This is a genomic window from Aeromicrobium sp. REDSEA-S38_B2 (genome assembly GCF_001628525.1).
In the GTDB taxonomy this organism is placed as follows: Bacteria; Actinomycetota; Actinomycetes; order Propionibacteriales; family Nocardioidaceae; genus Aeromicrobium; species Aeromicrobium erythreum.
In genome coordinates, this window is the sequence record NZ_LUNH01000022.1 from 1 (window position 1) to 57,093 (window position 57,093).

The following is a 57,093-nucleotide window of genomic DNA, read 5'->3' on the forward strand; positions in this document are numbered from 1 at the left end:
AGCCGTGGGGATGAGGGCCTGCAGCAGGCTCATCCCGTCATCCAGGGCGGTGATGGTCACGGTGCGGTCCTGCTGGGCGGCCTTGCGGCGCTCGATCGCACGGTCGGGCTCGACCCGGACCAGGAACCGGCGCAGCCACCCCTTCAACTGACCCAGGGTGTGGGTGGTGGCGTAGGCGAGGACGGTCTCGTCCAGCCGGGTGATGTTCTCGGGTTGGTGGAGCTTCCAGGCGGTGGAGGCGATCTCGCGGGCCTTGGCACGGTCGACCTCACCCCGCACGTGAGCGGCCCACACGGTCGGCAGGTCCATGACGAGGGTGCGGGTGGCCGAGACCAGGTTCGAGATCAGAGCGGTGGCGACGTGGAGCTCGACGGCGACTTCCAGGATCGCGACCTGACGGGCGTCCTCGACCTGACGAGCGCTCAACCCTTGGGCGAGGGCGTCGGTGCGGCGGGTCTCCACGAACCGCAGCACCGCCCGAGCCTGCTCCGCCTCACCAGCCCACACCCGCGCCGACGCGACTGCCGCGTCTGCGAGGAGGGTGTCGGTGGGGTTCATGTCTCCAACCTAGAGACCCCCTCCGACACCCCCCTCCAGCCCGGAAGACCACTGTGGATACGGGGATTTCGGCTGATTTGCGCTGGGCCGTTGCCGGGTGGTCTCGCTCCGTCGCGGCTACGCCCTCATTGCGACGGCTCCATCGCACCGACGAGCTCGCTGGCGCTCGCCGTCGCCGCTACTCGACCAGCGGAACCCTCCGCTGGTCGAGTAGTCGACGCCGCTGGGGGCACCTCCCGCTTGCGGGGGCCGAAGGAGCAGGCGGAGGTCGAGACCACTCGAAGCGGTCGCTGGGGGCCGGCTCGCGCTGACCTGTTGCCGGATGGTCTCGATACGCAGGGACCTCGCAAGCTCGTCCCTGCTACTCGACCAGCGGAACGTTTCGCTGGTCGAAAGGGACGACGCCGCGACGGGGCGGGTGGAGACGTGATTCGGCCCCGAGAGCGGACGACGAGACTCGAACTCGCAACATTCTGCTTGGAAGGCAGAGACTCTAACCAATTGAGCTACGTCCGCTCTCGGGGCCGAAGCGGGTCCATGATGCCACACCGCGTCGACCCGGGGCCGGGGCGGGGCTCGGTCAGTCCTGGCGTGCGACGAGCAGGACGGCGCGGTCGTCGTCCTTCGCGCGGACCCGGCCGAGGATCCGACCCGCAGCACCCTCGACGCCTGCGCGGAGGGCACGCGTCGCCGCCGTGCGCAGCCACGCGACGCCCTCCTCGACGCCCTGGTCGCGCGACTCGACGACGCCGTCGGTGTAGAAGAGCAGCGTCTCGCCCGGCTCCAGGCGTCCGTGCGTCTGGGTGAAGAGCGGGTGACGCATGATGCCGAGGGCCGTGCCGCGCGCCTCGTCGATCGCCCACTCCCCCGTCGACGGGCGCCAGTGCAGGACGGGCGGGTGACCGGCGCTGATGATCCCGTAGGAGCCGGTGCGCAGGTCGATCGAGACGTGCACCGCCGTCGCGAAGCCCTCCTCCCACTGCTGCCGCAGCAGGAAGTCGTTGGCGGCCGCGAACAGGGCCTGCGGCGGCAGGGCGCCGATCAGTCCGCCCAGTGCACCCGCGAGCTGCAGCGACTGCGTGCCCGCCGCGACGCCCTTGCCGCAGACGTCGACGAGGATCATCTCGAGCTCGACCTCGTCGGCCGACAGGTTCGCGACCATGAAGTCGCCGGAGAAGTGCACACCACCGGCGGTGAGCATGGCCGACTCCGAGTACCACCCGCTCGGCAGCGGGGGCACCTTGCCCTGCGCGTGGAGCCGGTCGCGCAGGTCGACGAGCATGGCCTCGCCCAGCGGTCCGGGGAGTCCGCTGCGCCGACGCCGCGCCTCCCAGAGCTGGATCGCGGCGACCGTCGCCATCATGACGAGGGAGCTGACCCGGCTGACCGTGATCCCCTCGCGCACGTACTCCAGCGAGACGGTGATCGTCACCAGCACGACGATGACGCCGACGAGCACCAGCAACGGCTGGAACCGCAGGGTGATGCTGCCGATCAGCAGCGGGATGACGAACGTGAGCGCCGGGAACACCGCGTAGTTGGTGATCGACAGCGCGAAGATCCCGAGGCAGGCGACCAGCAGCACGGCGAGGACGGCGACCTGTCCCTCGCGGGTGCCCGTCTGCCAGCGGACGACGCGGTCGTCCACGTACCGGCTCAGGCGCATCCGCGCATGGCTCACACGTGACCTCACCGGCCGAGCGTACCCGCGCGCTGGCACGTCGGGCACCAGAACAGGTTGCGGGCCGCGAGCTCCTGCTTGCGGACCGTGTCGCCGCAGACGTAGCAGGCGCGACCGTCACGTCGGTACACGTAGACCTCCCCGCCGTGGTCGTCGCGACGCGGCGCGCGACCCATGACGTCGGGACCGTGCTCGACGTGCACGGTGTCAATGCGACCCTTGCGCACGCCCTCGCGCATCAGGGCGATCAGGTCGGCCCACATCGCGTCCCAGAACGGCTCGGGCAGCTCCCGGCCCGGCAGGAACGGGTCGATGCCGCCACGGAACAACACCTCCGCCCGGTACACGTTGCCGATCCCCGCGACCACCGACTGGTCCATGAGCAGGGTGGCGATCGGTGCCCGCGAGCGGTGGATGCGCGCCCACGCGCGGCCCGGGTCGGCGTCGTCGCGCAGGGGGTCGGGCCCGAGCCGCGACAGCAGCGTGTCGACCTCGTCGGGCAGCAGCAGCGTGCAGGCCGTCGGCCCCCTCAGGTCGCCCGTCCGCGTGGGCCACTCCGCCGGTCCGACGAGCCGCCAGCGCACCTGCCCGGTGACCTCGGGGACCTCGCCCTCCGGGTGCTTGCGGACGCGGAACTTGCCGAAGAGCCCGAGGTGCACGTGCACCTGCTCGGCCAGGCCGTCGAACCGGACCAGCAGGTGCTTGCCCCACGCGTCGGCCGAGACGAGCGTCAGCCCGTCGATGCGTGCGGCACCCTCCTCGAAGCGACCCTGCGGGCTGCTGGAGGTGACCCGGTCGCCGGCGAACGCGTCGTCGACGCGCTGGGCGAGCCGGTGGATGGTGTGACCCTCAGGCACCGTGGCGCCCTGCGGGTCGAGAGGTCGGGAGGGACCCGTGGGTCACCCGAAGCCGCCGGTGGTCTCGTACGTGCCGAGCAGGTCGATCCGACGCTGGTGACGCTCCGCGCCGCTGAAGGGCGTCGTCAGGAAGGTCTCGATGATCTCCACGGCCTCCTCGAACGTATGCATGCGACCGCCCACGGACACCACCTGCGCGTCGTTGTGCTCACGGGCGAGCCGCGCCGTCTCGACGCTCCACGCGAGCGCGGCGCGGATGCCGCGCACCTTGTTCGCGGCCATCTGCTCGCCGTTGCCGGAGCCGCCGATGACGACGCCCAGCGACCCGGGCTCGTCGGCGACGGCCTGCGCGGCCGCCACGCAGAACGGCGGGTAGTCGTCCTCCGCGTCGTACTCGTAGGCGCCGTGGTCGACGGGCTCGTACCCGTGGTCGGTCAGCCAGGCGGCGAGACGGTCCTTCAGCTCGAGTCCGGCATGGTCGGTTCCCAGGTGCACGCGCATGCCGTCAGTGTCCCAGAACCGGGGCCGGGGCCGTCGTCCGCCCGTCAGGGCGTGCGGGACGACGCGCGGGCGGCGTCGAGCCACGCGCCGACGGCGGCGACCGTGCTCCGCGCCGCGTCGAAGACCTCCGGCTGGCGCCAGAACGAGTGGATCATGCCGAGAGCGCGGACGGCCATCACGGGAACGCCGGCGTCGGCGAGCGCCGCCGCGTACGCCTCGCCCTGGTCGCGCAGCACGTCGTGCTCGCACGTGACCACGACGGCCGGCGGGTGGTCGGCGAGGTTCGTCGCCCGGGCCACGCTGACGTCGGGCCGGTCGGCGACGTCGTCGGCCGCGTAGGCGTCCCACATCCACGTCATCGACGCGAGGTCGAGCGCGGCGTTCTCGAGGGCCGGGTCGAGCGGGGCGCGACGGTCGGTGACCGGGTACAGCAGCACCTGGTGGTCGAGCAGGCGCGGGTCGCGCACGCACAGCCCCGCCACGAGGTTGGCGCCAGCGGAGTCGCCGATGCCGGCGACCCAGGCGGTGTCGACGTCGAGCGAGTCGCCGTGCGCGCGCAGCCACCGCGCCGCCCGCTCCACGTCGTCGAGCGGCGCCGGGTAGGGATGCTCCGGGGCGAGCCGGTAGTCGACGGCCAGCAGGGCCCACCCCGTCGTGTCGGCCAGGTACCGGCAGAACGAGTCGTGCGTCTCGAGGTCGTGGAGCACCCACCCGCCACCGTGCACGTACAGCGCCACCGGTGCGCCCGCCGCCGGCCGGTACAGACGACACGGCACGCCGTCGGCGTCGACGTCGGCCACGTGGTCGACCTCGGTCCGCACCGGCTCCGCCAGCGCCGCCTCGCGCGACACCGACCGCATCGTGCGGACCAGCTCCACGTCGAGCGGCGTGTCGTCGGTGCCGAGCGCGTCGAGGTAGGCGCGGGCCTGCGGGTGCAGCGTCATGGCGTCATCGTAGGTGGGGTGGGGGCCCGCCCAGAGCGGCCGTCGGGGCTACGCCCCTGGACCTGCGTGGGCTTGGACGCCCACCAGGTCTCGATACAGCGGGACCGGCTTCGCCGGTGGACTACTCGTCCGTCGCGGCTACGCCCTGGACCTGCGGGGGTCTGGACACCCACCAGGTCTCGATACAGCGAGACCGGCTTCGCCGGTGCACCACTCGACCTGACTGAACCGTTCGCTCGCTGCGCTCGCTCAGGTTCAGTCAAAAATCGGGTCGCGGTCGCGGGTGCGCTTCAGCTCGTAGAAGCCGTCGTATCCCGCGAGCAGCCGCGCGCCGTCGAACACGCGACCGGCGTCCTCACCCTTCGGAGCCGGCGACAGCACCGGACCGAAGAACGCCGTGCCACCGACCGAGATGACCGGCGTGCCGACCTCCTGGCCCACCCGCTCGATGCCGTCCTGGTGCGAGGCGCGCACCGCGTCGTCCAACGACGTGTCGTCGGCCGCGGCGGCCAGCTCCGTCGGCAGACCGATCTGCTCCAGCACCTCGACGTAGAGGTCGTGGGTGAAGTCGCGACCGCCGGGGTGACGCGCCGTGCCGATGGCCGTGTAGAACTCGCGCAGCTTCTCCTGCCCGTGCTGCTGCTCGATCGCGATGGCCAGGCGCACCGGCCCCCACCCGCGCTGGATCATCTCCTTGTACTCCTCGGGGACGTCCTTGTCCTCGTTGAGCACCGAGAGGCTCATGACGTGGAAGACGGTGTGCACGTCGCGCACCTGCTCCACCTCGAGCATCCAGCGGGACGTCATCCAGGCCCAGGGGCACAGCGGATCGAACCAGAAGTCGACGGTCTCGACGGTCTGCGACTCAGTCATGCACGCCTCAACCACGGGCGACGCGTCACCATTCCCCGCGACCTCCGGCTCACCGATCTCACAGTCGTCCCCACCGCAGCGTGCGGACGGTGTTACCCCGACCTGACACGAGAAGCGCACGACGCGAAACACGCCGTCCCTAACGTCGGCGACGACCACGGGCCGACCAGCGGCCCGCGCAGGAACCGAGCGAGGCAGTCCATGACGATCGAGATCGACACCCCGCGTCCCCCCGCGACGGCGCCCGACGCCGACGCGACCGCCCCGCCCCGACGGCGCACCGGCCGCTGGATCGACCACTGGGACCCCGAGGACACCGCGTTCTGGGAGTCGACCGGCAAGCGCGTCGCCCGCCGCAACCTGGCGTGGTCGATCTTCGCCGAGCACCTCGGGTTCTCCGTCTGGCTGCTGTGGAGCGTCACCGCCACCTTCCTCGCCTCGGCCGGCTTCGCGTTCACGCCCCAGCAGCTGTTCTGGCTCGTCGCGGCACCGAACCTCGTCGGCTCGCTCATCCGGCTCCCCTACACGTTCGCCGTGCCCCGCTTCGGCGCACGCAACTGGACCGTCGTCAGCGCCCTGCTGCTCCTCGTGCCGACCGCCCTCTTCGCGTTCTTCGTGCAACGACCGGACACGCCCTACTGGGTGTTCATCGTCATCGCGGCCACGGCGGGCGTCGGCGGCGGCAACTTCGCGTCGTCGATGGCGAGCATCAACTTCTTCTACCCGGCTAGCCGCAAGGGCACGGCGCTCGGCCTCAACGCCGCCGGCGGCAACCTGGGCGTCTCGCTGGTGCAGCTGTTCCTGCCGGTGATCGTCGGAGGCGCCGGGCTCTTCGGCCTGGTGGCGGCGAGCGGCTCGATCCACCTCGAGCGCGCCGCCTACGTGTGGGGCGGCCTGGCCCTGGTCGCTGCGGCGGGCGCCTTCTTCTTCATGAACAACCTCGCGGTCGCCTCGTCGCGGCCGCGCGAGCAGCTGCGCGTCGTCCGCTACCGGCACACGTGGATCATGGCGTTCCTCTACATCGGCACGTTCGGCTCGTTCATCGGCTTCTCCGCCGCCATGCCGCTGCTCATCAAGATCAACTTCTTCAACCAGCCCACGCCCGACGTGGTCGGCATCGGCATCAACGTCGCGTCCTTCGCGTTCCTCGGGGCGCTGGTCGGCTCGATCACGCGGCCGTTCGGCGGCTGGCTGGCCGACCGCTTCGGCGGTGCGCGGGTGACGGTGGCGTCGTTCGCCCTCATGACGATCGGCACGCTCGCCGTGCTGGTCACGTTGACCCGGCTGACGCCCGTCCCGAAGGTCGACCCGACGACCGTCGACCCCGCGACGTTCACCTACCCCGACGCCGTCCGCAGCGCCGTCGAGTCGAACGAGCAGGTCTTCTGGTTCTTCCTCGCCGCCTTCCTGTTCGTCTTCGCCGCGTCGGGCATGGGCAACGGCTCGACGTACCGCATGATCCCGATCATCTGGAAGGTGCGCGCCGAGGCGGCCGGCCCCGAGGGGTCGCCCGAGCGGGGCGCGGCGCTCGTCCAGGCCACCCGTGAGGCGTCGGCCGTGCTCGGCATCGTCGGTGCCATCGGCGCGATCGGCGGGTTCCTCATCCCCATGACGTTCGGCGCCCCGTGGATCAACGACCCGGTCGCCGCGGTGCGCAGCGCGTTCGCCGTGTTCGCCGTGTTCTACGTGGTGTGCCTGCTGGTCACCTGGGCGGTGTACCTGCGGCCCGGGTCGGCGATGTCCCGCGCCCGGGTCTGAGATGCCCGTGCCCCACGACCAGGTCGCGCAGGTCCCGACGACCGACTCCCACTGCCCCTACTGCGCGCTGCAGTGCGCGCAGCAGGCCGGCCGACGTCCACCCCTTCTGGCAGAGCCCCCCGCGGTTCGTGGGGAAGTCCCGCGGCTCCACCCGACGCGGTGGCGGTGTTCGGCGGTGGCGGGCTCACCAACGAGAAGGCGTACCAGCTCGGCAAGTTCGCTCGGCTCGCGCTGCGCACCCGCCTCGTCGACTACAACGGGCGGTTCTGCATGGCGTCGGCCGCGGCGGCCGCCAACCGCAGCCTCGGCGTCGACCGGGGTCTGCCGTTCCCGCTCACCGACCTCGACGACGCCGACGCGGTGCTGCTGCTGGGCAGCAACCTGGCCGACACGATGCCGCCGTCGGTGCAGCACCTCGCAGGACCACGCGCGCGGGGCGGCCTCGTCGTCGTCGACCCTCGGCGCTCGGCCACGGCACGGCTCTGCGACGACGGCGCAGGCACGCACCTGCAGCCCCTGCCGGGCACCGACCTCGTCCTGCTGCTCGGCCTCCTGCACGTGGTGCTGGGCGACGGGCTCGCCGACGTCACCTACCTGGACGAGCGCGTCGACGGCGTCGAGGACGTGCGCCGCTCGGTCGCGGCCTGGTGGCCCGAGCGGGTCGAGACGGTCACGGGCGTGCCGGCGGGCCAGCTGCGCAGCGTGGCGCACCGGCTCGCCGACGCGTCGCCGCACCGCGGCGGCCGGGGCGCGTACGTGCTCACCGGCCGTGGCGCCGAGCAGCACGTCGACGGCACCGACACGGTCAGCGCGGCGATCTCCCTCGCACTCGCGCTCGGCCTGCCGGGCGCGCACCGCGGCGGGTACGGCGCGCTCACCGGCCAGGGCAACGGCCAAGGCGGACGCGAGCACGGGCAGAAAGCGGACCAGCTCCCGGGGTACCGCTCGATCGAGGACCCCGCCGACCGCGCGCACGTCGCCGCCGTGTGGGGCGTCGACCCTGAGCTCCTCCCCCGGTCCGGGGTCCCCGCGGTGCAGCTGCTCTCGTCGCTCGGCACCGAGAGCGGACCCCGCGGTCTGTTCGTGCACGGCAGCAACGTCGTGGTCAGCGCGCCGCGCGCGGGCGGCGTGCGCGACCGGCTCGCGTCGCTCGACCTGCTGGTGGTCTGCGACGTCGTCCCGTCGGAGACCGCCCTGCTCGCCGACTACGTCCTCCCCGTCACGCAGTGGGCCGAGGAGGAGGGCACGATGACCAGCCTCGAGGGTCGGGTGCTGCGCCGCCGTCGCCACGTCGACCCGCCGGCGCACGTGCGCGACGAGCTGTGGATCTGGTCCGAGCTGGCCCGGCGCCTGGACGCCCCCGGCACGTGGTCCACCGACGCGTCGTTGGTCTTCGACGAGCTCGCGCGGGCGAGCGCGGGCGGACGTGCCGACTACGCAGGACTCAGTCACGCCCGGCTCGACACGGGCGAGGCGCTGCACTGGCCGTGCCCCGACCCGGACCACCCGGGCACCCCGCGGCTGTTCACCGACCGCTTCGCGACGCCGTCGGGCCGGGCCCGGATGGTGCCGGTGCGACCGGTCGGACCCGACGACGACGTCCACGCCGAGGCGCCACTGCACCTCGTGACCGGCCGGCTCCTCGCGCACTACCAGTCGGGGGCCCAGACCCGTCGCGTCCCGGCCCTCTGCGACGCCGCCGGCGGACCGCACGTCGAGCTGCACCCGAGCCTCGCCGCGCGGCTCGGCCTCGACGGGGCCGAGCTCGTGCGCGTCACGTCGGCCCGCGGCTCGATGGTCGCGCCCGCCCGCATCACCCGCGACGTGCGGCCCGACACCGTGTTCGTCCCGTTCCACTTCGCCGGGGACAGCCTGGTCAACGCGCTCACGAACGACGCGACCGACCCCGTGTCCGGCATGCCCGAGTTCAAGGTGTGCGCGGTCCGCGTCGAGCGGGTCGCCGACGACGCCGGGCCGTCCGCCGCCCGCGTGCTGCAGGAGGTCGAGTCGTGAGGATCGTCGTCGTGGGGGCCGGGATGGTCGGCCACCGGTTCGTCGAGGAGGCGCTGCGGCTCGACCCCGCGGCCGACGTGGTGCTGCTGGGCGAGGAGTCCTACGAGCCGTACAACCGCGTCCTGCTGTCGGAGCTGGTCGCCGGTCGCACCGACCTCGCGTCGCTCACGCTGCCCGAGGCGTCCGGCGCGCGGGTCCGGCGCGGCGTGCGGGCGGTCGAGCTCGACGTCGCCGCCCGTCGGGTCCTGCTCGACGACGGGTCGGACGAGCCGTGGGACCACCTCGTGCTGGCGCTGGGGGCGCGGGCGCGCGTGCTGCCGCTCGCCGGGCTGGACGCCGGTGGCGGCCGGCTCGTCGGTGGGGCGCACGTGCTGCGGACGGTCGACGACGCGCGCGGCGTCGTCGCGGGCGCGCTCAACGCGCGTCGGGCGTGCGTGGTCGGGGCGGGCGCGATCGGCGTCGAGGTCGCGTGCGGGCTGCGTCGGCGCGGCCTGGACGTGACCGTCCTCGCCTCCCGCGACGGCGTGCTCGACCGCGACCTCGACCCGCGCGTGTCGGCCGTCGCGACCCGCACCCTGCGCGACCTCGACGTCGCGGTCGTGCCGCAGGCCGGCGTGCGGGCGGTCGACGTCGCGCAGGGCCACGTCGACGCGGTGGTCCTCGGCGACGGGACCCGCGTGCCGACCGACCTCCTCGTGCTCGCGACCGGGTCGGTCCCGCGCACCGAGCTGGCCGTCGAGGCCGGGCTCACCGTGCGCCACGGGATCGTCGTCGACGCCGACCTGCGCACGAGCGACCCGAGCGTCAGCGCGATCGGCGACTGCGCCGAGACGCCCGACGGCGTGAGCGGCCTGGTCGCCCCGGGGTGGGCGCAGGCCGACGCGCTCGCCGCGCGACTCGTGCGCGACCGACCCGTCCCGGCGCTGCCGGTCCAGGGCGCGACCCTGCGGCTCAAGGCCGTCGGGCTCGACGTGGTCACGGCGGGAATGCGCGCGTCGACGGCGCACGAGGACGACCGGGTGCTGGCCCTCGACGACGCGGGCGCCCGGCGCTACGTCGAGGTCGTCGTCCGGCAGGGCACGCTCGTCGGGATGACGTGCGTCGGCTCGCCGGAGCTGGCCGCGCGGCTCGCCGTGCAGCTCGACCGTCCGGGCATCGTCCCGCCCGACCCGCTCCAGCTCCTCGTCGGCGCACCCGAGGACCAGCCGGGCTCGCCCACGACCATGCCGTCGAGCACGACCGTGTGCCGCTGCAACGGGGTCACGAAGGCCGACGTCGTCGCCGCCTGGGACGGCGGCTGCTGCACGGTCGAGGAGGTGGTCGCGAGCACGCGCGCGACCACGGGATGCGGCGGCTGCCGCACCCTCGTGTGCGGCCTCGTCGACTGGCTGCAGGAGGTCGACCCGGCCGTCCCGGCGACCTCACAGCAGGCGGCTGCGGTGCGTGAGCGAGGTGTTGCAGCCCGGTAACCGGCGGCGTCGGGACCCGACACACGGGCTGCCTAGCGTCGTCGACATGGAACGCAGCACCCTGGTCGTGGCCGGAGCCGGCATGGTCGCCCGTCGTCTCGTCGAAGCCCTCGTGGAGCGCGACGCGACCTCGCGGTGGGACGTGGAGGTCTACGGCGAGGAGGTGCACGCCCCGTACGACCGGGTGGCGCTGACCAGCTACTTCGACCTCTCCGGACCCGAGGAGCTGCTGCTCGGCGACGCGTCGTTGTGGGACACCCCTGGGGTCACGCTGCACACGGGCACGGCGGTCGAGTCGGTCGACGCGTCGGCGCGCACGGTCGTCGTCGGCGGGCAGGAGCGGCGCTACGACGCGCTCGTCCTGGCCACCGGCTCGTACGCGGCCGTGCCGCCGGTGGAGGGCGCCGACCTGCGCGGCTGCTTCGTCTACCGGACGGTCGACGACCTCGACGCCCTGCGCACCTGGGTGTCCGAGCGCGAGGCCGCGCTGGGCCGCCCCGTCCGCGGCGCGGTCGTCGGCGGCGGGCTCCTGGGCCTGGAGGCCGCCGGCGCCCTCACCGCGCTCGGCACCGAGACCACCGTGGTCGAGTTCGCCGACCGGCTCATGCCGGTCCAGGTCGACGCAGGCGGCGGCGAGGCGCTGCGCCGGCTGGTCGAGGGCCTCGGCGTGGCGGTCCGGACGTCGACCGCGACGTCGCGCGTGGTCGCCGACGACGCCGGCCGGGTGGAGCGGATGGAGTTCGCGTCCGGCGACCCGCTCGACGTCGACGTCGTCGTGTTCGCCACGGGTGTCCGTCCGCGCGACGAGCTCGCCCGCGGCGCCGGGCTGGCGGTGCACCCGCGCGGCGGGGTGCTCGCCGACGAGGGGTGCCGCACGAGCGACCCCGCCGTCTACGCCGTCGGCGAGGTCGCCTGCGTGTCCGACCGGGTCTGGGGGCTGGTCGGGCCGGGCTACACGATGGCGGAGGTGGTGGCCGACCGTCTGCTCGGCGGCGAGGCCACGTTCGCCGACGCCGACCTGTCGACGAAGCTCAAGCTGCTCGGGGTCGACGTCGCCAGCTTCGGCGACGCCTTCGGGACGACGCCCGACAGCCTCGAGGTCGTCTACGCCGACCCCGTGCAGGGCCTGTACAAGAAGCTCGTCCTCAGCGACGACGCCTCGACCCTCCTGGGTGGCGTGCTCGTGGGCGACGCGTCCGCGTACGGCAGCCTGCGTCCGCTCGTCGGCCACCACCTCCGCCATCGTGTAGCCCGGCCCGACCAGCCCCCAGACCCGGTCGGGCCGGCACGAGCTGCGGCTCGTGCGTGCCGATGGTCAAGCAGCTGCTCCAGGCCCAGCTCGCCGAGGCGGGCATCGAGGTCGGGAACGACCTGTGCGAGCACTTCTCGCTGAGCCGCGCCCAGCTCTTCGACGTCGTGCGTGTCAGCGGCATCCGCACGTTCAGCGAGCTGCTCACGACCCACGGGCGCGGGCGCGGGTGCGACGTGTGCCGCCCGGTGGCCGCGTCGATCCTCGCGTCGCTGTACCAGGAGCACGTGCTCGACGGCGAGCGCGCGGCCCTGCAGGACACCAACGACCACGTCATGGCCAACATGCAGAAGGACGGCACGTACTCGGTCGTGCCGCGCATCCCCGGCGGCGAGGTGACGCCCGAGGGGCTCATCGTCATCGGCGAGGTCGCCAAGGACTTCGGGCTCTACACGAAGATCACCGGCGGCCAGCGCATCGACCTGTTCGGCGCGCGCATCGAGCAGCTGCCCGCCATCTGGTCGCGGCTCGTCGACGCCGGGTTCGAGTCGGGCCACGCGTACGGCAAGTCGCTGCGCACCGTGAAGTCGTGCGTCGGGTCGACGTGGTGCCGCTTCGGCGTGCAGGACTCGGTGGGCCTGGCCATCGCGCTCGAGCTGCGCTACCGCGGCCTGCGCTCGCCGCACAAGATCAAGCTCGGCGTCTCCGGCTGCGCCCGCGAGTGCGCCGAGGCGCGCGGCAAGGACGTCGGCGTCATCGCCACCGACCACGGTTGGAACATGTACGTCGGCGGCAACGGCGGGTTCACGCCGCGGCACGCCCAGCTGTTCGCCGAGGACCTGACGACCGAGCAGCTCGTCCGCGCGATCGACCGCTTCCTCATGTACTACGTGCGCACCGCCGACCGGCTGCAGCGCACGGCACCGTGGGTGGAGTCGGTCGAGGGCGGCATCGACGCGATCCGCGCCGTCGTGCTCGACGACTCGCTCGGCATCGCCGCCGACCTCGACGCCGCGATGGACGCGCACGTGGGCGGCTACCGCGACGAGTGGGCGGCCACCCTCGAGGACCCCGAGAAGCTGCGCAAGTTCGCGTCGTTCGTCAACGCCCCCGACGTCGCCGACCCCGACCTCGCCTACGTGCCCGAGCGTGGCCAGAAGCGCCCCGCCACGGCCGAGGAGCGTGGCGTCGTGATCGGTGGACCCACCCTGCCCGTCCGCACCGCCGGAGGACCCCTGTGACCACGTTCCTCGACGCGCCCCACGCGTCCCCGACGCTCGTGCCCGTGTGCCGGCTCGACGACCTGCACCCCGACCGCGGCGCCGCCGCGCTCGTCGACGGCCGGCAGGTGGCGCTGTTCCGGCTCGCCGACACCGGCGAGGTCCGCGCGGTGTCCCACCGCGACCCGTTCACCGGGGCGAACGTCATCGCGCGCGGCCTGGTGGGCTCGCGCGGCGACGTCGCGATCGTCGTCTCGCCGCTGCACAAGCAGGCCTTCGACCTGCGCACCGGACGCTGCCTCGACGACCCCGACGTGGCCCTCGACACCTACACCGTCGACGTCGTCGACGGTGTGGTGCACGTCGGCGTCCCGCAGACTGGGTGATCGTGAACGTCCTGCGTCCCGTCCTGTCCGGCACCACCGTGCTGGTGACCGCCCAACGGCGAGCCGACGAGCTGTCCGGCGCCCTGCAGCGGCGCGGCGCCGAGGTGACGACCGCGTCGGCGCTCGGCGTGGAGTCCCACCTCGACGAGGCCGGTCTGCTGGCCGCGACCCGCGAGCTCGTCGCCGACCCGCCCGACGTGCTCGTGGTGACCACGGGCATCGGGTTCCGCGGCTGGTTGGACACCGCGGAGGCGTCGGGCCTTGGCCACGACCTCGTCGAGGCCCTCGCGCAGACCCGGATCGTGGCCCGCGGGCCCAAGGCGCGCGGTGCGCTCCAGGCGGCGGGTCTCGTGCCCGACTGGGTGGCGGAGTCCGAGACGTCGGCCGAGATCGTGCAGCTGCTCCTGACGGAGGGCGTCGACGGCCTGCACGTGGCGGTGCAGCACCACGGCGCGGGCGACGACGGCATCGAGAAGGCGCTGCAGGGGGGCGGGGCGGTCACGACGACCCTCGTCGTCTACCGCTGGGGCCCTCCGCCGGACCCCGAGGCCGTCGAGCGCTCGGTGGTCGCGGCGACCGCGGGCGGCTACGACGCGGTCGTGTTCACCTCGGCGCCCGGCGCATCGGCGTGGCTCGAGGTCGTCGAACGGCACGACGGTCTCGACGCGCTGCGCGCCCTGGTCGCGGCGGGCCGGCTGACCCTCGCCGCCGTCGGCCCGGTGACCGCCGAGCCGCTCGTCTCCCGCGGCTTCGAGCCCCTCGTGCCGGAGCGGTACCGCCTCGGGGCCCTTGTGCGGGAGCTGATCGTGCACCTCGGCGAGGACGCCGCCGCGATCGCGCTGCCCGACGGCCAGCTTCGGCTGCACGCCACCACGGCCACGCTCGACCACCAGCCGCTCCCGGTCTCCCCGAGCGGGCTCGCCGTGCTGCGGCTGCTCGCCGAGCGGCCCGGCACCGTGTGCAGCCGCGAGCAGCTGCTCGCCGTCCTGCCCGGGGAGTCGACCGACCCCCACACCGCCGAGATGGCCGTCGCGCGCCTGCGCGAGGCGATCGGCCGGTCCGCCGTCCTCACCGTCGTCAAGCGGGGCTACCGCCTCGCCGTGCAGGAGCACCCATGAACCCGCACCCCACCCGTCCCGCGCTCGTCGCGACCAGCCACGGCACGTCGAGCCCCGCAGGTCGGCGGGCGGTGCTCGGCCTCGTCGAGGCGGTGCGTCGCCGGCTGCCCGACGTCGACGTGCGTGACGCGTACGTCGACGTGCAGTCGCCGACGCCCGACGACGTGGTGGCCGGGCTCGCCGGTCCCGCCGTCGTGGTGCCGCTGCTGCTCGCCCCGGGGTTCCACGTGCGGGTCGACGTCGCCCGCGCCGCGTCGGCGCCCGGCTGCGTGGCCGCCCCGACCCTCGGTCCCGACGACCGGCTCGTGGGCGCCCTGGTGCGCCGGCTGCTCGAGGCCGGCACGCAGGACGCCGACGTCGTCGTCATGGCGTCGGCCGGCTCGAGCGACCCGGTCGCACAGGCCTGCTTCGAGCAGGTGGCCCGCGACCTGAGCGTCGCCATCGGCCAGGTCGTGCCGCTCGGCTACGTCGGCGGCACCGGTCGTCCGCTCGACGACGTGGTCGCCGACGTCCGGGCGCAGAACGCCGACCGTCGGGTCGTGGTCTCGTCGCTGCTCATGGCCCCGGGGTTCTTCCACGACCGCGTGGCGCGCTGCGACGTCGACGTCGTGAGCCGTCCCCTGCTCGACGCCGACCCGGCCGACCCCCGGCTCGTCGACCTCGTGGTCGACCGCTACGCCACCGCGTCGGCGGCTCAGGGAGCGCTGACCGGCACGGGGTGACCGGCGCGCATCTCCGCGACGAGCGAGGCGACGACGGCGTCGAGACGTCCGTCGTGGGCCTCGGCGACCCGACGCTGACGTCGGTACGACGGCCCGGTGCGCACGATGTCGGCGACGCCGGCGAGCTCTTCGCTGCACCCGAGCCGCTCGGCGACCGGCTCCAGGGTGAGGAGGAGGCGGGAGAGGTCGGCGGTCACGAGGTCCTCGCGCGCGTGCTGGTCGAGGATCAGCCAGGAGTCCATGCCGTAGCGCGCCGAGCGCCACTTGTTCTCCTGCGCGAACCACGGCGGCAGGTCGGGCAGGTCGCGACCTGCGTCGAGCTCGCTCGAGAAGTGCTCCACGAGGCAGTGGGTGAGCGCCGAGATGCTCAGCAGCTCGCTCATGGTCGGGATGCCGTCGCACACCCGCACCTCCAGCGTGCCGAACTTCGGCGACGGGCGCAGGTCCCAGCGGATCTCGTCGAACACGTCGATGACGCCCGTGGTGGTGAGGTCGTCGACGTACTGCTCGAGCTCGGACCACTCCTGGAAGTGGAACGGCAGACCCGCCGTCGGCAGCTGCTGGAACATCAGCGCGCGGTTCGACGCGTAGCCCGTGGCCTCACCGCCCCAGAACGGCGACGACGCGCTCAGCACCTGCAGGTGGCCGTAGTAGGCGAGCATCGCGTTGCTGATGGGCAGCACCTTCGCGCGGTCCTCGATGCCGACGTGCACGTGCACGCCGTAGATGAGCATCTGCCGGCCCCACCACTGCGTGCGGTCGATGAGCGTCGCGTACCGCTCCTTGTCGGTGACCTTCTGGTTGTCCCACCGCGCGAACGGGTGGGTGCCGGCGCTCATCAGCTCGACGCGCAGCGGGTCGGTGACCGTGCGGATCTCGTCGATGGCCTCCTGCAGGTCGGCGCCTGCCTCCGCGACCGTGCGCCGCACGCGCGAGACCACCTCGACGGTGTTGAGCAGCAGCTCCTGCCGGATCAGGGGGTGCTCGCCCCCGCCGGCGGGGGCGACGGCGTCGAGCACGGTCTGGGCGACCTGGCGCAGGTCGCCCGAGTCGGCGTCGACGAGGGCGAGCTCCCACTCGATCCCGACGGACGAGCGCTCGGAGCGCGCGAAGGGAAGGTCCACGGCGTCCATCCTGCCGCAGGTCCGGGCCCGAGGTCGTATCGTCCCACCATGAGCGACGGCAGGCGCGACTCGAGCGGCACGTGGCAGCGCGACCACCCGTGGGCCGCGGTCTACGACCGGATCAGCGGCGACCCGCACCTCGGGGCGCTGCTGTGGCGGGTCGGCATGGGCTCGAGCGTCGAGGAGCTGCACCGTCGGGCGCGTCGCGAGCTCGCCGCCGTGCCCGCGGGCGGCACGGTGCTGGACCTGCCCTGCGGGGGCGGGGTCGTGCTGCGCGACCTGCCGGTGGACCACGCCCTGCACTACGTGGCTGCCGACATCTCGCCCGCCATGCTCGAGCGCACGCGGGGCGAGGCCGAGCGGCTCGGCGTCGCGGCCGACGTCGAGACCCGCGTGGCCGACGTGGAGCAGCTCGCCGACGCCGACGAGACCTACGACCTCGTGCTCACGTTCACGAGCCTGCACTGCTTCCCCGACCCCGAGGCCGCGGTGCACGAGCTGGCGCGGGTGCTGCGGTCCGGTGGACGACTCGTCGGGAGCGCCTTCTGCGTCGACGCCGGCCTGCTGTACCTCCCGGGGCACCGGATCGGGCGGGCTCTCGGCGTGCTCGGTCCTCCCGTGCGGAGCACCGAGATGCGCTCCTGGCTCGTCGCGGCCGGCCTCGTCGACGTGCGGCTCGACCGCGCCGGCGCACTCACGTACTTCGAGGGCACCCGCGCCTGAGCACCCGAGGGGATTCGGCGCGTCACGCCCGACCGTCGGTGCATAGAGTGGGCGCCATGCCCGGAACGAACCTGACCCGTGAAGAAGCCACCGAGCGCGCCAGCGTCGTCTCGACCGACCACTACGTCGTCGAGCTCGACCTGACCCAGGGCACGGAGAGGTTCGGGTCGGTCACCACCGTGCGGTTCGGCGCCGTGCCCGGCTCCTCCACGTTCGCCGACCTCGTCGGCGGCGAGATTGCGTCGATCACCCTCAACGGCACCTCGCTCGACCCCGCCACCTACGCCGACAGCCGCATCCCGCTGCCCGACCTGCAGGCCGAGAACGAGCTGCGCGTCGAGGCCACCTGCGCCTACTCCCACTCCGGCGAGGGGCTGCACCGCTTCGTCGACCCCGCCGACGAGCGCGTCTACCTGTACACCCAGTTCGAGGTGCCCGACGCACGCCGTGTGTTCACCACCTTCGAGCAGCCCGACCTCAAGGCCACCTTCGACTTCCGCGTGACCGCGCCGAGCCACTGGGCCGTCGTGTCCAACGCCCCGGTCGCGGAGACGGTCGACGGCGACGGCGGCGTCAGCACGCGCGTCTTCGAGACCACGAAGACCATGTCCACCTACATCACCGCCCTCGTGGCCGGGGAGTACCACGGCGTCACCGACGTCTACTCCGGCGAGTACGGCGACATCCCGCTGGGCGTCTGGTGCCGTCAGTCGCTCGTCGAGCACCTCGACGCCGACGACATCCTCCTCGTCACCAAGCAGGGCTTCGCGTTCTTCGAGAACGCGTTCCAGATGGCGTACCCCTTCGTGAAGTACGACCAGCTGTTCGTGCCGGAGTACAACATGGGCGCGATGGAGAACGCCGGCTGCGTGACCTTCCGCGACGAGATGATCTTCCGCAGCCGCCAGACGGTGGCCGCCTACGAGCAGCGCGCGAACACGATCCTGCACGAGATGGCGCACATGTGGTTCGGCGACCTCGTGACCATGAAGTGGTGGGACGACCTGTGGCTGAACGAGTCGTTCGCGGAGTTCGCGGCGCACCACTCCTCGGTCGAGGCCACGCGCTTCACCGACGCGTGGACGGGCTTCACGAACAACCGCAAGAACTGGGCCTACCGCCAGGACCAGCTGCCCTCCACGCACCCCATCGCGGCCGACAACTACGACCTGCACGCCGTCGAGGCGAACTTCGACGGCATCACCTACGCCAAGGGCGCGTCGAGCCTCAAGCAGCTCGTCGCCTGGGTGGGTGTCGAGGACTTCTTCGCCGGGCTGCGGGCCTACTTCACCAAGCACGCGTACGGCAACACCACGCTGCAGGACCTCCTGACCGAGCTGGAGGCGGCCTCGGGCCGCGAGCTGGCGTCGTGGGCCGAGGAGTGGCTGCAGACGTCCGGCGTCAACACGCTCCGCGCCGACGCCGAGGTCGGCGACGACGGCACGTTCACGTCCTTCGCCGTCGAGCAGACCGCGATCGAGGCGTACCCGACGCTGCGTCGCCACCGCATCGCGATCGGCCTCTACGACGTCGTCGACGGTCGCCTCGTGCGCACCGAGCGGGTCGAGACCGACGTCCGCGGCGAGCGCACCGAGGTCCCCGAGCTGGTCGGCCTGCGGCGCCCGGCGCTCGTGCTGCTCAACGACGACGACCTCACCTACGCCAAGATCCGGCTCGACGAGCAGTCGTTCGCGTCGCTGGTCGAGCACGACATGGCGTTCGAGGAGTCGCTGCCGCGCGCCCTCTGCTGGGGGTCGGCCTGGGACATGACGCGTGACGCCGAGCTGTCGTCGACGGACTTCGTGTCGCTGGTGCTCGCGGGCATCGGCTCCGAGAGCGACCTGACGGCCGTCTCGTCGCTGCTGCGCCAGGGCCAGTCCGCGGTGAACCTGTACACGTCCGACGAGAAGCGGCCCGAGCTCGCCGAGCGCTGGGAGGCCGGGGTCCGGGCCCTCGCCGAGGCCGCCGAGCCGGGCAGCGACCACCAGCTGGCGTTCGTCCGCGGCTACGCGTCGGCGGCCACGTCGCCCGAGCCGCTGCGTGGCCTGCTCGAGGACGGCCTGCCGGGTCTCGACGTCGACACCGACCTGCGGTGGACGCTCGTGACCGCGCTGGCGCGTCTCGGTGCGGCCGACGAGGCCGAGATCGCGGCCGAGCTCGAGCGCGACCAGACCATCTCCGGCCGCGAGCGGGCCGCCGCGGCCCGCGCCGTCCGCCCCTCGTCGGAGGCCAAGGAGGCCGCGTGGCAGGCGGCGGTCGTCGACACGTCGACGCCCAACGAGACCCGCCGCCAGACCGCCTCGGCGTTCCAGGTGTCGGGCCAGGCCGACGTGCTCGAGCCGTTCGTCCAGCGCTACCTCGAGATGGCCGACACGGTGATCGAGGACAAGGGCGTCTGGATCGGCCAGGTCGCGCTCGTCTACCTCTTCCCGCTGGCCAACCCGACCCAGGCCACCCTCGACGCGGTCGACGCCTGGCTCGGCTCCACCGACGCCCCGGCCGCCGCCAAGCGCTACGTGTCCGAGGGGCGCGACGACCTCGCCCGCGCCCTCCGCGCCCGCGCCGCCAGCTGAGCTCCTTGAGGGTGGAGATTCCCAGGTCGACCTGGGAATCTCCACCGAGCACGGGAATCTCAGGGAAGCACGGGTACCTTTCCGTGCCTGGCTGAGATTCCCGTGCCTGGCCAGAGATTCTCGCGCCTAGCGAAGATTCCCAGGTCCACCTGGGAATCTCCCGCCCCACGACGCACCTCGGCCGGCCCGCCGAGGACGAGCCGGCCGAGGTGAGGGTCGGTCAGTGGTGGTGCGCAGCCTCGTTGCCGGGCGCGACCTCGAGGTCGGTGGACGGCGGCGGGGGCACGTAGTTGTTGCGCGCCGTGAGCAGGCCGAAGAGGGCGACGACGACGAAGAGACCCACGGTGCCGCCGCCGACGAGGAGGATCCACTCGAGCGTGCTGCGCTCCGGCGGGGCGGGCCAGGCCTCGGAGGCCGGCGAGTCGGCCCAGGCCGTGGCAGAGGTCGTGCCGAGCACCACGAGCGTGGAGACGACGACGGCGAGGATGCGCGCGGGAGCCTTCATGGGGCCATCGTATCGTCCCTGGCCCCGCCCGTAGGCTGGTGACCATGCTGAGCCTCGACGTGAACCTGCCGTCGGCCTGGACCGGCGACCGGCTGATGGAGAGCGGGACCCAGATCCTCGTGATCCTCCTCGTGGCGATGGTGGTCCGCTGGGTCACCCGCCGCGCGATCCGTCGGGTCGTCAAGCGAGCCGGCGAGGGGCAGGTGCCGGACGCGCTCGCCAACAGCCGCGCCGGTGCCCTCCTGTCGGACCTGCGCCCCGGCTCCGGCGAGCGGCGCAAGCAGCGTGCCCAGGCCATGGGCGACCTGCTGAGCTCGATCGTCGGCCTCGTCATCGCCGGCGTCGCGTTCGTGATGGTGCTCGGCGTCGTCGGCGTGCCGATCGCGCCGCTGCTCACCAGCGCCGGCATCCTCGGCGTCGCACTCGGCTTCGGCGCCCAGACCCTCGTCAAGGACTACCTCGCGGGCGTCTCGATGATCCTCGAGGACCAGTACGGCGTCGGCGACTCCGTCGACCTGGGCGAGGCGAGCGGCACGGTCGAGGCCGTCGGCCTGCGCGTCACCCGCCTGCGCGACGTCAACGGCACCGTCTGGTACGTCCGCAACGGCGAGATCCTCCGGGTCGGCAACCAGAGCCAGAACTGGGCGCGCACCGTCCTCGACGTCACCGTCGACTACGACTCCGACCTCGACGAGGTGCAGTCGATCCTCGCCGAGGAGGCCGAGTCGATGTACCGCGAGGACCGCTTCGCCGGCGTCATCATCGAGGAGCCCGAGGTGTGGGGTGTGGAGCGCTTCGACAAGGACGGCGTCGTCGTGCGCGTCGTCCTGAAGACCGCCCCGCTGCAGCAATGGCTCGTGGCCCGCACGCTGCGCCAGCGCGTCAAGCGTCGCTTCGACAAGGCCGGCATCCGCATCCCGTCGAGCGCCATCCCGTTCGAGAGGCCCGCGCCGTGAGCACCACGTTCTACGAGGAGATCGGCGGCCGCGCGACCATCGAGCGGATCGTCGCCGTCTTCTACGCCGGGGTGGCCACCGACGCCCTGCTGCGCCCCATGTACCCGGAGGAGGACCTCGCCCCGGCGGCCGAGCGGTTCACCCTGTTCCTCGAGCAGTACTGGGGAGGCCCGACGACGTACAGCGAGACGCGCGGCCACCCGCGCCTGCGCATGCGCCACGCGCCGTTCGCCGTCACGATGGCCGCCCGCGACCGCTGGCTGCACCACTTCCGCGCCGGCCTCGACGCGGTCGACCTCACGCCCGAGCAGGACGCGCAGTTCTGGGCCTACGTGCAGCACGCGGCGACGTTCATGGTGAACACCGCCGACGACGCGCCCGTCAGCTGAGCTGCGCCTCCAGCACGGCCCGCTCCTCGGCGCCGAGCACGCGCGACGTCTGGGTCTCGAGGTCGAAGCCGACGAGCACCGCGTCGGCACGACCCTGGCGCCCGTCGTCGAAGAGCGTGGTGACGGTGAACGACGAGCGTCCGACGCGCGTGACGACGCTGCGTGCCCGCGTGGTGGCGGCACCCCAGGTGAAGGGGCCGCCGCGCTGCACGTCGACCCTCGCGACCACGTACCGACCGCTCCCCGCGGTGCCGGCCACGCGGACGACCGAGACGATGCGCGCCTCCTGGGCGAACTCGAAGAGCGCCTCGACCGTCGCGTCGCCGTCGGGGCCCAGGTCGCTCTGCCGCACGCGCAGGTCGTAGGTCTCCCCCGAGGCACCGAGGCCGAGGTCGGGCAGCGGCTCGTCGTGCCAGGTCGCCCGGGCGAACGGGGTCGTCGCCGTGGCCGGCGCGATCTCCTGCACCAGGCGCTCGCCGTCGTCGGTCGACGTCACGCGCACGGGGGTGCTGCTCAGCAGCAGGGGCCGCAGGTACTCCACCGACACGGTGCGCGCCCGCCGGTCCTGCAGGTCGCCGTCGGCCACGTGCACCGCCCGCGCCTCGGCGGCGTAGTCGACGTAGGTGACGTTGTTGACGTGGCCCAGCTGGTCGAGGTCGGCCCAGCGCATCGGCAGGTCGTGGACGAGGGGCGTGGTCGGCTCGGTCACCCGAGCATGCTCTCAGACGGGAGCCGGCCCCTCGTCCGCGGTGGCGATGACGACGAGGGGGTCGCCCTCCTGGACGATCTGCCCCTCGGTGACGAGCACCTCCGCCACGGTGCCAGTGGCCGGCGCGTGCACGGGCAGCTCCATCTTCATCGACTCGAGCACGGCGAGGACGTCGCCCTGGCGCACCTGCGCGCCGATCTCGGTGACGAGCTTCCAGACGTTGGAGACGATGTCGGCGCTCGCCGTCGCGGTGGTCGTGGCGCTCATGCGCGGCCCCCCTCGACGCGCGGGGCGAGGACGCCGAGCGCCTGCACCATGCGGTCGCGCGTCTCCTCCGGGACGATCACGTCGTCGAGGATGCCCGCCTCGGCGGCGAGGTAGGGCCGGGCGACGTTCTCGCGGTACTCGGCGGCGAGCTCGTCGCGCAGGGCGTCGGGGTCCTCGGCGTCCTTCAGCGCGCGGCGGTGCAGCAGCGCGACGGCGCCACCCGGGCCCATGACGGCGATCTCCGAGCCCGACCACGCCCAGGTGAAGTCGGCGCCCAGGGAGCGCGAGCCCATGGCGATGTACGCGCCGCCGTACGCCTTGCGGACCACGACAGTGAGCACGGGCGACTGCGCCTCGACGTACGCGCGCAGCATGGTCGCGCCCTGCGTGATGACGCCGCGCCCCTCCTCGACCGTGCCGGGCAGGAAGCCGGGCACGTCGACGAAGGTCAGCACGGGCAGTCCGTAGCGGGCGCAGAAGTCGACGAACCGCGAGGCCTTCACCGATGCCTTGGCGTCGAGGATGCCGCCACGCGCCTTCGGCTGGTTGGCGACGATGCCCACCGGACGGCCGTCGAGGTGGGCGAGCACCGTCAGCACGCTCGGGGCATGGCCGGGGCTGAGCTCGAGGCGGGGGCGGTCGTCGAGGACACCGTCGAGCACCTCGTGCATGTCGAAGACGATGCTCGACTTGTCGGGCACGACGTGCGGCAACCGGGCGACCGCCTCGGCGCGGGCGGGCACGGGGTCGACGAGCGCCGGCGCGCCGCCGACGTGCGAGGGCAGGAAGGAGAGGATGCCGCGGGCGGCGTCGAGCGCGGCCTGCTCGTCGTCGACCTCGAGGTGGGCGACGCCGCTCGTGCGGGTGTGCATGCCCGAGCCGCCGATCTCGTCGGCGGTCGCGTCCTCACCGGTGGCCGCGCGGACGATCTCGGGGCCGGTGAGGAACATCTGTCCCTGCTCCTTGACCATGATCGTCCAGTCGGTCAGCGCCGGCGAGTACGCGGCGGCACCTGCGCAGGGGCCGAGGATGAGCGAGATCTGCGGGATCTTCCGGCTGGCCTCCACGTTGTTCGCGAAGATGCCGCCGCACCCGTGGAGGGCGTGGATGCCGTCGTGGATCCGCGCTCCCCCGGAGTCGTTGATGTAGACGATCGGGTGGCCGCGGTCGATGGCGATGCGCTGCGCCCGCTGGACGGTCTCGGCGAACACGGCGCCGATCGCGCCCGAGGCGACGGCGGCGTCGTGGCTGGCCACGACCACCGGACGTCCGCCGACGAGGCCCCAGCCGATGACGACGCCACTGCCGCTGGAGGGACCCGCCGTGCGCAACGGCGAGATCTCGACGAACGTGCCCTCGTCGACGAGGAGGTGCGCCCGCTCGCGGGCGGTGTGCTGACGGCGACCGCGAGGCTCGACGCGCGCCGTGCGGTCCGCCCGTCGCTGCGCGAGGACGTCGCGGTGGTGGGGCCGGCCTGCCTGCGCCGCCGCACCCGCCGCGGGGTCGACCGCGACGTCGGGGGCGGGCACGTCGAGCTGCGTCATGCGATCTCCTGAAACATGAGGGTTTCCTCAACCTTACCCCAAAACCGAGGGATTCCTCATCTTCTGTGACTCACCTCGCGCGTCGCCGCCGCGCCGCGCCTGGCGACGACCGAGGGCCGGGTCGGGCCCTGGCCGCGGCGAGCGCCGTGCGCTACCGTGAGCCCAGACCTAAGCAAGCGCTTACCTCAGGAGAACTGCATGAGCGAGAACCGCCGCACCGCCCTCGTCACTGGCGCCGCCCAAGGCATCGGTGCCGCCGTGGCCCAGCGCCTGGCCGCCGACGGCCTGGCCGTCGCAGTCGTCGACCTCGACGAGAACGCCTGCTCCGACACCGTCGAGGCCATCACCGCGGCCGGTGGCGCGGCCCTCGCGGTCGGCGCCGACGTCTCCGACCCCGCCGCCGTCGACGCCGCCGTCGAGCGGATCACCGCCGAGCTCGGCGGCCCGACCGTCGTCGTCAACAATGCCGGCATCATCCGCGACAACCTGCTGTTCAAGATGACCGTCGAGGACTGGGACGCCGTCATGGCCGTCCACCTGCGCGGCTCCTTCAACACCGTCAAGGCCACCCAGAAGCACATGGTCGAGGCGAAGTTCGGCCGCATCGTCAACCTCTCGAGCACCTCCGCGCTCGGCAACCGCGGCCAGGCGAACTACTCCGCCGCCAAGGCCGGTCTGCAGGGCTACACCAAGACCCTCGCCATCGAGCTCGGCAAGTTCGGCGTCACGGCCAACGCGATCGCCCCGGGCTTCATCCAGACCCACATGACGGCCGCGACCGCGGAGCGCATCGGCGTCCCGTTCGACGACTTCATCAAGTTCAGCGCCGAGCAGATCCCCGTCCAGCGCGTCGGCCAGCCCGAGGACATCGCGCACACCGCGTCGTTCCTCGTGAGCGAGGGCGCCGGCTTCGTGTCGGGCCAGGTCATCTACGTCGCCGGCGGACCGAAGGACTGAACCGACCGTGAGCACGCCCGAGGGACTCGACCTCGACGCCTTCGCGCGCTGGCTCGACGAGCAGGCTCCCGGCCTGCTCGTCGGCCCGCTCGAGGCGTCGCTCATCACCGGCGGCAAGTCGAACCTGACGTACGCCGTCACCGACGGACGTCGCGACGTCATCGTCCGCCGGCCGCCCCTCGGGCACGTGCTCGCCACCGCCCACGACATGGGCCGCGAGCACCGCGTCATCGCGGCGCTCGCCGACACCGCGGTCCCCGTGCCGACCACCTACGGGCTCTGCCAGGACGACACCGTCGTCGGGGCGCCGTTCTACGTGATGGAGCGCGTCGTCGGCACGCCGTTCGCGCGGGCGTCGGACCTCGCCGCCCTCGGCGAGCAGCGGGTGCGGACCATCACCGGGCGCATGGTCGACGTGCTCGCCGACCTGCACGCCGTCGACCCCGACGACGTCGGTCTCGGCGACTTCGGCCGCCCCGACGGCTACCTCGAGCGCCAGGTGCGCCGCTGGAAGAAGCAGCTCGACGCGTCGCGCAGCCGCGAGCTGCCCGGCATGGACGAGCTGGTCGCGCGCCTCGAGTCGTCGATCCCCGACACCGGCGAGGGCACGATCGTGCACGGCGACTACCGCCTCGACAACCTCCTCGTCGACGCGAGCCCCGACGGCGGCGACCAGGTGACCGCGGTGCTCGACTGGGAGATGAGCACGCTCGGCGACCCGCTCACCGACGTCGCCGTGCTGCTCGCCTACCAGCAGCTGGCCGAGGAGGCGGGCGCAGGCGCCGGGGCCGGGCTGGTCACCGACGCCGCGCAGGCACCCGGGTACCTCTCGCGCGATGAGGTGCTGGCGCGCTACGCACAGCAGTCTGGACGCGACGTCTCCGACATCGACTTCCACCTGGCGCTCGCCTTCTTCAAGCTCGCCGTGATCCTCGAGGGCATCCACTTCCGGCACAGCCACGGCCAGACCCTGGGCGCCGGCTTCGACGGCATCGGCGACCTCATCGAGCCGCTCATCCAGGCCGGCCTGCGGGCCTGAGGCGCCGCTCCCCCACGTCGTCGCCCCGTCGTCGTCGCGGCGGAGCGCGTGGTGACCCGCGAGTAGGTCACGGCCGGGAACGCACTCCTCGTCGTCGCGCGTCCCCTAGGGTGGGCCGCGTGACCGCCGAGATCCTCGAGCCCCGACGTCGCCCCACGCAGGAGCGCAGTCGGGCCAAGTTCGAGCTGCTGCTGCGCACGGCGCGCGACCTGCTGCTCGACGTCGGGTTCGAGTCGTTCACGTGCGAGGAGGTCTCGCAGCGCGCGGGGCTGCCGACGGGCACGCTCTACCAGTACTTCGCGAACAAGTACGTGATCGTCTGCGAGCTCGACCGCCAGGACGCCGTCGCCGTGCACGAGGAGCTCACCCGCTTCTCGGAGATGATCCCGTCGCTGGACTGGCTGCGCTTCCTCGACCGGATGATCGACCACATGGCGGGCCTGTGGTCCGACGACCCGTCGCGGCGCGCCGTGTGGCTGGCCGTGCAGTCGACGCCCGCGACCCGCGCGACCGCCGCCGTGACCGAGCGCGAGCTGGCCGCCGCCGTCGCCCGCTTCCTCGCCCCCCTCACCCCGGGCACCCCGCGCGAACGTCGCCAGATCATGGCCGAGGTGCTCGTGCACGTGACCTACTCGATGCTGAACTTCTCCGTCCGCGACGGCCAGAGCCACGCCGAGGCCGTCATCGAGCTCAAGCGCCTCCTCGCCTCCTACCTCCTCGCCTCCGAGCCCGACCCCCGCTGACCCCTCCCTCACCCTTTGGGTTGGGCCCCACCCCAAGGGTGACTCCCCCACTCAGCGTTGGGTGGGGACGCACCCCTGGGGGTGGGACGACGACGCCGGTCTCGCCGACGTCGCCTCGTCCACAGCGCCCATCACGCGCGGGCGCGCCATCCACAGGTCGGAGCGCGACCCTGGCCGATGCCGACGTCGGCGGCGTTCGATCGTCCTATGAGCGACCTTCTCGACCATCTCGCCGCACGCGCCGCCGCCGAGGGCGGTTTCTTGCTGACCCGACACCTGCGTGACCTCGGCGTCGACAAGAACCGCACCATCGCCCTGCTCAAGCTGGGCGCGCTCGTGAAAATCAGGTACGGCGCCTACGCCGTCGCAGCCGCGTGGGAGAAGCTCGACGTCGTCACGCGGCACGCCATCGTGACGCGCTCGGTCCTCGCGCGCGTCGACGACGGCGCCGTCGCGTCGCACCAGTCCGCAGCCGCACTCCACGGACTCGACCTGTGGGACGTCGACCTGTCGGAGGTGCACCTCACGCGCCTCGACGGACGGACGGGACGACACCGGGCCGGGGTGGTCTGGCACGAGCCGACGATCACGGTCGAGGACGTGAGCGACGTCGACGGCTACCGCTGCACGTCACCGGTCCGCGCGGCGCTGGAGACGACGAGCCTGCACAGCGTGGAGCACGGCGTCGTCGCGCTCAGCAATGCGCTGCGGCGTACCCGGATGGGCGCCGACGAGGTGGACGCGCACGTCGCCCGTTTCCGTTCCTGGGCCAACGCCGACATGGTCCGGCGTGCTGCCCAGCTCGCCGACGGACGGTTCGAGAGCGTCGGCGAGTCGCGGTCCTTCGTGATGTTCTGGCGCCACGGCGTGGACCTCCCCGAGCCGCAGGTCGTCATCGTCGACCTCTCCGGCCGGGCGGTCGGCCGCGTCGACTTCCAGTGGACTCTCGACCGCCATGTCGGGGAGTTCGACGGCCTCGTCAAGTACGGGCGGCTCAACCCGGACCCGACCGATCCGGGGCGGACCGTGGTGCAGGAGAAGATCCGCGAGGACCTCGTCCGCGACGCGCGCAACGGCGTCTCGCGGTGGGGGTGGGTGGACCTCTCCCCGGCGCGACAGGCCGCGACTTGCGCCCGGATCGAGGCCGCACGGGCACGGTCGCGGAAGTTGTACGTCGACGTCGCACGGCCGTGGGGCTGAGACGTCGCGGCATCTCCCCCACCCCAGGGGTTCGTACCCACCCAACGCTGATGTGGGGAGTCATCCCTTGGGTGGGGCCCAACCCAAAGGGTGGGGAGGGGGCTAGTGGGTGAGGAGGACGTAGGCGAGGGCGTGGTCCGCGTCGTGGGTGAGGCTGAGGTGGGTCTCGACGTCGGGGAGGTGGGTGGCGACGGCGCCGAGGAGGCGCAGGCGGGGGCGGCCCCACGCGTCGCACACCACCTCCACCTGGCGCAGCGCCTCGTCACCCATCACCGGCGGCTCACCGAAGAGCGACGCCGACCACGCCTTCACCAGCGCCTCCTTCGCCGCCCAGCGCACGGCCAGGTGGCGCCCCGAGCCGCCGCCGTGACCGGCCGCCCGGTCGGCGACGTCGCGCCGCTCCCCCGGCGTGAACACGCCCGCGAACCGCGACCCCGCCAGCTCCAGCTGCTGCTCGAACGACGGCACGTGCACCAGGTCGACCCCGACGCCCAGCACGACAGCACCGGACACGACGATCTCGGGCACGGCGACCCCGGGCGCGACGGCCTCCGCTGCCCCCAGGCCGGCCCGCTCGACCCGGCCCGCCCCAGCGGCCGCGGCGCCGGACGGGTCCGACGTCACGAGCACGACGGCCCGACGTAGACGCCGTCGTCGCCGAGACGCGCCTGCGGGTCGAGCAGCACCGACGCCTCGCGACCGCGGACGCCGTCCGTGCCGAGCCGACGTCCCGACGGACGCTCGTACGCCGACGCCGCACCGACCATCACCCGCGCGAGGCGCATCCGACCAGCGACGGCACGCTCGCGCGCCCGCGCCCGGTACGTCTCGCGCTCGCCCTCGGGGAGCGTCTGCACGAACGCCTCCGGGTGGGCCAGCGCGATGAGACCAGCCACGTGGCCGAACCCGAGGCTGGTCACCAGGCCCGCCTTGAGCGGCGCTCCGGCGAGCGGCTCGCGCAGCCACACCAGGTGCTCGTGCTCGGCCAGCACGTCGTCGACGCAGTCGAGGCTGCGGTTCGGCGGCAGGACGCCGCTCGCGAGCACCTGGGTGAGACCGATCAGCTGGAATGCGGCAGCACCGCCCTTCGCGTGACCGGTCAGCGTCTTCTGCGACACGACGAACAGCGGGTTGCCGGCGCTGCGCCCGATCGCCGCCGCGAGCCGCTCGTGCAGCTCGGACTCGTTCGGGTCGTTCGCGGCCGTCGACGTGTCGTGCTTGCTCACGACGCCGACGTCGTCGGCGTCGAGGCCGAGCATGCGCAGCGACCGCGCCAGCTGCGACTCGCGGCCCCCGATGCCGGCCGCCAGGGCCCCGATGCCGGGCGCCGGGATCGACGTGTGCACGCCGTCGGCGAAGGAGCCGGCGTACGCGACCACGGCGTGCACCGGCAGGCCCATCCGCGCCGCCACGTCGCCGCGGGCCAGCAGCAGCGTGCCGCCACCCTGCGACTCCACGAACCCGCCGCGACGTCGGTCGTTGGCGCGACTGACGCGACGCGGGTCGATGCCCTGGGCGAGCATCGCGCCGGAGTCGGCCGTGGCCGACATGTCGGCGAAGCCGATGATGCCCTCCGTGCTCAGGTCGTCGAAGCCACCGGCCACGACGAACTCCGCCTTGCCGACCTTGATCTTGTCGACGCCCTCCTCGACCGACACGGCCGTGGTGGCGCACGCGGCAACGGGGTGGATCATCGCGCCGTAGCTGCCGACGTACGACTGCACGACGTGCGCGGCGATGACGTTGGGCAGCGCCTCCTGGAGGATGTCGTTCGGGTTGCTCTCACCGAGCAGCGTGTTGATGTACAGCGCGTGCATGGAGGCCATGCCGCCCATGCCGGTGCCCTGCGTGTTCGCGACGAAGGCCGGGTGCACCCAGCGCATCAGCTCGGCGGGCGTGAACCCGCTCGACAGGAACGCGTCGACGGTGCACACGAGGTTCCAGATCGCCACGCGGTCGATGCTCTCCAGCATCTCGGCCGGCACGCCCCAGACCGCCGGGTCGAACCCGGTCGGGATCTGCCCCCCGATGGTGCGGGTGAGCTCCATGCGGCGCGGCACGCGGATCTCGGTGCCGGCCTTGCGGGTGACGGACCACTCGCCGTCGTCGGACGACGTGATCGTCGTGCGCTCGGGGTCGGCGGCGTGCATGGCGCGCGCCTCCGCCTCGCTGCCGACGGCGAACGTCAGGTCCTGCTCGAGGAACACCGACGTCAGCAGCGGTGCGCTGTTGTCGACCATCGAGCCGTCGTCGCCGTACGTGCGGATGCCGCAACGCTCGACGACGGCGTCGTGGTAGCGCTCGTGCACGTCGGCCTCGTCGACCGCCTCGTTCGTCTCGACGTCGTACCAGCCCTGGTTCGCGTCGTCCCAGGCCAGGAGCCCGGTGCTCCACGCCAGCTCGAGCACGCCGGCGGCGGACAGCTCGTCGTGCACCTCCATCTCGAAGCGCGTGCGGGCCGAGCCGTAGGGGCCGAGCTCGCCGGAGCCGACGACCACCACCAGGTCCTCGGGACGCGCCGACACCTCGCCCCACGCGGGGGTGGCAGCGTCGGGCAGCTGCGCGGGCGACGGTGCGAGGGCCGAGACCGTCGCGGTCTCGTCGTCGACGTCGGTGCTCGGTCGCTCCACGCCCTCGGCGAGGGCGCGCAGGTCGAGGTCGGCCTCGCCGAGGCCGCCGGTCAGGTCGAGCTCGACCGGGGCGACGGCGGCCTGCTCGCGCACGACCGCGGTGCAGCCCTGCTCGAGCAGCGCGGACGCCATCTCCTCGGGGCTCCAGGTGCGGACGCCCGCAGCCTCGACGGCCCGCACGAGCGGGTCGTTGCCGCCCATCAGGCCCGTGCCGCGGACCCAGCCGATGATCGCGTGGGTGAGCGTCACCCGCGCGGACCACGCCTTCTCCGCACCCCACTTCGTGACGACGGCGTCGAGCGCGGCCTTGGCCTCGCCGTACGCGCCGTCGCCACCGAACATGCCGCGGTTGGGCGAGCCCGGGAGCAGCACGTGCAGACGCGAGGCGAGGTCGTGGTCGCGGCCGGTCGTGGCGAGGGCGCCGACGAGGCGCTCCACCGACCACAGCAGGATGCGGGCCTCGACCTCGGTGCGGCTTCCCGCGTCGGACAGGTCTCCCATGACGCGCCCCGCCGCGAACGGCACGAGCATCGTCGGCACGAGGGCCGGCTTGGTCACGTGCTTGGTGCTGCCGACCGTGCGCGACTGCTCGGCGACCACCCACGACGCGAGCGCGTCGACGTCGGCGAACGAGGCCATGTTGGCGGGGACCACCCAGAGGCGGGCGCCGGTGCGGGCGTGCGAGCGGTAGAGCTCGCGGAACGCCGGGCGTCGTGTCGAGCGCGACGTCGGCCACCTGCTCCAGACGCCTCTCGAGTCCTGCGTCGTCGGTGCGCCCCGCCCACCAGCGGGCCTGGCTCGCGATGACGTCGCCGGCACCCGTGAACCGGCCGGGCTCGACGTCGACCTGACCGAGCGCGAGCCGCGCCAGGTCCTCACGGGCGCTCGCCCACCGGTCGTCGAGCAGCACGGCCCGACGCTCGTCGAACGCGGGCGCGACGGCCTCGACCCAGTCGGAGCCGAGCTCGGCCTCGACCCGCGCGAGCACGCGCCGGGCGTCCTCGTCGTCCTCGACGACGGGCGCCTCGGCCGCGAGGCCGAGCCGGTCCAGCAGGTGACGGGCGGTGCTCGCGAGCACGCCGTCGGGTCCGGTGATCTCGCCGGTGATCTCCGCCAGCGCGGCGGCGTCGACGGTGGTGTCGGAGCCGCCGGTGGACGGCAGCGCGACGCTCACGCCGTGGCGTGCCGCCACGGCCTGCACGGCGGCGTCGACGGCCGCGTCGACCTCGGCACCGTTCGTCGGCATGGCGACGGTGGCGAGGTCGCCCCCGCGCACGCTCGCGCCCTCACGCGTCGAGAGGGCCAGCTCGGCCAGCACGTGGCTGGCCCAGCCCGCGCCGAGCTGCCAGACGTCGGTCACGCGGTCGGCCACGGCCGACTGCTTGCGACCCGTCGGCCCGAGCACCTTCTTCAGGTGGTCGGCGAAGGTCGCCGAGAGCACCGGCCCGAACGGCTTGTAGCCGCGGGCCAGACCCTTCACCTGGGCCGACAGGGTCGGCACGTCGGCGTCGGCCGCACCGTCGATGGCCCCCAGCGACAGCTCGCCGCCGAGGTCGACGAGCAGCTGGTTGCGGCGCGACGACGCACCGTCGCACAGCGATTCGATGGAGTCGGCGGCACCGATCTGCTCGGGCCGCAGCTTGGTCCACCACGCGATGAGCGTGCGGGTGCCGTCGGCGGCGTCGAAGGCGAGGTCGTCGGGACGGGGACCCGACGACGTGGGTGCAGCAGCGGGCGCCGCGGCGACGGGAGCGGCTGCTCCCTCGGCAGCCGGGGACTCCGCGACGACCTCGTCCTCGACCGGCACCGGGTCCTCGTCGGTCGCGAACACCGCGGCGGCGTCGCGCTCGATGTTCGCGACGTCGACGCCGCGGGCGCCGAACGTCGACTGCACCGCCGGGAGCTTGAGCGTCGACGACGCCAGGTTCGCGACCGTCGGCGACTGTCCCACGCCGATCTCCACGAACCGTTCGACCCCGAGGCCACCGTTCTCGACGCTCGCGAACATGAGGTCCTGCGTCTCGATCCAGCGCACCGGGCTGGCGAACTGCCAGGCCAGCAGCTCGACGAGCAGCGTGCGGCACAGCGCCTGGGGGCGGGCGGTCCACGCGTCGACGTCGGCGAGGACGGCGTCGAGAGGCGAGGGGCCGACCAGGTCGGCGACCTCCTGGATGAAGTCCTCCGCGAGCGAGAACGGCCGCGGCACGAGGTTCGGCACGTAGCGGCCCTCGAGGATCGACGGGTCGATCTCGGCCGGCAGCAGCTCCTCCAGGCGGGCGCGGAAGTCGGGCACGCCACCGTGCAGCACGCGCGAGTGGAACGGCACGTCGATGCCCGGCACCAGGATGAACGCGGCCTTGCCGCCGAACCGCTCCCGACGCTCGGCGATGTCGGCCTCGAGCACCTCCAAGCCCTTCACCGTGCCGGCGATCGCGTACTGCGAGCCGCGCAGGTTGTAGTTGACGATCTGCAGGAACTCGCCGCTGCGCTCGGCCACGCCGTCGACGTAGTCCGTGACCGTCTCCATCTGTCGCCCACGGCCCGACGCCCCCGCCGTGTCGTCCTCCAGTCCGATCTGCGACGGACGGATGGCGGCGAGCCGGTAGTCGCTGCGGCCCTGCTCGTCACGCGGGACGAGGGTGTGCATGACGGAGCCGCGCTGGAACACGACCTCGACGACGGCCTCGAGCGGGATCACGCCGGAGACCGCTGCGAGGGCGTTGTACTCGCCCACGGAGTGGCCGGCCAGCACGGAGCCCTCGACGAACGCACCCGACTCGCGCAGCTCGGCCATCTGCGCCGCCCCGAGGACGGCCATGGCCACCTGCGTGAACTGCGTCAGGAAGAGCACGCCGTCGGGGTGGCGGTGCGTGACGCCGTCAGCGACGAGGACGGTCGGGTTGTCGCGCACCACCGTGAGGATCGAGAAGCCGAGCGCCTCGCGGGTGTGCGCGTCGGCACGGTCCCACACGGCCCGGGCCGCCTTCGACCGCTGGTAGCCCGCCATGCCCATGCCTGCGTGCTGGATGCCCTGGCCCGGGAACGCGTACGCGGTGCGCGGCGCACGCAGCCGTGCGGTGGCGGCCATGACGAGCTCACCGCCCGCACGGCAGGTGACCTCGACGACCTCGTCGCCCTCGACGAGGGCGGTGCGCTCGGCCTTGACCGAGACCTCCGCCCCCGGAGCCAGCGGGCTGAGCCAGCGCGTGGTCCAGCCGAGCAGGGTGCGCCCGGTCTGCTCGACGACGACGCGCTGCGCCGCGGCCGAGAGCCACATGCCGTGGGCGATCGGCTCGCCGAGCCCGGCGAGGCGTGCGGCGGCCGTGCTGGTGTGGATGGGGTTGTGGTCGCCCGAGACCGCGGCGAACGCGCGCAGGTCGGCGGGAGCGGTGACCGTGCCCTCGGCGCGGGTGCGACGCGGGGTCGGGTGCACCTCGACGTCCTCGAGCCGTCCGCCGGCGCGCACGGGCTCCCCGGCGTGGGCGTCGCCCGGGCGACCGCGGACGCAGAAGCGCTCGACGAGCGTCGCGACGGTGGAGTCGTGCTGGCGCACCGCGACGTCGACCGTGACGACGCGCCCGAGGTCGGTGGCCTCCACCGAGCGCAGCGAGGCGCGGACGGCGAGGTCGGCCCCGTCGGCCGGCGTGTCGGTGAGTGCGACGGCGTGGTCGAGGTGGACGAGGTCGAGCATGCCCTCCACGACCGGCTCGCCCGACGCAGCGCGGGCCGCGCCGATCACCGCGAAGACCGCGGGCCAGGCCAGCCCGACGAGCGCGTCGGGGACGACGTCGGTCGTGGTGCCGGACGTGACGCCCGCGTGGTCGGCCACGACGTCGTCGCTCCAGGGGGCGACGAGCTCGGCGGCGCCGTCCGTCACCGTCGGCAGCGAGCCACCCGCCGCGGCGGTGAGCAGGTCGAGCATGGCCGACGCGGCGGTCGAGACCGGCACGACGGGCGCCGCGCCGGTGGCGACGGCGTCGGTCACGTCGAAGGCCAGGGTCAGCACCCGGCCGGCGCGGTCGAGCGGGACCGTCAGCTCGGCCGTGCTCCCTGCCCCGGTCAGCACGGCACCCGTCTCGGGGTGCTCCGCGCGCTCGGGGGCCACGATGACCCACCCGCTCGACGTCGAGGCCGGGGCCCCGAGCCGGTGGACGGGGTTGCGGACCGTGCGGCCGGCCCAGACGGCGTCCGGCGCCGCCAGCACGAGCGAGACGGCGCCGTCGGCACCCTCCGCGCGACGCAGGCCGACGACCTCGCGCGGCGCGGCGCCTGCGGCGAGCACCGCGTCGACCGTCGCCTCCTCGAAGCGGCGCAGCAGGTCGCCCACCGGCTCGTCGACGCGGGTGATGCCGGCGACCGAGACCGTGCCGGGGATGACGCAGACCTGGTCGGCGCCGAAGCGCGGGTCGTGCGCCTGCCACAGCGAGTCCGAGCGCCACCAGCGACGCACGTCGGCGTCGATCACCGGCACGAACGGCACGGGCTTGCCCGGGCGACGGCACACCTGCACGAAGAACGGTACGTCGGCCGGGTGCAGCACGACGTCGTCGGCGGCCGGGTAGGTCTCCCGCAGCGTAGCGAGGGCAGTCGCCGCGTCCTCGACGTCGGCCGGCGCGGCGAAGAGCGTGGCGACGTCGCCGTGGTCCTCGGGCGCCAGACGCGCCTCCGCGCGCTGCAGCATCGTGTGGAAGCGATCGCGCAAGGTCACGTCGAGCCAGGTGCTGCCTCCGTCCTCGTCGATGCCCGTCGAGGCGACATGGTCGGTCGTGAGGGCCGCGAAGCGGTCGAGCCAGGCGCCGTAGGTCATGGCGGCGACGTCGCCGAAGTACGGCTTGGCGGTGCGGTCGAGCGCCTCGACGATCTCGTCGCGGCGGGCCGCGACGGCGTCGGCGTCACCGGCCACCTCGTCGAGCAGGCGACCGGTGCGCGAGGCGGTGTTGTCGATCTCGTGGATGTCGGCACCGAGCTGGCTGCGACCCGACGCCATGCCGCCGGACGCGTGGCCCGCACCCACCCAGTCGGTGGTGCCCGGGGTGTCGACGAGCAGCTGCTTGACGTCGGGCGCGGTGGTGGCCTCGAGCGTCGCCATGGCGGCCGTGCCGACGAGCACGCCGTCGAGCGGCATCACCGGGTGGCCGTGGGCACGCGCCCACTCGCCGGTCAGGTAGGCCGCGGCGACCTCGGGCGTGCCGATGCCGCCGCCGACGCACACCACGACGTTGTCGTGCGCGCGCAGCTGGGCGTACGTGGCGACGAGCAGGTCGTCGAGGTCCTCCCAGGAGTGGTGACCGCCGGCCTTCCCGCCCTCGATCTGGATCATGACCGGACGCGGTGCGACCTGCTCCGCGATGGCGAGCACCTGACGGATCTGCGCGACGGTGCCCGGCTTGAACGCGACGTGCTGGACACCCACCTCCGAGAGCTCCTCGACGAGCGCGACGGCCTCGTCGAGCTCGGGGACGCCCGCGGTGACGACGACGCCGTCGACCGGCGCGCCCGCAGCGCGCGCCTTCTGCACCAGCCGCTGGCCGCCGAGCTGCAGCTTCCAGAGGTACGGGTCGAGGAAGAGGGAGTTGAACTGGAAGGTGCGGCCCTCTTCGAGCAGCTCGCGCAGCTCGACCATGCGGTCGGCGAAGATCGGCTCGCTCACCTGGCCGCCACCGGCCAGCTCGGCCCAGAACCCGGCGTTGGCAGCCGCGGCGACGATCTTGGCGTCGACGGTCGTAGGCGTCATGCCCGCGAGGAGGACGGGCGAGAGGCCCGTGAGACGGGTGAAGGCGGTCTCGACGCGCAGCGAGCCGTCGGGCAGCGTGGCGGCCGTGGGGGCGTAGGAGCTCCAGGGACGGCTTCGCCGCGGCGCGGCTCCAGGGACGGTGAGCTCCCGGTGCCCGCGACGGGTCGCGACGGACACGACGCCCGCTCCCCGGACCTTGGCCTCGCCGGCGCTCAGACGCGCGGCGAGGTCGCCGGGGCCGACGTCGAGCAGCCACTCGGCGCCGGCGTCGAGGACACGCTCGACCTCCGCGACCCAGTCGACCGGGTCGACGATCGCCCGACGCGTGAGGCGACGGGCCTGCTCGGCGTCGAGACCGCACACGTCGGCCCACGTCGCGGCGAGGTCGGCGGCGGCGTCGAGGTCGGGGTGGTGGAAGGCTAGCCGGGCGGCGACGGGCTCCACGACGGGTGCGAACGGGGCACCGCCGGTCAGCTTGCTGGCCCGCTCGTCCTTCTCCGCTGCCGCGAGCTCGTCGAGCAGCGCGACAGCACGCCGCAGACCCTCCTGCGGCCCCGACAGCACGACGGCGCGGCGACCGTTGCGCAGCCGGGTGACGACGCCTGCCGAGGCGGGCAGCGACGCCAGGGCGGCGGCGACGCGCTCGGGGCTCTCCCCGGACACGCTGAGCATGGTCGCGCCGAGCAGGTCACGGCGACGACCGACGACCTGCGCGGCGGCGCCCGCCAGCCGCGCGTGGGCGTAGAGGTCGGCCGGGTCCGCCCCCGCCAGCGCCTCCACCACGTACGCGCCCTGGGAGTGCCCGGCGCAGGCGACCGGCGGCGTCGCGACGACGTCGAGGCCCTGACGCTGGAGGGCGGCGAGGCCGGCCAGCTGGGTCAGCAGGATGCCGGGCACCGACACCGCGGGCGCCTGCAGCGCCGCCGCGTCGGGGACCTCAGGAGCGTCGTCGTCCTCGGCCGACTCGCCGACGGCGAGCGCGTCGAGCCAGGCGAGCGGCGCGACGTCGACGCCCGTGCGCAGCAGCTCGGCGGCGACCGGCGCAAGACGCTGCTCGGCGCGCGCGACGAGACCGGCGACGTCGGACTCGAGGGCGAAGTCGCGCACGAGCGCGGCGAGCGGCTCGAGCCACGGCTCCCCCTGCCCGCCGGCGACCACGGCGTAGCGCTGGCCCCCTCGGAGCCGGTCGACCAGCGCCTCGCGGCGGCCTCCCGTGGCGGTGGTGGTGCTCGTCGGGCTCGTGGGGGTGGTGGTCACGTCGTGATACCTCGCTGCGACAGGTGGGCGGAACCCCCATCGTCGCAAAACGTGAGAGGAACCTCAAGTTTATTCCGAGGGTTTCCTCATGTTCTTCGTGTCACACGACGCGGCGCACGCCACCCGCCCGCTTCTCCTCCCCCCCATCGGTGCCTGGGCAACCGCAGACACGCTCCTGTCGTTGCCCCGACACCGACCGGCCGACCTCCTGCGCATCGGTGCCTCAGCAACATCAGGGGCACTCCTGCGGTTGCAGATCCACCGATGGACGGGGAAGGTCACGCAGCGCAGCAGCAGGTCCTCGGCACAGACGGACGACCCCGCAGCCACCAGGTGGCCGCGGGGTCGTCGAGGACGGCAGCGACGTCAGACGCCGCCGGTCAGCAGGAGGCCGCCGTCGGCGGTGATCGTCTGACCGGTCAGCCAGGCCGCGTCGTCGGACAGCAGGAACCCGACGACGCCGGCGATGTCCTCGGGCAGGCCGAGTCGCTTGAGCGGGTACGGGGCCGACACCTCGTCCTCACGACCGTCGTAGAGCGCCTTCGCGAACTTCGTCTTCACGACGGCCGGCGCCACACCGTTGACCCGGATGTCGGGGCCGAGCTCGACCGCCAGCTCCTCGGTCACGTGGATGAGCGCCGACTTCGACGCGCCGTACATGCCGATGTTCGGGGCCGGCTTCGGCCCGGCCACCGACGACACGTTGACGATCGCGCCGCCGTGCTCGCCCATCCACTGCCGGTACGCCTGCTGCGCCCACGCGACGGCCGACAGCACGTTGACCGCGAAGATCTTCGCCGCGGCCTCGAGGTCGATGTCGATCATGCGGCCGTACACCGGGTTGATGCCGGTGTTGTTCACCAGGAAGTCGAGCCGACCGAACCGCTCGATCGCGGTGCGGACCGCCTCCTCCTGGTGCGCGGCGTCGTCGCCCGAGCCGGCCACGAACGCGGCCCGGTCGGCCCCGAGCGACGCCACGGCCTCCTTGAGCGCGTCGGCCTTGCGTGCCGTGACCAGCACCTTTGCCCCGTCGTCGACGAGTCGCTGCGCGATGCCCAGGCCGATCCCCCGGCTCGCGCCGGTGACGATCGCGACCTTGCCGTCGAAGCGACCCATCAGGACAGCCGCTCGATGACCATCGCCATGCCCATGCCGCCGCCGACGCACATCGACTCGACGCCGAACTGCTTGTCGTGCCACTGCAGGGAGTTGATGAGCGTGCTGGTGATGCGCGCGCCGGTCATGCCGAACGGGTGACCGACGGCGATCGCGCCGCCGTTGACGTTGAGCTTCTCCAGCGGGATGCCGAGCACCTTCGCCGAGCCCCACGACTGGACCGCGAAGGCCTCGTTGATCTCGTAGAGGTCGATGTCGTCGATGCCCATGCCGGCGTTGCGCAGGGCGGCCGGGATGGCCTCGACCGGGCCGAGGCCCATGATCTCCGGAGACAGGCCGGTCACGGCGGTGGAGACGATGCGCGCGAGGGGCGTCAGGCCGAGCGCCTTGGCCTTCTCGTCGCTCATGATGACCACGGCGGCGGCACCGTCGTTGAGCGGACACGCGTTGCCGGCCGTCACGGTGCCGTCGGGACGGAATACCGGCTTGAGCTGGCTCACGGCCTCGAGCGTGACGCCGGCGCGGGGTCCGTCGTCCTTCGAGACGACGGTGCCGTCGGGCAGCGTCACCGGGGTGATGTCCTTCGCCCAGAAGCCGGACTCGATGGCCGCCTCCGCGAGGTTCTGGCTGCGCACGCCGAACTCGTCCTGCTCCTCGCGGCTCATGCCGAGGTGCTGGGCGACGTTCTCGGCCGTCTGGCCCATCGCGATGTAGAGGTCGGGGAGCTCGCCGCCCTCGCGCGGGTCCGTCCAGGTGTCGGCACCGCCCTCGGCGCGCTTCGCGGTGCGGGCGATCGCGTCGGCGAACAGCGGGTTCTCCGAGCCGGGCAGGTCGGAGAAGCCGTTCTGGAAGCGGCTCACCGTCTCCACGCCGGCGGAGATGTAGGCGTCGCCCTCACCGGCCTTGATGGCGTGGAACGCCATGCGGGTGGTCTGCAGCGACGACGAGCAGTAGCGGTTCACGGTGACGCCGGGCAGGTGGTCCATGCCGGAGAGCACGGCCACGGCACGCGCCAGGTTGTGACCCGCCTCGCCGGCCGGCTGGCCGACGCCGAGGTGCAGGTCGGTGATGTCCTTCGGGTCGAGCCCGGGGACCTTCTCGAGGGCGGCCTGCACCATCTGCACGGTGAGGTCGTCGGGACGCATGTCCTTCAGCGAGCCCTTGACGGCGCGGCCGATGGGCGAGCGGGCGGTCGAGACGATGACGGCTTCGGTCATGGTGCTGCCTTCCGGTGGTGGGGTGGTGCGGCGTCGTGCAGGTGCGGGGCCCGTGCCCCCGCGATCAGCTGGGGCGGTGGAGGGACCCGGCAGGGGTGCCGGGACTCCGCGATCAGCTGGGGCGGCAAAGGGACTAGCGCTCAGAGGCCGAGGTCGCGGCCGATGAGCTCCTTCATGATCTCGTTGGAGCCGGCCCAGATGCGGGTCACGCGGGCGTCGCGCCAGGCGCGGGCCACGCGGTACTCGTTCATGAAGCCGTAGCCGCCGTGGATCTGGACGCAGTGGTCGAGCACCTGGTTCTGGACGTCGGAGGTGTACCACTTGGCCTTGGCGGCGTCGACGGCGCTGAACTTCTTCTCGGCGTGGGCGGCGACGGCGTTGTCGAGGTAGGCCTCGGCGACCTCGATCTTGGTGACGAGCTCAGCGATGAGGAACTTGTTCCACTGGAAGTTGCCGATGGCCTGGCCGAACGCCTTGCGGTCCTTGGCGTACTGGATGGTCTCGACGAGGATCTGCTTGGCGTGGGCGATGTTGGAGATCGCGCAGCTGAGCCGCTCCTGCGGGAGCTTCTGCATCATGTGGATGAACCCGCGGTCGAGCTCGCCGATGATGCGGTCGTCGCCGACGCGGACGTTCTCGAAGAACAGCTCGGCGGTGTCGGACTCGGTCTGGCCGACCTTGTCGAGCTTGCGGCCGCGACTGAAGCCCTCGTCGCCGGCCTCGATGGCGAAGAGGGTGATGCCCTTGGCGCCCTTCTCCGGCGACGTGCGGACGGCGGTGACCACGAGGTCGGCGCTGTAGCCGTTGGTGATGAAGGTCTTGGAGCCGTTGATGACCCACTCGTCGCCGTCGCGGACGGCGGTGGTCTTCAGCGCGGCAAGGTCGGACCCGCCGCCGGGCTCGGTCATGCCGATGGCCAGCAGGCACTCGCCCGACGCGATCTTCGGCAGCCAGCGCTCCTTCTGCTCCTGCGTGCCGAGCTCGACGATGTACGGCGCGGTGATGTCGGAGTGGATGCCGACGCAGGACGCGAGGGCGGCGCTGACCTTGCTGAGCTCCTCGGCCCAGACGGCGTTGAAGCGGAAGTCCTCGGCGCCGGCGCCGCCGAACTCCTCGGGGATCTCCAGGCCGAGGAGGCCGAGCTCGCCCGCGGCCAGCCAGAAGTCGCGTGGGAGGGCCTTGTCCTCGATGTACTGCTCGATGTGCGGGGCGACCTTCTTGGCCAGGAACGTCGCGCAGGTGTCGCGGAAGTCCTCGTGGTCGGCGGTGTAGACGGTGCGGTCCATCGGGTCCCTCGTGCTCTGGTGTGTCTCGTGCTCGGACGTGAAGTGACGCGCCAGTAGGTAAGCGCTTGCTTAGCGTGCCCGGCATGGGCCATGCTGTCAACCGACGAAAGGGACGATGTCATGACCGCCACAGCGCGCGAGCGGCTCCTGGAGGCCGCCGTCGAGGCGTTCGCCGAGAAGGGCTTCACGGCGACGACGACCCGCGACATCGCGGCGCGCGCCGGCATGAGCCCGGCAGCGGTCTACGTCCACCACGACACCAAGGAGTCGCTGCTCTTCACGGTCAGCATCGACGGGCACCGCTCGGCCCTGCAGGTCGTGGAGTCCGCCGACGACCCCGCCGCCGCCCCGCCCGAGCGTCTGCGGCGCTTCGTGCACGACTTCAGCGCCTGGCACGCGTCGCACAGCCGCGTCGGCCGCATCGTGCAGTACGAGTTCGACGCGCTGACCCCGGAGCACCGCTCCGAGGTGGCCGCGCTGCGTCGCGCCATCGAGCGCGTCATGCAGCGCGTGCTCGAGGCGGGCGTCGCCTCGGGCGACTTCGCCGTCGACGACGTCGTCGGCACCACCCGGGCGATCCTGTCGCTCAGCATCGACCTCGTGCGCTGGTTCTCCCCCACCGGCCCGCAGACGCCGCAGGACGTCGCCGAGCTGCACGCCCGCCTGGCGCTGCGGATGGTCCTGGCGCACGACGACTGACGGCGCCCACCCGAAAGGGTGGACGCCGCCAGAGGTGCTGTCGCAGTCGCGCTGCGCAGGGGTGCGGTGCGAGCTCAGGCCTCGAGCACGGCCTCCGCGTTGATCGTGATGGTGATCTTGTCGCCGATCATGACCTTGTCGCCCTCGAGCGGGATGTTGAAGTCGATGCCGAACTCCTTGCGGCTGATCTCGCCGGTGGCCTCGACGCCGACGCGCGTGCCGCCCCACGGGTCCTTGCCCTCGCCGAGGAAGTCGACGTCGAGCTGCAGGGGCTTGGTGACGCCCTTGATCGTGAGGTCGCCGTTGACGACGAAGGACTCGTCGGACTTCTGGACGACGCCGGTGCTGGTGAAGGTCATCTTCGGGTGCGTCTCGGTGTCGAAGAAGTCGCTCGAGCGCAGGTGGTTGTCACGGTCGGCGGTGCCCGTGTTGATCGAGGAGAGGTCGACCTCGACGCTGACCTTCGAGTCGCTGATCGGGTCGGCGCTGACGATCGAGCCCTCGAAGGTCTCGAACTTCCCGCGGACCTTGCTCATGATATGACGCACGGCGAAGCCGATCTCGGTGTGCGTGGGGTCGAGGTTCCAGGTGCCGGTGGTGATGCTCATGAGGTGTCTCCTGAAGTCGGGGTGCGGCTCGTGGTTGAGCCGTCAACGAGGAAGACGCTACCATGTAGTTGAAGCCTCAATCAACACCCTCTCCTGGACTGCCTCGCCACGAACCTAGGATGTGCCCCATGACCAGCGCCCCCATCGACGAGAACTCGGACACGACGCCCTGGCTCGACACCGAGCAGCAGCGGTGGTGGCGCTCCTACCTCGGCGGCTCGACGGTGCTCCTCGACCAGCTCGACCGCGACCTGCGCGCCGCGCACGACCTCTCGATGGCCGAGTACGAGATCCTCGTCCGCCTCTCCGAGGCCGAGGACCGCTCGATCCGCATGGCCGAGCTCGCGGCCGCCGTCTCGCACTCGCGCAGCCGCATCACCCACACCATCGCCCGACTCGAGCGTGACGGCATCGTGCGCCGCGCCGCGAGCTGCACCGACGGTCGCGGGGTGAGCGCCGTGCTCACCGACCACGGCCACGACGTGCTCGCCCAGGCCGCCCACACCCACGTGCGCGGCGTCCACGACTACCTCGTCGCACGCTGCAGCCGCGAGGACCTCGCCGCCGTCGGGCGGGTCCTGGAGGCCGTCCGCACCGGCCTCGAGGGTCGCGGCTTCTGACGTCGGGCCCCGCCTCGAGTCACCGACGCCCCTTCCTGAGCCAGGAAGGGGCGTCGGCGTCTCGCATGACGGGAGTGCTCAGTCGCGGGTGAGGCGACGGTGCGTGACGCGGTGCGGTCGCGCCGCCTCCTCGCCGAGTCGCTCGATCTTGTTCTCCTCATAGGACGCGAAGTTGCCCTCGAACCAGAACCAGCGGCCCGGCTCGTCCTCGGTGCCCTCCCACGCCAGGATGTGCGTGGCGATGCGGTCGAGGAACCAGCGGTCGTGCGACGTGACGACGGCGCAGCCCGGGAAGTCGAGCAGCGCGTCCTCGAGCGAGGACAGGGTCTCGACGTCGAGGTCGTTGGTGGGCTCGTCGAGCAGCAGCAGGTTGCCGCCCTGCTTGAGGGTCAGCGCGAGGTTGAGGCGGTTGCGCTCACCACCGGACAGCACACCGGCCTTCTTCTGCTGGTCGGCGCCCTTGAAGCCGAAGGAGGCCACGTAGGCGCGGCTGTTCATCTCGAAGTTCGCGACCTTGATGAAGTCGAGCCCGTCGGAGACGACCTCCCAGACGTTCTTGTCGGCGGCGATGCTGCCCCGGCTCTGGTCGGCGTAGGAGATCTTGACCGTCTGGCCGACCTCGAGGGTCCCTGCGTCGGGCACCTCGTTGCCGGTGATCATGCGGAAGAGGGTGGTCTTGCCGACGCCGTTCGGGCCGACGACGCCGACGATGCCGGCGCGCGGCAGCGAGAAGCTGATGTCGTCCCACAGCGTGCGGCCCTCGAAGCCCTTGCTGAGGCTCTTCGCGTCGAGCACGACGTCGCCGAGGCGCGGACCGGCGGGGATGTTGATCTCGCTCGTGTCGATCTTGCGGGCGCGCTCGGCCTCGGCCGCGAGCTCCTCGTAGCGGGCCAGACGCGCCTTGCTCTTGGCCTGACGGCCCTTGGCGTTGGAGCGGACCCAGTCGAGCTCCTTCTCCAGCATCTTGGCGCGCTTGGCGTCCTTCGCGCCCTCGATCTTGAGGCGCTCCTTCTTCGTCTCCAGGTAGGTGGAGTAGTTGCCCTCGTAGCCGTGGATGCGGCCGCGGTCGACCTCGGCGATCCACTCGGCGACGTTGTCGAGGAAGTAGCGGTCGTGGGTGACGGCCAGGACGGCGCCCGGGTAGGTCTTGAGGTGTCCCTCGAGCCACTGCACCGACTCGGCGTCGAGGTGGTTGGTGGGCTCGTCGAGGAGCAGCAGGTCGGGCTGCTGGAGCAGCAGCTTGCACAGCGCCACGCGGCGGCGCTCACCACCGGAGAGGTGGTCGACGAGCTCGTCCGGCGGCGGGCAGCGCAGCGCGTCCATCGCCTGGTCGAGGCGCGAGTCGAGGTCCCACGCGTTGACGCTGTCGAGGAACGTCTGCAGGTCGCCGGTCTCGGCCATGAGGGCGTCGTAGTCGGCGTCGGGCTCGCCCATCTCGGCGTACGCCTCCTCGAGGCGCTTCATCTTGTCCTTGACCTCCGAGACCGCCTCCTCGACGTTCTCCAGGACGGTCTTGCCCTCCGTGAGGGGCGGCTCCTGCTGGAGCATGCCGACGGTGGCCTCGGGGTCACGGACGATGTCGCCGTTGTTCGGCTGGTCGAGGCCGGCCATGAGCTTCAGGAGCGAGGACTTGCCCATGCCGTTCGGCCCCACGACGCCGATCTTGGCGCCGTGCAGGAACGAGAGGGTCACGTCGTCGAGGACGACCTTGTCGCCGTGGGCCTTGCGGACGTTGCGCAGGGAGAGAACGTAGTCAGCCATAGGGCACCCAGCGTACCGACGGCGGCCGACGTGCCGCGCCTCGCGGTGGTCCGCGACGTCCGCGGACTCAGCCCAGGGCGCGCAGGATGCCCGAGCGGTAGCGCTCGTAGCGGTCGAGCTCGGCCTGCAGCGGCGCGACCACCTTCTGCTCGGAGACCTCGGCGACGGCGCGACGCAGCGTCGCGTCGGCCTGCTGCGCCCGCCGCCGGGCACTCGCCCGCACGGCTGCCCGCGACAACGCGGCCAGCAGCACACCGCCGACCAGCCCGCCGAGGAGGAGCAGCAGCGGCAGCGACGTGCCTGCCACGACCGGCGCGTCACCCACCTGCCAGCCCACGAGGCCGCTGAGCAGCTCGACCGCTCCCCAGCCGACGCCGACGACGAGCGCCGCGAACGCGATCCACTGCAGCACGTCGACCGCGCGCCACCAGAACGGCGTGCGGGACAGGCCGAGGTCGATGCGGTCGACGGTCTCGTCGAGCTCGCGCACGACGTCGGCGCTCGTGCTCACCGACGCCTCGCGCACGGCGTCGCGCCAGGGTCGCTCGAGGCCGACGGCCGCCTTCTCGGAGATCTCGCGCACGGCCGACTCGGCCTGGGCGCGCTGGACGTGCCCGACCGAGGGCCGCACGGCACGCGAGAGCGAGGCGATGGAGCCGTCGGGGTCGATCCCGAGCTCGCGCAGCGGGTCCTTGCGCAGGCGTCCGACCCAGCGCAGCGGCGGCCAGCCGGTGTGGCGGCGCGCGGTGCGCAGCGTCGAGGCCTCCACCGCCTCGACGAGCTGCGGTGCGCCGACGCTGTCGAGCAGCGCGAGGTCGAGCGCCTGGCGGTCGATGTCGGTGATGCCCGGGATGTCGCTGCGGCCCCCGACCGTGACGATGCCCGCCGCCGACGCCGCGATGTCCTGCGCGAGGCGCTCCTTGGCGGAGGCCTTCGCGCGGATGCGGCGCGCGAGCTCGCGCTTGAGGTCGTCGACCCCGTCGCCGCGGTGCGCGGAGACGCCGAGGACCGGCACGCCCGGCAGACCCTCGCGGTCGAGGATGGCGCGCACGTCGCCCAGCGCCCGCTCCCGCTCGGAGAAGTGGATGCGGTCGATCTGGTTGAGCACGACGAGCGTGACGTCGCGGTAGGCCGCCATCGGCCGGATGTAGCGGTCGTGGATGGCCGCGTCGGCGTACTTCTGCGGGTCGAGGACCCAGATGAGGAGGTCGGCGTACTGGACGAGCCGGTCCATCTCGAGGTGGTGGGAGACCTCGGTGGAGTCGTGGTCGGGCAGGTCGAGCAGGACGAGCCCGTCGAGCTTCGTGTCGGCGGACGAGCGGTCGAGCATGCTCATGCGCGACACCTGGTGGCGCGCGGGGATGCCCATCCACTCGAGCAGCTCCTGCGCGCCGTCGGGTCCCCACGAGCACGCGAGGGCCCACGACGTCGTCGGACGGCGCACGCCGACGCCGGCGAGCTCGAGGTCGGTCAGGCAGTTGAAGAGCGAGGACTTGCCCGAGCCCGTGGCACCCGCGAGCGCCACGATCGTGTGCTCGCCGGAGAGCCGCAGCCGCTCCGAGGCCCGCTCGGCGAGCGCCGCGGCGGGGTCCAGCAGGGTGTCGTCGAGACGGCCCCGGGCGGCCTCGACCGCCTCGCCGAGGCCGTCGAGGCGGGCGGCGACGTCGTTGCGCTCGCCGCCGAACAGCGCCGAGGTCGCGCGCGCGACAGGTCCGGGGCGCTCGCTCATGAGGCGGTCTCTCCGTCCAGGAAGTCGATGTGACGTGCGTACTCGGCCCGGCGCGCGGCGTCGCGCAGCCGGGCCTGGGAGGCCTCGATCAGGGCGGGGTCGCTCACGAGGTCGAGGTAGCGCCGGCTCTCCGCCGTCGCGAGCGCCTCGACCGCGGCGACCAGCGACGTGTGGGCGCGCTCGGCGAGGCGGCGGACTGCCTGGTCGCCGAAGATCGCCTCGAGCAGCTTCTGGGCGACGACGGCGGTGCCGCCGGCGACGCCGACCTCGGCGCCGGTGAGACCCGCGGAGCCGCTGACGAACACCAGCACCATGAGCGCGACGCCGATGCCGTTGACGCCGAAGGCGAGGAACTTCGCGGTGAGGCGCTTGTCAGAGCCCTCGGCGCGGACGAGCTCGAGCACCTCAGCCTGCCAGTCGCGGACGAGGCGCTCGGCCTTGACGCGGACGTCGCGGGAGGCGCGGTCGAGACCGCGCTCGGAGGCGATCAGCGCACGGCCGGCTCCGACCGAGGACCAGGAGCGGTACACCGCCTCCGCGGCCGCCTCGAGCTGCTCCACGAGGAGGGTCTGCAGCCCCGACTCGACCGCCTCGCTGACCTCCGCGGAGCGGGTGCGCTTGCCGGTGACCTGGTCGACGAGCCGGTCGCGGATCCGGCTCACGCGCTCCTCGACGGAGCGCAGCAGCTCGCCGTTGCCGACGAACTCCTGCCAGCGGGTCAGCACCTCGCCGCGCATGACCGTGCCGTCGGCGGTGGCCCGGCGCAGCAGGTCGACCGCCTCGGCGTAGGTGCGGGTGGCGTCGTCGTGCAGCTGACGTGCGGCGGCGAGCTGCTCGTCGAGCCCGTCGGCGACGACGTGCGAGCGCAGCACGTTGTGGCGCACGGCGCCGTCGAGCGTGCCGAAGACGACGGCCGATCGACCCTCGGGGTCGGCCGCGAGGTCGCGCAGCCAGCCGCGGATCGGCTCGACGGCCTCGCGCGGCAGCAGGCCGTCCTCGCCGACCGCCGACTCCGGCACCGTGAAGAGCGGGGAGTCCGACAGCCCGCGCGACGTCATCATGCGCGCGAGGTGGCCTCGCACCTCCACGACCGCGTCGGCGTGCGTGCGGTCGAGGACGACCGCCACCGACGTGCTGCGCTCCGCGGCGCGCCCGAGGTAGTCCCACGGCACCTGGTCGGCGTAGCGCGCGGCCGAGGTGACGAACAGCCAGAGGTCGGCGGCCGCGAGCAGCTGCGTCGCCAGCTCGCGGTTGGCCGCGTCGATCGAGTCGATGTCTGGCGCGTCGAGGATCGCCAGGCCGCGCGGGACCCCCGTGGAGGGCGCCAGGCGCAGGGCGTAGACGTCGTTGGTGACCGCCTTGGTGCGGGGCAGCTCGGGCAGGATGCGGTCGGGCTGGAACCACTCCGCGTCGTCGGGGTGGTGCACCAGCACCGGCGAGCGCGTGGTCGGGCGCAGGACGCCGGACTGGGTGACCTGCTCCCCCACGAGCGAGTTGACCAGCGTCGACTTGCCGGCGCCCGTGGACCCGCCCACGACCGTCAACAGCGGAGCCTCGAGCTGCACGAGCCGCGGGATGACGTAGTCGGACAGCTGGTCGACCATCTCGGCCCGCGTGGAACGCACCTCGTCGACACCCGGGACCTCGAGCGCGAGGGGGGCCGCCGTGACGTCGGTGAGGAGCTTGCTCAGCGCTCCCAGCAGCTCGGCCGAGGCGTGTTCGCTGGGCACCGGTGCTCCTCCCGTCTCGACGTGTCGTTGCGGCTGTTCCGCGGGGTCAAGGGACACGGTAGTGGACTCTGCGTGACCACGGTGCGTCCGCGTCGCGTCACCGTCGGTGCGCGACGGGCAGGGGCGGGGGGAAGCGGAGCGCGGGTCGCAGCCCGTACATCGCGTCGAGCAGCGCGTAGGTGCGCTCGACGCCGTGCGGCTTCGTCTGGCCGCGCATGATCGCGTCGTGCAGGAAGGCCATCTCCGTGGCGAGGCGCTGGTAGCGGCGCACGATCCGCCCGGCCACGCGGCCGTGGTGACGGCGGGCGTGCCGGCGGGCCTGCTTGCGGTACCCGAAGCGCGAGAGGTAGGGGATCTCCGCCGGGTGGATCCAGCCGCGCTCGGCGACGTAGGACAGCGAGCGCTCGAGGGTCCGCACCTGGCGCGAGCGCGCGACGATCGCGACGACGGCGAGCGTGACGAACAGGACGAACAGCGCGACGTAGGTGAGCGCGAAGCCCACGCCCCCGAAGTACGACGCGGACCCGTTCCAGAGCCCGTGCAGGGCCATGCTGATCGCGAGACCGAGGGTGCCGACCAGCACCTTCAGCACCTTCGAGCGGATGCCGACGGCCAGGCCGAGCGCGATGCCGAACGCCGACAGGAAGAGCGGGTGGGCGAACGGGCTGGCGATCCCGCGGACGACGAACGTCCCGGCCGCACCCTCGGCGCCGGCGATCGGCACGTCGGGTCCGCCGGCGTAGCTGAGCGCGTAGTAGCCGATGTTCTCGACGAACGCGAAGCCCAGACCCACGAGACCGGCCACGATCAGGCCGTCCAGGAACCCGTCGATGATGCGGCGCCAGCGCAGGAACGTCAGGAGCAGGAACAACCCCTTGGCGGGCTCCTCGCTCGCCGGGGCGACGAACGTCGCCAGCTCCTTCTGCGTCAGGTCGGTCGTCTCCCCCAGCAGCACCTGGACGGCGAGCGCGATGCCGACCGCGCCGACACCGCCCCACACGAACGCGGCCACCTTGTAGCGACGCGGCTCCGGCTCGTAGCGGTCGAGCCACCAGTACACGAACCACAGCACCGGCAGCGGCACCAGCGCGTAGATGATGGCCAGGCGCGCGCCCTCGAGCGCCTCCGCACCCGCGGCGACCACGACGACCTCGACCAGGCCCAGTGCCACGCCGATGCCCGTGAGCACGATCAGCACGGTGCGTCCCCGCTGACGCGGACGCTCGACGTACCGGGGCATCCGTCGGGGGATCGTCCCGCGGCCCGCCACCTCCGGCGCGGCCTCCTGCGCGTGTGGCTGGCTCACCCCCCGGAGCCTAGGGGAACGCGTCGCCCCGCGCCCCACGGCACGCGTCACGTCCCCCCGATTCGGTGGCACTAGGGTGGGGGCGGGCCCCCGTAGCTCAGATGGATAGAGCAGAAGCCTTCTAATCTTCGGGTCGCAGGTTCGATTCCTGCCGGGGGCGCTCACACCGAGTCCTCCCCGGGTGCTCAGATCGAAGAGCAGAACCCCTTCTCATCCCCGCGTCACAGACTCGTCTCGTCACGCAGGGGCGTCGAGGGCGGCGAGCTCGTCGGGCGCGAGGTCGACGTCGGCGACGCGCAGGGCCGACTCGAGCTGCTCCACCGAGCTGACGCCGAGGATCGGACGCACCTCGGGCCGCGAGGCCAGCAGCCAGGCCAGCACGACGACCGACCGCGCCACGCCGTGCGCCTGTGCGACGTCGTCCAGCACCGCCAGACGTCGCTCCGTGCCCGGATGCCGGTAGGCCTGCGGGAACGGACGGTCGGGCCGGTCGTACGCGCCCTGCACGAGCGGCGAGTACGCCCACAGCTCGAGGTCGGGGTGCTCGCTGACGTAGTCGACGGTCTCGTCGGTGACGAAGCCGAACCGGTGGTCCTTGCCCTCCACCGCCGCGCCGGGCCGCGGGTGCACGTACGACGTCGTGAGCTGCAGGGCCGTCCACGGCTCGAGCCCGCGCGCCTCGGCGAGGGCTCGGCCCCGCTCGACCCGCCAGGTCGGGTGGTTGGAGACGCCCAGCCGTCGCACCGCGCCGGCGGCGACCAACGCGCCGAACGCCTCCACCGTCTCCTCCAGCGGCGTCCCCCGGTCCTCCCCGTGCGCCCAGTACAGGTCGATCACGTCGACGCCGAGGCGACGCAGGCTCGCCTCGCAGCCGGCTCGCACGACCTCGCCCGAGAGCCCCTCAACGGTGTGGCCGTCCGCGCGGGGCACGTCGAGCGGCTCGACACCGACCTTCGTGGCCAGCTCGACCCGGTCGCGACGCGACGGCTCCGCCGCGAGCCAGCCGCCGATGACGCGCTCGCTCGCTCCCCCGTGCCCGCTCGGGTCGACCCAGAAGGCGTAGCAGTTGGCGGTGTCGAGGGTGCGTCCGCCGGCGTCGAGGAAGCGGTCGAGCAGCGCCCGCGACGTCGCCTCGTCCGTCCGGGTGCCGAGGTACATGGTGCCGAGCACGAGCCGTGAGACGTCCATGGGACGAACCTATCCGCGGGTCGTAGAGTCCGAGCATGGCGACGACCTGGCCACGTCCGGACGCAGTGGCGCTGGTGGCCGCCGGCGGAGCGGTCGGCACGCTGGTCCGTTACGGCGTGGCCGCGTCCGTCGACCCGGTCGACGGACTGCCGGTCGGCATCCTCGGCGTCAACCTGCTCGGGGCGTTCCTGCTCGGCGTCCTGACCGCCACCGTCGCCTCGTCGCGCACCCGCCTGCTGCTCGGCACCGGCCTGATGGGCGGCTTCACGACCTACAGCGCCTTCGCTCTGGACACCCAGGGCCTGCTCGCCGACGGGCGACCCGCCGACGCCCTCGTCTACCTCCTGGCGACCGTCGCGGGCGGCTTCGCGGCGTCGGTGGGCGGGCTCGCCGTCGGCCGCGCCCTGCGGGTCCGGGGTGCACGGTGACAGGCGCGCTGCTCGCCGGTGCGGTGGCGGTCGCCGGCGGCGCGGGCTCGGTGCTGCGGCTGCTCGTCGACACCTGGGTCGGCCAGCGCTCGTCCGGGCGGTTCCCGTGGGGCATCGTCGCGGTGAACGTCACCGGGTCGTTCCTCATCGGGCTGGCCGTCGGGCTGCTCGACGACGGCGCCGCCCGGACGGTCGTGGCCACGGGGTTCCTCGGCGGCTACACGACGTTCAGCACCGCGAGCCTCGACTCCGCCCGCCTGGCGCTCCGCGGCCGGGGCGGCCGGGCCGTCGCCCACGCGGTGGGCACCGCCGTCGTGTGCGTCGCGGCGGCGTGGCTGGGCCTGCTGCTGACGTGACACGGCCCCCGCACCGAGGGTGCGAGGGCCGTGCGCGGGAGAAGCCGGGTCAGGCCTTGGCCTCCTCGACCGCCTTCTGGATCGTGGCGGGGCTGAAGTCGTCGAGCTTCTTGCCGTCGACGAACACCGTCGGCGTGCCGCTGATCTCGCGGTCGCTGTCCTGCGCGACCTCCTTGGCCTTGACGACCCACGGGACGAACTTCTCGGACTTCACGCACGAGTCGATGCCCGCGCCGGTGATGCCGAGGCTCTTGAGGTCCTCCACGAGCTTGGCGTTCTCGGGTCCGGCCGTGCCCTCCTGCGGCTGGTTGGCGTACAGGAAGTCGTGGACCTTGACGTAGTCGTCGACGCCGCCCGCGTCGAGGGCGCAGAGCGCGGCGTTGGTGGCGCGCTTGGAGTAGTCGTTGGTGCTGCCGCCGTTCTCGTCGAGGAAGGAGAACGGCTTGTAGGTGAGCGCGATCTCGCCGGAGGCCACCTGCTGCTTCAGCATCGGGCCGGCGACCTGCTCGAACTGCTGGCACACGGGGCACTGGAAGTCCTCGTACACCTCGACGCTGACCGGCTTGGCGTCGCCGGAGGCGGCGCCACCGTCGGAGGCGCCGCCGTCGGCGGACTCGGCGGCCGCCTGGTCGTAGACGATGCCGTAGTCCTTCGTGTTCTTCGGCGCGACGAGGTCGGTGCTCTTGGCGTTCTTGTCGGCCGTCGACTTCACGGCGTAGCCGCCGACGCCGACGAGGGCGATGACGACGGCCACGATCGCGATCGTGATGACGTTGCGCTGGCGCTTGTCGGCCTTCTCGCGCTCCTTGCGCATCTGCTCGGCTCGCTGCTTGCGGTCGTTGCTCACGTGGTCTGGCTCCTGTGCGGCGTCTGGGACAGGACGGGACGCGTGCGCCCGTCGTTCGAGGGGCACAACGAAGACCGCGCCCCGTCGGTTCCCTGGAAGGCTACCCGGGCTGGGCGGCTGGGGCTGTCACGGTGGCCTAGGGTCGGTCGCGTGAACGACAGACTGGTGTGGATCGACTGCGAGATGACCGGGCTCTCCCTCGAGACCGACGCGTTGGTGGAGGTGGCGGCGCTCGTCACCGACTACGAGCTCAACGTGCTGGGGCAGGGCGTCGACCTCGTCATCAAGCCCCCGGCGCAGGCGCTGGAGCAGATGAACGACGTGGTGACGCGCATGCACACCGCCTCCGGGCTGATCACCGAGCTCGAGGCCGGCACGACGCTGCGCGACGCCGAGGAGCAGGTGCTCGCCTACGTCCGCGAGCACGTGAAGGAGCCGCGCAAGGCGCCGCTCGCGGGCAACACGGTCGGCACCGACCGGACGTTCCTCGCCCGCGACATGGTCGAGCTGGAGGGCTTCCTGCACTACCGCGTCATCGACGTGTCGTCGATCAAGGAGCTCGCCCGCCAGTGGTTCCCGCGCGCCTACTTCGCGGCTCCCGCGAAGGCCGGGCACCACCGTGCGCTGGCCGACATCGCCGAGAGCATCGACGAGCTGCGCTACTACCGCCGCGCCGTGTTCGTCGGCGATCCTGGGCCGGAGACGGAGGCGGCCCGTGCGATCGCCGCCGAGGTCGCGGCCAGCTCGACCCTCGGCCGTCTGGAGGGCTCCGAGGAGTCGTGACGGGGCACCGGCGGGGCCGCGCGCGACGTGGGCTATGATCGTCCGCGTCGTGACGGCCTGCCGCCACGCATGGTGGGCGTAGCTCAGTTGGTAGAGCACCGGCTTGTGGTGCCGGTGGCCGCGGGTTCAAGTCCCGTCGTCCACCCCATGTGACCGAGGCGCGAGCCGCCCGAGGTGTCCACCTCGGCGCGGGTCGCGCCTCGTCCGTTCCCGGGCGGTCTGCCGCCGCCCTCACGGGCTCCGCGGATGCTGCGCCGACACCCGCGCGCCGTCCCCGACGGACCCGCCGGACGACGGGGTGTGTCGTCCTCGTCCGGACGTGTAGGGTGGGCGTTAGTTGTAGGCGTTTGTTGTGCCAGAAAGATCGAGCGCCCGGGTCCCCCCGGTCGCTCCAGCTTCTCCCGGTTGATGCGCGTCGCGACACCCGTCGCATGCGACACGCGCATGCGCACCACCGAAGGAGAAACATATGGCTACCGGAACTGTGAAGTGGTTCAACGCTGACAAGGGCTTCGGCTTCATCGCCCCCGACCAGGGTGGCGAGGACGTCTTCGCCCACTTCAGCGCCATCCAGGCGAGCGGCTACCGCTCGCTCGAGGAGAACCAGAAGGTCGAGTTCGACGTCGAGCAGGGCCAGAAGGGCCTGCAGGCGGCCAACATCCGCCCGCTCTGATCTCAGCTCGTCACCCTGACGAGTCACACGACGCCCCCACCGCGTGCGGTGGGGGCGTCGTCGCGTTCAGGGGCGGTTCTCGCTCGACCTGGGGCTGCGTTGGCGCGGCTTCTCAGTCGAGTGGGGCGGCGTCGGCGCGGCTTCGACTCGTCCTGCGCTCCGCAAGGGCCTCGACCGGGCGGCTGGAAGGGCGGCGGCTCGGGTTCTCGGGCTGCAGCTCGCGTAGGACGCAGGAATCTGCCTTCGCGCGCCTGAGGTCGAACACTTCTGCGTTGGTGACGGGATCCCGTGGCTAACGCAGAAGCCTCGGAGTCTCACGCACGAACGCCGATCCTTGCGCCCCCAGCAGGAGCCGCAGCCCGAGATCCCAGACCAGCGCGGCCGCCAGCCGCCCGGTCGAGGCCCTTTCGGAGACCACACCCGACGAAAGCCGAGGCAGCGCACCAGCAAGAAGAGACCCCCGGCAGCAGCGCACCAAGAAGACGAGACCCCCGCAGGCAGCGCACCAGCAGGTCGACGAGGAGCTGAGCCCGCAGCCCCCTACGACCCGTCCTGCTCGACCTCGACGTCGCCGGCCTGCGTCCTGACGCGCACGACGCGGGCGTCCTGCGCGTCGGTGGCGGGGATGGCGTCGTCGACCTCGCCGGACTCGCTGCGTGCGTCGACGGCGTAGGGCGTGCGTGTCTGCGGGAGGCCGAGGTCGACGTCGCCGCTGCCGGTGGCGACCTTGACGGCGAACGGCGGGCGGGCGAAGGTCGCCTCGACGTCGCCCGAGTTGCTGCGGACGGTGAGGTCCTGGGTGCGCAGCCGCTCGACCTCCACGTCGCCCGACCCGGTCCGCACGGCCACCGCCCCGTCGAGTCCCGAGACGTCGACGTCGCCGGACCCGGTCAGGAGGTCGACGGCCGTGCCCTCGGGCACCGTGATCGTCACGTCGACGCCGCAGCCCGGGCTCAGGAGGGGGCGGCACGCGGCCTCGAGCCGGGTCGCCCCGCCCACCCGCTCGACCTCGAAGTGCGTGTCGAACAGTCCGCTCGTCACGCGCGCCACGTACCGAGGCACCGTGACGTCGCCCTGCACGACCCGCACGTCGGTCGGCCCGGCCTGCAGCCGCAGGAGTCCGGAGCCCTCCAGGTCGAGCTCGCCGGTCTCGGTGCGGGTGTCGCCCCACAGGTGCGACGCGAGGGCGAACCCGCCGAGCACGAGGACGGCGAGGACGGCCGTGATGAGCACGGGGCGCAGCGTCCGCACGAGCGGCGAGGGTCCCGGGTCGTCCTCCAGGTCACCCACGTCGTCGAGGGCGCCCGGCGGCGGGTCGTGCATCACGGCGTGTCGGCGGTGGCGACCGGCACGACGTCAGGAGCCCCCATGCGGGCGGCGTCGGCCGTCTCGTCGTCGGGCATGGTCTGCGACTCGCGCTCGGCGGCGACCCGCTTGAGGTAGTGCTCGACCTCGACGTCGCGCTGCTCGCTCGTCCACCCGAGCGCGTCGCCCATGAGGTCGGCGACCTCGCGGGCCACCTCGGTGCCGCGGTCGAACGTCTCGATGGAGATGCGGGTGCGACGGGCGATGACGTCGTCGAGGTGACGCGCGCCCTCGTGGGTCGTGCCGTAGACGACCTCGGCGCGCAGGTAGTCGTCGGCGCCGCCGAGGGGCTCGCCGAGCGTCGGGTCGGTGGTGACGAGGTCGAGCACCTCGACGACGAGGGACCCGTAGCGTCGCAGCAGGTGCTCGATGCGCGCGACGGAGAGTCCGCTGTCGGCGGCCAAACGGTGCCGCTGGTTCCAGAGCGCCTCGAAGCCGTCGGCGCCGAGCAACGGCACGTCCTCGGTGCACGACGCCGGGACGACGCGGTCGAGCTGGCGGGTCATGCTGTGCACGGCAGCGTCGACGGCGTCCTTGGCCATCACCCGGTACGTCGTGTACTTGCCGCCCGCGATCACCACGAGGCCCTTGACGCTGGTGGAGACGGCGTGCTCGCGCGAGAGCTTGCTGGTGGCCTCGTCCTCGCCCGCCAGCAGCGGCCGCAGGCCCGCGTAGACGCCCTCGACGTCGGCGTGAGTCAGCGGCTCGACCAGCACGCGGTTGACGTGCTCGAGGAGGTAGTCGATGTCGTTGCGGCTGGCCGCCGGATGGTCCTTCGAGAGGTCCCAGTCGGTGTCGGTGGTGCCGATGATCCAGTGCCGGCCCCACGGGATGACGAAGAGCACGGACTTCTCGGTGCGCAGGATGAGCCCGCCCTCGCCGCGGATGCGGTCGCGCGGCACGACGAGGTGGATGCCCTTGGACGCGCGCACGTGGAACTGGCCGCGCTCGGCGGCCATCCCCTGCGTCTCGTCGGTCCAGACGCCGGTCGCGTTGAGCACCACCGACGCGCGGACGTCGAGCTCGCGCCCGGACTCGAGGTCCTTGAGGCGGGCGCCGACCACGCGACCGCCCTCGCGGAGCAGGTCGACGACGCGGGTCCGGCTGGCGACGTGCGCGCCGTAGGCGGCGGACGTGCGGGCGAGGAACATCGTGTGGCGGGCGTCGTCGACCTGGGCGTCGTAGTAGCGGAGCGCGCCGACGAGCGCGTCCTTGCGCAGGCCGGGGAAGATCTTGCGCGCCCCGCGGCGGGTGTGGTGGCGGTGCAGCGGCACGCCCTTGCCGTAGCCGGACGCCTTGCTCATCGCGTCGTAGAGCGCGACGCCGGACCCGGCGTAGAAGCGCTCCCAGCCGCGGTGCTGCAGCGGGTACAGGAAGGCCACCTCCTGCACGAGGTGCGGCGCGAGCTTCTGCAGGTTCAGCCCGCGTTCCTTCAGGGCCTCGGCGACGAGCCGGAAGTCGAGCATCTCCAGGTAGCGCAGGCCGCCGTGCATGAGCTTGCTGGACCGGCTCGACGTGCCCGACGCGAAGTCGCGCGCCTCGACCAGACCGACCGAGAGACCGCGGGTGGCGGCGTCGAGGGCGGCGCCGGCGCCGACGACTCCTCCCCCGATGACCAGGACGTCGAGCGGGGCGGCCTCCATCGCGTCGAGGGCGGCCTGACGGGCGTGGGGCGAGAGAGG

47 protein-coding genes, 3 tRNA genes and 1 pseudogene (1 of these 51 only partly in view) are annotated in these 57,093 nt (G+C 72.8%); 24 read left to right on the forward strand and 27 right to left on the reverse strand.

Going from position 1 to position 57,093, the window contains the following annotated elements; genetic code table 11:
• The 7 genes from A6Q81_RS05365 to A6Q81_RS05395 all read right to left on the reverse strand — a co-directional run.
• A partial coding sequence (locus A6Q81_RS05365; RefSeq protein ID WP_286689771.1) for a DUF222 domain-containing protein occupies nt 1–558 on the reverse strand: 558 nt, incomplete at its 3' end.
• Between the two features lie 442 nt (nt 559–1,000).
• Nucleotides 1,001–1,074 (reverse strand) — tRNA-Gly (locus A6Q81_RS05370).
• A gap of 64 nt (nt 1,075–1,138) precedes the next feature.
• Nucleotides 1,139–2,251 carry a PP2C family protein-serine/threonine phosphatase gene (locus tag A6Q81_RS05375; RefSeq protein WP_144433660.1) on the reverse strand — a complete coding sequence of 371 codons (1,113 nt, stop codon included), beginning with the start codon at nt 2,249–2,251 and terminating at the stop codon, nt 1,139–1,141.
• Nucleotides 2,248–3,096, reverse strand: coding sequence for an Fpg/Nei family DNA glycosylase (locus A6Q81_RS05380; protein WP_286689772.1), 849 nt, complete (start codon nt 3,094–3,096; stop codon nt 2,248–2,250). The genes A6Q81_RS05375 and A6Q81_RS05380 overlap by 4 nt, the downstream gene beginning before the upstream one ends.
• Nucleotides 3,097–3,138: 42 nt before the next feature.
• Complete coding sequence (locus A6Q81_RS05385) at nt 3,139–3,597, reverse strand: ribose-5-phosphate isomerase (RefSeq protein ID WP_253024392.1); 459 nt, start codon at nt 3,595–3,597, stop codon at nt 3,139–3,141.
• A 44-nt stretch (nt 3,598–3,641) separates the two neighbouring features.
• Nucleotides 3,642–4,541 carry an alpha/beta hydrolase gene (locus A6Q81_RS05390; protein ID WP_067855173.1) on the reverse strand — a complete coding sequence of 300 codons (900 nt, stop codon included), beginning with the start codon at nt 4,539–4,541 and terminating at the stop codon, nt 3,642–3,644.
• A gap of 255 nt (nt 4,542–4,796) precedes the next feature.
• Nucleotides 4,797–5,414: a mycothiol-dependent nitroreductase Rv2466c family protein gene (locus A6Q81_RS05395; protein WP_067855170.1), complete on the reverse strand. Its 618-nt coding sequence runs from the start codon at nt 5,412–5,414 to the stop codon at nt 4,797–4,799.
• A gap of 201 nt (nt 5,415–5,615) precedes the next feature.
• On the opposite strand from A6Q81_RS05395, the gene A6Q81_RS05400 reads away from it, so the two are divergent.
• The 8 genes from A6Q81_RS05400 to A6Q81_RS05435 all read left to right on the forward strand — a co-directional run bounded on the left by A6Q81_RS05400 (nt 5,616) and on the right by A6Q81_RS05435 (nt 15,349).
• Nucleotides 5,616–7,172, forward strand: a complete 1,557-nt coding sequence (locus A6Q81_RS05400; protein ID WP_286689773.1) for an MFS transporter — start codon at nt 5,616–5,618, stop codon at nt 7,170–7,172.
• A gap of 159 nt (nt 7,173–7,331) precedes the next feature.
• Nucleotides 7,332–9,185 carry a molybdopterin oxidoreductase family protein gene (locus A6Q81_RS05405; RefSeq protein ID WP_286689774.1) on the forward strand — a complete coding sequence of 618 codons (1,854 nt, stop codon included), beginning with the start codon at nt 7,332–7,334 and terminating at the stop codon, nt 9,183–9,185.
• Nucleotides 9,182–10,654: an FAD-dependent oxidoreductase gene (locus A6Q81_RS05410; protein WP_286689775.1), complete on the forward strand. Its 1,473-nt coding sequence runs from the start codon at nt 9,182–9,184 to the stop codon at nt 10,652–10,654. Before A6Q81_RS05405 ends, A6Q81_RS05410 begins: the two co-directional genes overlap by 4 nt.
• A 46-nt stretch (nt 10,655–10,700) precedes the next feature.
• The gene (locus tag A6Q81_RS05415; protein ID WP_286689776.1) at nt 10,701–12,047 is read left to right on the forward strand and encodes an NAD(P)/FAD-dependent oxidoreductase; all 1,347 of its coding nucleotides are present in this window, start codon (nt 10,701–10,703) and stop codon (nt 12,045–12,047) included.
• Nucleotides 11,966–13,144: a ferredoxin-like domain-containing protein gene (locus tag A6Q81_RS05420; protein WP_286689777.1), complete on the forward strand. Its 1,179-nt coding sequence runs from the start codon at nt 11,966–11,968 to the stop codon at nt 13,142–13,144. The genes A6Q81_RS05415 and A6Q81_RS05420 overlap by 82 nt, the downstream gene beginning before the upstream one ends.
• Complete coding sequence (gene nirD / locus A6Q81_RS05425; RefSeq protein WP_067855161.1) at nt 13,141–13,509, forward strand: nitrite reductase small subunit NirD; 369 nt, start codon at nt 13,141–13,143, stop codon at nt 13,507–13,509. The genes A6Q81_RS05420 and nirD overlap by 4 nt, the downstream gene beginning before the upstream one ends.
• Nucleotides 13,510–13,511: 2 nt before the next feature.
• Nucleotides 13,512–14,627: a uroporphyrinogen-III synthase gene (locus A6Q81_RS05430; RefSeq protein WP_286689778.1), complete on the forward strand. Its 1,116-nt coding sequence runs from the start codon at nt 13,512–13,514 to the stop codon at nt 14,625–14,627.
• Nucleotides 14,624–15,349 (forward strand): sirohydrochlorin chelatase, encoded by a 726-nt coding sequence (locus A6Q81_RS05435; protein ID WP_286689779.1) that lies wholly within the window; start codon nt 14,624–14,626, stop codon nt 15,347–15,349. Before A6Q81_RS05430 ends, A6Q81_RS05435 begins: the two co-directional genes overlap by 4 nt.
• On the opposite strand, the gene A6Q81_RS05440 is transcribed toward A6Q81_RS05435, so the two are convergent.
• Entirely contained in the window at nt 15,322–16,473 is a 1,152-nt protein-coding gene (locus tag A6Q81_RS05440; RefSeq protein ID WP_286689780.1) for a glutamate--cysteine ligase, read from the reverse strand. The two genes, A6Q81_RS05435 and A6Q81_RS05440, sit on opposite strands and share 28 nt — an antisense overlap.
• Before the next feature lie 48 nt (nt 16,474–16,521).
• Here A6Q81_RS05440 and A6Q81_RS05445 point away from each other — a divergent pair, with 48 nt between their 5' ends.
• Nucleotides 16,522–17,196, forward strand: a complete 675-nt coding sequence (locus A6Q81_RS05445) for a class I SAM-dependent methyltransferase (protein WP_286689781.1) — start codon at nt 16,522–16,524, stop codon at nt 17,194–17,196.
• Nucleotides 17,197–17,252: 56 nt separating this feature from the next.
• Nucleotides 17,253–19,769, forward strand: coding sequence for an aminopeptidase N (gene pepN, locus A6Q81_RS05450; protein WP_286689782.1), 2,517 nt, complete (start codon nt 17,253–17,255; stop codon nt 19,767–19,769).
• Nucleotides 19,770–19,989: 220 nt separating this feature from the next.
• Here pepN and A6Q81_RS05455 read toward each other — a convergent pair whose 3' ends face one another.
• On the reverse strand, nt 19,990–20,274 hold the full coding sequence (locus A6Q81_RS05455) for a hypothetical protein (protein ID WP_067855150.1): 285 nt from the start codon (nt 20,272–20,274) through the stop codon (nt 19,990–19,992).
• A 44-nt stretch (nt 20,275–20,318) separates the two neighbouring features.
• Between A6Q81_RS05455 and A6Q81_RS05460 the strand changes: the two genes are divergently transcribed.
• The gene (locus A6Q81_RS05460) at nt 20,319–21,230 is read left to right on the forward strand and encodes a mechanosensitive ion channel family protein (RefSeq protein WP_067855148.1); all 912 of its coding nucleotides are present in this window, start codon (nt 20,319–20,321) and stop codon (nt 21,228–21,230) included.
• Complete coding sequence (locus A6Q81_RS05465) at nt 21,227–21,619, forward strand: globin (RefSeq protein ID WP_067855145.1); 393 nt, start codon at nt 21,227–21,229, stop codon at nt 21,617–21,619. The genes A6Q81_RS05460 and A6Q81_RS05465 overlap by 4 nt, the downstream gene beginning before the upstream one ends.
• On the opposite strand, the gene A6Q81_RS05470 is transcribed toward A6Q81_RS05465, so the two are convergent.
• From A6Q81_RS05470 to A6Q81_RS05480, 3 genes are read right to left on the reverse strand one after another with little or no spacing between them, the layout of a single operon-like run.
• The gene (locus A6Q81_RS05470) at nt 21,612–22,328 is read right to left on the reverse strand and encodes a hotdog family protein (RefSeq protein WP_286689783.1); all 717 of its coding nucleotides are present in this window, start codon (nt 22,326–22,328) and stop codon (nt 21,612–21,614) included. The two genes, A6Q81_RS05465 and A6Q81_RS05470, sit on opposite strands and share 8 nt — an antisense overlap.
• 12 nt (nt 22,329–22,340) lie before the next feature.
• Nucleotides 22,341–22,595: a biotin/lipoyl-binding carrier protein gene (locus A6Q81_RS05475; protein ID WP_067855139.1), complete on the reverse strand. Its 255-nt coding sequence runs from the start codon at nt 22,593–22,595 to the stop codon at nt 22,341–22,343.
• The gene (locus A6Q81_RS05480; RefSeq protein ID WP_083516249.1) at nt 22,592–24,139 is read right to left on the reverse strand and encodes an acyl-CoA carboxylase subunit beta; all 1,548 of its coding nucleotides are present in this window, start codon (nt 24,137–24,139) and stop codon (nt 22,592–22,594) included. Before A6Q81_RS05480 ends, A6Q81_RS05475 begins: the two co-directional genes overlap by 4 nt.
• Before the next feature lie 198 nt (nt 24,140–24,337).
• Here A6Q81_RS05480 and fabG point away from each other — a divergent pair, with 198 nt between their 5' ends.
• The 4 genes from fabG (at nt 24,338) to A6Q81_RS05500 (ending at nt 28,078) form a co-directional block, all read left to right on the forward strand.
• Nucleotides 24,338–25,096, forward strand: coding sequence for a 3-oxoacyl-ACP reductase FabG (fabG, locus tag A6Q81_RS05485; RefSeq protein ID WP_067855136.1), 759 nt, complete (start codon nt 24,338–24,340; stop codon nt 25,094–25,096).
• Between the two features lie 7 nt (nt 25,097–25,103).
• Nucleotides 25,104–26,135 carry a phosphotransferase family protein gene (locus tag A6Q81_RS05490; protein ID WP_286689784.1) on the forward strand — a complete coding sequence of 344 codons (1,032 nt, stop codon included), beginning with the start codon at nt 25,104–25,106 and terminating at the stop codon, nt 26,133–26,135.
• A gap of 119 nt (nt 26,136–26,254) precedes the next feature.
• Nucleotides 26,255–26,878, forward strand: coding sequence for a TetR/AcrR family transcriptional regulator (locus A6Q81_RS05495; protein ID WP_236749817.1), 624 nt, complete (start codon nt 26,255–26,257; stop codon nt 26,876–26,878).
• 207 nt (nt 26,879–27,085) lie between these two features.
• Nucleotides 27,086–28,078: a hypothetical protein gene (locus A6Q81_RS05500; protein WP_286689785.1), complete on the forward strand. Its 993-nt coding sequence runs from the start codon at nt 27,086–27,088 to the stop codon at nt 28,076–28,078.
• 102 nt (nt 28,079–28,180) lie between these two features.
• Here the strand turns inward: A6Q81_RS05500 and acpS are convergent, their stop codons facing one another.
• The 6 genes and pseudogenes from acpS to A6Q81_RS05530 all read right to left on the reverse strand — a co-directional run bounded on the left by acpS (nt 28,181) and on the right by A6Q81_RS05530 (nt 41,318).
• Entirely contained in the window at nt 28,181–28,702 is a 522-nt protein-coding gene (gene acpS, locus A6Q81_RS05505) for a holo-ACP synthase AcpS (RefSeq protein ID WP_286689786.1), read from the reverse strand.
• Complete coding sequence (locus A6Q81_RS17195) at nt 28,699–31,347, reverse strand: beta-ketoacyl synthase N-terminal-like domain-containing protein (protein WP_353681409.1); 2,649 nt, start codon at nt 31,345–31,347, stop codon at nt 28,699–28,701. The genes acpS and A6Q81_RS17195 overlap by 4 nt, the downstream gene beginning before the upstream one ends.
• 1,822 nt (nt 31,348–33,169) lie before the next feature.
• Nucleotides 33,170–37,114 (reverse strand): annotated as a pseudogene (locus A6Q81_RS05515) (fatty acid synthase subunit beta domain-containing protein); the annotation flags it as partial.
• A 951-nt stretch (nt 37,115–38,065) separates the two neighbouring features.
• Complete coding sequence (locus A6Q81_RS05520) at nt 38,066–38,815, reverse strand: SDR family oxidoreductase (RefSeq protein WP_286689788.1); 750 nt, start codon at nt 38,813–38,815, stop codon at nt 38,066–38,068.
• The gene (locus tag A6Q81_RS05525) at nt 38,815–40,032 is read right to left on the reverse strand and encodes an acetyl-CoA C-acetyltransferase (protein ID WP_286689789.1); all 1,218 of its coding nucleotides are present in this window, start codon (nt 40,030–40,032) and stop codon (nt 38,815–38,817) included. The genes A6Q81_RS05520 and A6Q81_RS05525 overlap by 1 nt, the downstream gene beginning before the upstream one ends.
• Before the next feature lie 140 nt (nt 40,033–40,172).
• On the reverse strand, nt 40,173–41,318 hold the full coding sequence (locus A6Q81_RS05530) for an acyl-CoA dehydrogenase family protein (RefSeq protein ID WP_286689790.1): 1,146 nt from the start codon (nt 41,316–41,318) through the stop codon (nt 40,173–40,175).
• Between the two features lie 120 nt (nt 41,319–41,438).
• Between A6Q81_RS05530 and A6Q81_RS05535 the strand changes: the two genes are divergently transcribed.
• Complete coding sequence (locus tag A6Q81_RS05535; protein WP_144433659.1) at nt 41,439–42,017, forward strand: TetR/AcrR family transcriptional regulator; 579 nt, start codon at nt 41,439–41,441, stop codon at nt 42,015–42,017.
• Nucleotides 42,018–42,091: 74 nt separating this feature from the next.
• Here A6Q81_RS05535 and A6Q81_RS05540 read toward each other — a convergent pair whose 3' ends face one another.
• Complete coding sequence (locus A6Q81_RS05540; protein WP_067855111.1) at nt 42,092–42,625, reverse strand: YceI family protein; 534 nt, start codon at nt 42,623–42,625, stop codon at nt 42,092–42,094.
• A 128-nt stretch (nt 42,626–42,753) separates the two neighbouring features.
• On the opposite strand from A6Q81_RS05540, the gene A6Q81_RS05545 reads away from it, so the two are divergent.
• On the forward strand, nt 42,754–43,245 hold the full coding sequence (locus A6Q81_RS05545) for a MarR family winged helix-turn-helix transcriptional regulator (protein WP_286689791.1): 492 nt from the start codon (nt 42,754–42,756) through the stop codon (nt 43,243–43,245).
• A gap of 78 nt (nt 43,246–43,323) precedes the next feature.
• Here the strand turns inward: A6Q81_RS05545 and ettA are convergent, their stop codons facing one another.
• The 4 genes from ettA to A6Q81_RS05565 form a co-directional block, all read right to left on the reverse strand.
• The gene (gene ettA, locus A6Q81_RS05550; protein ID WP_067855106.1) at nt 43,324–45,006 is read right to left on the reverse strand and encodes an energy-dependent translational throttle protein EttA; all 1,683 of its coding nucleotides are present in this window, start codon (nt 45,004–45,006) and stop codon (nt 43,324–43,326) included.
• Between the two features lie 67 nt (nt 45,007–45,073).
• The gene (locus A6Q81_RS05555) at nt 45,074–46,735 is read right to left on the reverse strand and encodes a GTPase (RefSeq protein ID WP_286689792.1); all 1,662 of its coding nucleotides are present in this window, start codon (nt 46,733–46,735) and stop codon (nt 45,074–45,076) included.
• Nucleotides 46,732–48,465, reverse strand: a complete 1,734-nt coding sequence (locus A6Q81_RS05560; RefSeq protein WP_286689793.1) for a dynamin family protein — start codon at nt 48,463–48,465, stop codon at nt 46,732–46,734. Before A6Q81_RS05560 ends, A6Q81_RS05555 begins: the two co-directional genes overlap by 4 nt.
• A gap of 97 nt (nt 48,466–48,562) precedes the next feature.
• Nucleotides 48,563–49,771: a PrsW family intramembrane metalloprotease gene (locus A6Q81_RS05565; protein WP_144433658.1), complete on the reverse strand. Its 1,209-nt coding sequence runs from the start codon at nt 49,769–49,771 to the stop codon at nt 48,563–48,565.
• Between the two features lie 86 nt (nt 49,772–49,857).
• On the opposite strand from A6Q81_RS05565, the gene A6Q81_RS05570 reads away from it, so the two are divergent.
• A tRNA-Arg gene (locus A6Q81_RS05570) sits at nt 49,858–49,931 on the forward strand.
• Nucleotides 49,932–50,008: 77 nt separating this feature from the next.
• Here A6Q81_RS05570 and A6Q81_RS05575 read toward each other — a convergent pair.
• Complete coding sequence (locus tag A6Q81_RS05575) at nt 50,009–50,959, reverse strand: aldo/keto reductase (protein WP_286689794.1); 951 nt, start codon at nt 50,957–50,959, stop codon at nt 50,009–50,011.
• Between the two features lie 35 nt (nt 50,960–50,994).
• On the opposite strand from A6Q81_RS05575, the gene A6Q81_RS05580 reads away from it, so the two are divergent.
• Both A6Q81_RS05580 and A6Q81_RS05585 read left to right on the forward strand, forming a co-directional pair.
• Nucleotides 50,995–51,387, forward strand: a complete 393-nt coding sequence (locus A6Q81_RS05580) for a fluoride efflux transporter FluC (RefSeq protein ID WP_067855098.1) — start codon at nt 50,995–50,997, stop codon at nt 51,385–51,387.
• Nucleotides 51,384–51,743, forward strand: coding sequence for a fluoride efflux transporter FluC (locus A6Q81_RS05585; RefSeq protein WP_067855095.1), 360 nt, complete (start codon nt 51,384–51,386; stop codon nt 51,741–51,743). Before A6Q81_RS05580 ends, A6Q81_RS05585 begins: the two co-directional genes overlap by 4 nt.
• Before the next feature lie 49 nt (nt 51,744–51,792).
• Here the strand turns inward: A6Q81_RS05585 and A6Q81_RS05590 are convergent, their stop codons facing one another.
• Entirely contained in the window at nt 51,793–52,590 is a 798-nt protein-coding gene (locus tag A6Q81_RS05590) for a DsbA family protein (RefSeq protein WP_286689795.1), read from the reverse strand.
• Between the two features lie 150 nt (nt 52,591–52,740).
• Between A6Q81_RS05590 and orn the strand changes: the two genes are divergently transcribed.
• From orn to A6Q81_RS05605, 3 genes are all read left to right on the forward strand, one after another.
• Nucleotides 52,741–53,373: an oligoribonuclease gene (orn, locus tag A6Q81_RS05595; protein WP_286689796.1), complete on the forward strand. Its 633-nt coding sequence runs from the start codon at nt 52,741–52,743 to the stop codon at nt 53,371–53,373.
• Nucleotides 53,374–53,445: 72 nt separating this feature from the next.
• Nucleotides 53,446–53,521: transfer RNA gene (locus A6Q81_RS05600), tRNA-His, on the forward strand.
• Nucleotides 53,522–53,842: 321 nt separating this feature from the next.
• Nucleotides 53,843–54,046, forward strand: a complete 204-nt coding sequence (locus tag A6Q81_RS05605) for a cold-shock protein (RefSeq protein ID WP_067855085.1) — start codon at nt 53,843–53,845, stop codon at nt 54,044–54,046.
• A gap of 540 nt (nt 54,047–54,586) precedes the next feature.
• Here A6Q81_RS05605 and A6Q81_RS05610 read toward each other — a convergent pair.
• Together A6Q81_RS05610 and A6Q81_RS05615 are read right to left on the reverse strand one after the other, a co-directional pair.
• On the reverse strand, nt 54,587–55,369 hold the full coding sequence (locus A6Q81_RS05610) for a DUF4097 family beta strand repeat-containing protein (protein ID WP_286689797.1): 783 nt from the start codon (nt 55,367–55,369) through the stop codon (nt 54,587–54,589).
• Nucleotides 55,369–57,093, reverse strand: the 3' portion of a protein-coding gene (locus A6Q81_RS05615; protein WP_286689798.1) for a glycerol-3-phosphate dehydrogenase/oxidase. Its footprint extends 12 nt past the window's final position; 1,725 of the gene's 1,737 nt are visible here — the last part of the coding sequence; the start codon falls outside the window, past its right edge; it ends in the stop codon at nt 55,369–55,371. The genes A6Q81_RS05610 and A6Q81_RS05615 overlap by 1 nt, the downstream gene beginning before the upstream one ends.

What these genes read in the sequence shown, in the direction of transcription:
- A6Q81_RS05535 (WP_144433659.1), top strand. Translation starts at nt 41,439, where the DNA reads ATGACCGCCACAGCGCGCGAGCGGCTCCTGGAGGCCGCCGTCGAGGCG.
- A6Q81_RS05420 (WP_286689777.1), top strand. Translation starts at nt 11,966, where the DNA reads ATGGTCAAGCAGCTGCTCCAGGCCCAGCTCGCCGAGGCGGGCATCGAG.
- A6Q81_RS05385 (WP_253024392.1), bottom strand. Translation starts at nt 3,597, where the DNA reads ATGCGCGTGCACCTGGGAACCGACCATGCCGGACTCGAGCTGAAGGAC.
- A6Q81_RS05390 (WP_067855173.1), bottom strand. Translation starts at nt 4,541, where the DNA reads ATGACGCTGCACCCGCAGGCCCGCGCCTACCTCGACGCGCTCGGCACC.
- A6Q81_RS05400 (WP_286689773.1), top strand. Translation starts at nt 5,616, where the DNA reads ATGACGATCGAGATCGACACCCCGCGTCCCCCCGCGACGGCGCCCGAC.
- A6Q81_RS05445 (WP_286689781.1), top strand. Translation starts at nt 16,522, where the DNA reads ATGAGCGACGGCAGGCGCGACTCGAGCGGCACGTGGCAGCGCGACCAC.
- A6Q81_RS05460 (WP_067855148.1), top strand. Translation starts at nt 20,319, where the DNA reads ATGCTGAGCCTCGACGTGAACCTGCCGTCGGCCTGGACCGGCGACCGG.
- pepN (WP_286689782.1), top strand. Translation starts at nt 17,253, where the DNA reads ATGCCCGGAACGAACCTGACCCGTGAAGAAGCCACCGAGCGCGCCAGC.
- A6Q81_RS05480 (WP_083516249.1), bottom strand. Translation starts at nt 24,139, where the DNA reads ATGACGCAGCTCGACGTGCCCGCCCCCGACGTCGCGGTCGACCCCGCG.
- A6Q81_RS05415 (WP_286689776.1), top strand. Translation starts at nt 10,701, where the DNA reads ATGGAACGCAGCACCCTGGTCGTGGCCGGAGCCGGCATGGTCGCCCGT.
- A6Q81_RS05580 (WP_067855098.1), top strand. Translation starts at nt 50,995, where the DNA reads ATGGCGACGACCTGGCCACGTCCGGACGCAGTGGCGCTGGTGGCCGCC.
- A6Q81_RS05555 (WP_286689792.1), bottom strand. Translation starts at nt 46,735, where the DNA reads ATGAGCGAGCGCCCCGGACCTGTCGCGCGCGCGACCTCGGCGCTGTTC.
- A6Q81_RS17195 (WP_353681409.1), bottom strand. Translation starts at nt 31,347, where the DNA reads ATGGCCTCGTTCGCCGACGTCGACGCGCTCGCGTCGTGGGTGGTCGCC.
- A6Q81_RS05520 (WP_286689788.1), bottom strand. Translation starts at nt 38,815, where the DNA reads ATGGGTCGCTTCGACGGCAAGGTCGCGATCGTCACCGGCGCGAGCCGG.
- ettA (WP_067855106.1), bottom strand. Translation starts at nt 45,006, where the DNA reads ATGGCTGACTACGTTCTCTCCCTGCGCAACGTCCGCAAGGCCCACGGC.
- A6Q81_RS05475 (WP_067855139.1), bottom strand. Translation starts at nt 22,595, where the DNA reads ATGAGCGCCACGACCACCGCGACGGCGAGCGCCGACATCGTCTCCAAC.
- A6Q81_RS05530 (WP_286689790.1), bottom strand. Translation starts at nt 41,318, where the DNA reads ATGGACCGCACCGTCTACACCGCCGACCACGAGGACTTCCGCGACACC.
- A6Q81_RS05540 (WP_067855111.1), bottom strand. Translation starts at nt 42,625, where the DNA reads ATGAGCATCACCACCGGCACCTGGAACCTCGACCCCACGCACACCGAG.
- A6Q81_RS05435 (WP_286689779.1), top strand. Translation starts at nt 14,624, where the DNA reads ATGAACCCGCACCCCACCCGTCCCGCGCTCGTCGCGACCAGCCACGGC.
- A6Q81_RS05525 (WP_286689789.1), bottom strand. Translation starts at nt 40,032, where the DNA reads ATGACCGAAGCCGTCATCGTCTCGACCGCCCGCTCGCCCATCGGCCGC.
- A6Q81_RS05605 (WP_067855085.1), top strand. Translation starts at nt 53,843, where the DNA reads ATGGCTACCGGAACTGTGAAGTGGTTCAACGCTGACAAGGGCTTCGGC.
- A6Q81_RS05575 (WP_286689794.1), bottom strand. Translation starts at nt 50,959, where the DNA reads ATGGACGTCTCACGGCTCGTGCTCGGCACCATGTACCTCGGCACCCGG.
- A6Q81_RS05455 (WP_067855150.1), bottom strand. Translation starts at nt 20,274, where the DNA reads ATGAAGGCTCCCGCGCGCATCCTCGCCGTCGTCGTCTCCACGCTCGTG.
- fabG (WP_067855136.1), top strand. Translation starts at nt 24,338, where the DNA reads ATGAGCGAGAACCGCCGCACCGCCCTCGTCACTGGCGCCGCCCAAGGC.
- A6Q81_RS05500 (WP_286689785.1), top strand. Translation starts at nt 27,086, where the DNA reads ATGAGCGACCTTCTCGACCATCTCGCCGCACGCGCCGCCGCCGAGGGC.
- A6Q81_RS05610 (WP_286689797.1), bottom strand. Translation starts at nt 55,369, where the DNA reads ATGCACGACCCGCCGCCGGGCGCCCTCGACGACGTGGGTGACCTGGAG.
- A6Q81_RS05545 (WP_286689791.1), top strand. Translation starts at nt 42,754, where the DNA reads ATGACCAGCGCCCCCATCGACGAGAACTCGGACACGACGCCCTGGCTC.
- A6Q81_RS05395 (WP_067855170.1), bottom strand. Translation starts at nt 5,414, where the DNA reads ATGACTGAGTCGCAGACCGTCGAGACCGTCGACTTCTGGTTCGATCCG.